The organism is Caulobacter sp. 17J80-11 (assembly GCF_014349105.1).
GTDB lineage: Bacteria > Pseudomonadota > Alphaproteobacteria > Caulobacterales > Caulobacteraceae > 17J80-11.
Genome location: NZ_JACSJI010000001.1, coordinates 215,255 through 271,552, shown reverse-complemented (window position 1 = coordinate 271,552; position 56,298 = coordinate 215,255). Strand labels below are relative to the sequence as shown.

General features: G+C 69.8%; 51 protein-coding genes and 2 tRNA genes (2 of these 53 only partly in view). 28 read left to right on the top strand and 25 right to left on the bottom strand.

The genetic code is table 11. From position 1 onward, the window contains the following. Nucleotides 1-1,055, top strand: partial view of a cobaltochelatase subunit CobT gene (gene cobT, locus H8B08_RS01410; RefSeq protein ID WP_187448432.1) — the 3' portion only. 895 nt of this gene lie to the left of the window's left edge; only the last 1,055 of its 1,950 coding nucleotides appear in the window; its start codon lies off the left edge, out of view; it ends in the stop codon at nucleotides 1,053-1,055. Continuing rightward, on the top strand, nucleotides 1,052-1,984 hold the full coding sequence (locus H8B08_RS01405; RefSeq protein ID WP_187448431.1) for an esterase-like activity of phytase family protein: 933 nt from the start codon (nucleotides 1,052-1,054) through the stop codon (nucleotides 1,982-1,984). Before cobT ends, H8B08_RS01405 begins: the two co-directional genes overlap by 4 nt. A 193-nt stretch (nucleotides 1,985-2,177) precedes the next feature. Here the strand turns inward: H8B08_RS01405 and H8B08_RS01400 are convergent, their stop codons facing one another. Genes H8B08_RS01400 through H8B08_RS01390 form a run of 3 tightly spaced genes read right to left on the bottom strand, consistent with a single transcriptional unit; the run spans nucleotide 2,178 to nucleotide 3,884 of the window. After that, on the bottom strand, nucleotides 2,178-2,741 hold the full coding sequence (locus tag H8B08_RS01400; protein ID WP_187448430.1) for a demethoxyubiquinone hydroxylase family protein: 564 nt from the start codon (nucleotides 2,739-2,741) through the stop codon (nucleotides 2,178-2,180). Next, nucleotides 2,731-3,255 carry a disulfide bond formation protein B gene (locus H8B08_RS01395; RefSeq protein WP_187448429.1) on the bottom strand — a complete coding sequence of 175 codons (525 nt, stop codon included), beginning with the start codon at nucleotides 3,253-3,255 and terminating at the stop codon, nucleotides 2,731-2,733. The genes H8B08_RS01400 and H8B08_RS01395 overlap by 11 nt, the downstream gene beginning before the upstream one ends. A 53-nt stretch (nucleotides 3,256-3,308) precedes the next feature. Next, on the bottom strand, nucleotides 3,309-3,884 hold the full coding sequence (locus tag H8B08_RS01390; protein ID WP_187448428.1) for a YqaA family protein: 576 nt from the start codon (nucleotides 3,882-3,884) through the stop codon (nucleotides 3,309-3,311). Nucleotides 3,885-4,035: 151 nt separating this feature from the next. Between H8B08_RS01390 and hppD the strand changes: the two genes are divergently transcribed. The 12 genes from hppD (at nucleotide 4,036) to H8B08_RS01330 (ending at nucleotide 14,115) form a co-directional block, all read left to right on the top strand. Then, nucleotides 4,036-5,082: a 4-hydroxyphenylpyruvate dioxygenase gene (gene hppD / locus H8B08_RS01385; protein WP_187448427.1), complete on the top strand. Its 1,047-nt coding sequence runs from the start codon at nucleotides 4,036-4,038 to the stop codon at nucleotides 5,080-5,082. 91 nt (nucleotides 5,083-5,173) lie between these two features. Then, complete coding sequence (locus H8B08_RS01380; protein WP_222934244.1) at nucleotides 5,174-6,262, top strand: isoaspartyl peptidase/L-asparaginase family protein; 1,089 nt, start codon at nucleotides 5,174-5,176, stop codon at nucleotides 6,260-6,262. Nucleotides 6,263-6,393: 131 nt separating this feature from the next. Beyond that, nucleotides 6,394-7,533: a homogentisate 1,2-dioxygenase gene (locus H8B08_RS01375; RefSeq protein ID WP_187448426.1), complete on the top strand. Its 1,140-nt coding sequence runs from the start codon at nucleotides 6,394-6,396 to the stop codon at nucleotides 7,531-7,533. Between the two features lie 3 nt (nucleotides 7,534-7,536). Next, nucleotides 7,537-7,812: a hypothetical protein gene (locus H8B08_RS01370; protein WP_187448425.1), complete on the top strand. Its 276-nt coding sequence runs from the start codon at nucleotides 7,537-7,539 to the stop codon at nucleotides 7,810-7,812. 2 nt (nucleotides 7,813-7,814) lie between these two features. After that, nucleotides 7,815-8,192: a cupin domain-containing protein gene (locus tag H8B08_RS01365; RefSeq protein WP_370545368.1), complete on the top strand. Its 378-nt coding sequence runs from the start codon at nucleotides 7,815-7,817 to the stop codon at nucleotides 8,190-8,192. 134 nt (nucleotides 8,193-8,326) lie between these two features. Continuing rightward, nucleotides 8,327-9,067, top strand: coding sequence for a hypothetical protein (locus tag H8B08_RS01360; protein ID WP_187448424.1), 741 nt, complete (start codon nucleotides 8,327-8,329; stop codon nucleotides 9,065-9,067). Nucleotides 9,068-9,076: 9 nt separating this feature from the next. Beyond that, a complete protein-coding gene (locus H8B08_RS01355; RefSeq protein WP_187448423.1) occupies nucleotides 9,077-10,081 on the top strand; it encodes a fumarylacetoacetate hydrolase family protein in 1,005 nt (334 codons plus the stop codon). A 33-nt stretch (nucleotides 10,082-10,114) separates the two neighbouring features. Beyond that, on the top strand, nucleotides 10,115-10,633 hold the full coding sequence (locus tag H8B08_RS01350) for a CcdC protein domain-containing protein (protein WP_187448422.1): 519 nt from the start codon (nucleotides 10,115-10,117) through the stop codon (nucleotides 10,631-10,633). Nucleotides 10,634-10,704: 71 nt separating this feature from the next. Further along, a tRNA-Leu gene (locus H8B08_RS01345) sits at nucleotides 10,705-10,788 on the top strand. Between the two features lie 195 nt (nucleotides 10,789-10,983). Next, a complete protein-coding gene (locus H8B08_RS01340; RefSeq protein WP_187448421.1) occupies nucleotides 10,984-11,814 on the top strand; it encodes a hypothetical protein in 831 nt (276 codons plus the stop codon). Nucleotides 11,815-11,983: 169 nt separating this feature from the next. Then, complete coding sequence (locus tag H8B08_RS01335; RefSeq protein WP_187448420.1) at nucleotides 11,984-13,783, top strand: long-chain-acyl-CoA synthetase; 1,800 nt, start codon at nucleotides 11,984-11,986, stop codon at nucleotides 13,781-13,783. Nucleotides 13,784-13,848: 65 nt separating this feature from the next. Continuing rightward, nucleotides 13,849-14,115 carry a hypothetical protein gene (locus H8B08_RS01330; RefSeq protein ID WP_187448419.1) on the top strand — a complete coding sequence of 89 codons (267 nt, stop codon included), beginning with the start codon at nucleotides 13,849-13,851 and terminating at the stop codon, nucleotides 14,113-14,115. A gap of 94 nt (nucleotides 14,116-14,209) precedes the next feature. Here the strand turns inward: H8B08_RS01330 and H8B08_RS01325 are convergent, their stop codons facing one another. Both H8B08_RS01325 and nhaA read right to left on the bottom strand, forming a co-directional pair. Beyond that, nucleotides 14,210-16,804, bottom strand: a complete 2,595-nt coding sequence (locus tag H8B08_RS01325; RefSeq protein ID WP_187448418.1) for a TonB-dependent receptor — start codon at nucleotides 16,802-16,804, stop codon at nucleotides 14,210-14,212. Nucleotides 16,805-16,999: 195 nt separating this feature from the next. Further along, nucleotides 17,000-18,211, bottom strand: a complete 1,212-nt coding sequence (gene nhaA, locus H8B08_RS01320) for a Na+/H+ antiporter NhaA (RefSeq protein WP_187448417.1) — start codon at nucleotides 18,209-18,211, stop codon at nucleotides 17,000-17,002. Between the two features lie 89 nt (nucleotides 18,212-18,300). Between nhaA and H8B08_RS01315 the strand changes: the two genes are divergently transcribed. Both H8B08_RS01315 and H8B08_RS01310 read left to right on the top strand, forming a co-directional pair. Further along, nucleotides 18,301-19,734: a protein adenylyltransferase SelO gene (locus tag H8B08_RS01315; RefSeq protein ID WP_187448416.1), complete on the top strand. Its 1,434-nt coding sequence runs from the start codon at nucleotides 18,301-18,303 to the stop codon at nucleotides 19,732-19,734. Nucleotides 19,735-19,803: 69 nt separating this feature from the next. Further along, complete coding sequence (locus H8B08_RS01310) at nucleotides 19,804-20,874, top strand: nitronate monooxygenase family protein (protein WP_187448415.1); 1,071 nt, start codon at nucleotides 19,804-19,806, stop codon at nucleotides 20,872-20,874. Here H8B08_RS01310 and H8B08_RS01305 read toward each other — a convergent pair. Then, nucleotides 20,867-21,370 carry a helix-turn-helix domain-containing protein gene (locus H8B08_RS01305; RefSeq protein WP_187448414.1) on the bottom strand — a complete coding sequence of 168 codons (504 nt, stop codon included), beginning with the start codon at nucleotides 21,368-21,370 and terminating at the stop codon, nucleotides 20,867-20,869. The genes H8B08_RS01310 and H8B08_RS01305 overlap by 8 nt on opposite strands. Nucleotides 21,371-21,442: 72 nt before the next feature. On the opposite strand from H8B08_RS01305, the gene H8B08_RS01300 reads away from it, so the two are divergent. From H8B08_RS01300 to H8B08_RS01290, 3 genes are all read left to right on the top strand, one after another. Beyond that, a complete protein-coding gene (locus H8B08_RS01300; RefSeq protein ID WP_187448413.1) occupies nucleotides 21,443-22,228 on the top strand; it encodes an SDR family oxidoreductase in 786 nt (261 codons plus the stop codon). After that, a complete protein-coding gene (locus H8B08_RS01295) occupies nucleotides 22,228-22,395 on the top strand; it encodes a hypothetical protein (protein ID WP_187448412.1) in 168 nt (55 codons plus the stop codon). The genes H8B08_RS01300 and H8B08_RS01295 overlap by 1 nt, the downstream gene beginning before the upstream one ends. A gap of 84 nt (nucleotides 22,396-22,479) precedes the next feature. Continuing rightward, nucleotides 22,480-23,769: an epoxide hydrolase family protein gene (locus H8B08_RS01290; protein WP_187448411.1), complete on the top strand. Its 1,290-nt coding sequence runs from the start codon at nucleotides 22,480-22,482 to the stop codon at nucleotides 23,767-23,769. A gap of 124 nt (nucleotides 23,770-23,893) precedes the next feature. Here H8B08_RS01290 and H8B08_RS01285 read toward each other — a convergent pair. Beyond that, a tRNA-Arg gene (locus tag H8B08_RS01285) sits at nucleotides 23,894-23,970 on the bottom strand. Between the two features lie 197 nt (nucleotides 23,971-24,167). After that, on the bottom strand, nucleotides 24,168-24,731 hold the full coding sequence (locus H8B08_RS01280) for an NADPH-dependent FMN reductase (protein ID WP_187448410.1): 564 nt from the start codon (nucleotides 24,729-24,731) through the stop codon (nucleotides 24,168-24,170). Nucleotides 24,732-24,888: 157 nt separating this feature from the next. Between H8B08_RS01280 and H8B08_RS01275 the strand changes: the two genes are divergently transcribed. The 5 genes from H8B08_RS01275 to H8B08_RS01255 all read left to right on the top strand — a co-directional run bounded on the left by H8B08_RS01275 (nucleotide 24,889) and on the right by H8B08_RS01255 (nucleotide 31,109). Continuing rightward, nucleotides 24,889-26,820, top strand: coding sequence for a PAS domain-containing sensor histidine kinase (locus H8B08_RS01275; protein WP_187448409.1), 1,932 nt, complete (start codon nucleotides 24,889-24,891; stop codon nucleotides 26,818-26,820). A gap of 187 nt (nucleotides 26,821-27,007) precedes the next feature. Continuing rightward, nucleotides 27,008-29,554, top strand: coding sequence for a helicase-related protein (locus H8B08_RS01270; RefSeq protein WP_187448408.1), 2,547 nt, complete (start codon nucleotides 27,008-27,010; stop codon nucleotides 29,552-29,554). After that, entirely contained in the window at nucleotides 29,551-29,901 is a 351-nt protein-coding gene (locus H8B08_RS01265; protein ID WP_187448407.1) for an RNA-binding S4 domain-containing protein, read from the top strand. The genes H8B08_RS01270 and H8B08_RS01265 overlap by 4 nt, the downstream gene beginning before the upstream one ends. 88 nt (nucleotides 29,902-29,989) lie before the next feature. Then, a complete protein-coding gene (gene fdxA / locus H8B08_RS01260) occupies nucleotides 29,990-30,331 on the top strand; it encodes a ferredoxin FdxA (protein ID WP_187448406.1) in 342 nt (113 codons plus the stop codon). Nucleotides 30,332-30,599: 268 nt separating this feature from the next. Continuing rightward, nucleotides 30,600-31,109, top strand: a complete 510-nt coding sequence (locus H8B08_RS01255; RefSeq protein ID WP_187448405.1) for a CarD family transcriptional regulator — start codon at nucleotides 30,600-30,602, stop codon at nucleotides 31,107-31,109. Between the two features lie 74 nt (nucleotides 31,110-31,183). On the opposite strand, the gene H8B08_RS01250 is transcribed toward H8B08_RS01255, so the two are convergent. Further along, a complete protein-coding gene (locus H8B08_RS01250) occupies nucleotides 31,184-31,642 on the bottom strand; it encodes a DUF3617 family protein (RefSeq protein WP_187448404.1) in 459 nt (152 codons plus the stop codon). A 225-nt stretch (nucleotides 31,643-31,867) separates the two neighbouring features. On the opposite strand from H8B08_RS01250, the gene rpmB reads away from it, so the two are divergent. Then, nucleotides 31,868-32,161: a 50S ribosomal protein L28 gene (rpmB, locus tag H8B08_RS01245; RefSeq protein WP_163259867.1), complete on the top strand. Its 294-nt coding sequence runs from the start codon at nucleotides 31,868-31,870 to the stop codon at nucleotides 32,159-32,161. A 64-nt stretch (nucleotides 32,162-32,225) separates the two neighbouring features. Here the strand turns inward: rpmB and H8B08_RS01240 are convergent, their stop codons facing one another. The 6 genes from H8B08_RS01240 to H8B08_RS01215 all read right to left on the bottom strand — a co-directional run bounded on the left by H8B08_RS01240 (nucleotide 32,226) and on the right by H8B08_RS01215 (nucleotide 40,914). Beyond that, nucleotides 32,226-32,504 carry a hypothetical protein gene (locus H8B08_RS01240; RefSeq protein ID WP_187448403.1) on the bottom strand — a complete coding sequence of 93 codons (279 nt, stop codon included), beginning with the start codon at nucleotides 32,502-32,504 and terminating at the stop codon, nucleotides 32,226-32,228. Between the two features lie 125 nt (nucleotides 32,505-32,629). Next, entirely contained in the window at nucleotides 32,630-34,606 is a 1,977-nt protein-coding gene (locus H8B08_RS01235; protein ID WP_187448402.1) for an alkyl/aryl-sulfatase, read from the bottom strand. A 124-nt stretch (nucleotides 34,607-34,730) separates the two neighbouring features. Further along, entirely contained in the window at nucleotides 34,731-36,317 is a 1,587-nt protein-coding gene (locus tag H8B08_RS01230) for a GMC family oxidoreductase (protein ID WP_187448401.1), read from the bottom strand. A gap of 93 nt (nucleotides 36,318-36,410) precedes the next feature. Then, nucleotides 36,411-36,890, bottom strand: coding sequence for a hypothetical protein (locus tag H8B08_RS01225; protein WP_187448400.1), 480 nt, complete (start codon nucleotides 36,888-36,890; stop codon nucleotides 36,411-36,413). Between the two features lie 36 nt (nucleotides 36,891-36,926). Further along, a complete protein-coding gene (locus H8B08_RS01220) occupies nucleotides 36,927-38,330 on the bottom strand; it encodes a coniferyl aldehyde dehydrogenase (RefSeq protein WP_187448399.1) in 1,404 nt (467 codons plus the stop codon). Between the two features lie 100 nt (nucleotides 38,331-38,430). Beyond that, nucleotides 38,431-40,914, bottom strand: coding sequence for a TonB-dependent receptor (locus H8B08_RS01215; RefSeq protein WP_187448398.1), 2,484 nt, complete (start codon nucleotides 40,912-40,914; stop codon nucleotides 38,431-38,433). Between the two features lie 164 nt (nucleotides 40,915-41,078). On the opposite strand from H8B08_RS01215, the gene H8B08_RS01210 reads away from it, so the two are divergent. Next, nucleotides 41,079-42,095 (top strand): AraC family transcriptional regulator, encoded by a 1,017-nt coding sequence (locus H8B08_RS01210; protein WP_187448397.1) that lies wholly within the window; start codon nucleotides 41,079-41,081, stop codon nucleotides 42,093-42,095. 4 nt (nucleotides 42,096-42,099) lie between these two features. Here the strand turns inward: H8B08_RS01210 and ppk2 are convergent, their stop codons facing one another. The 9 genes from ppk2 to H8B08_RS01165 are packed head-to-tail and all read right to left on the bottom strand — an operon-like array spanning nucleotide 42,100 to nucleotide 54,483. Further along, nucleotides 42,100-42,900, bottom strand: coding sequence for a polyphosphate kinase 2 (ppk2, locus tag H8B08_RS01205; protein WP_187448396.1), 801 nt, complete (start codon nucleotides 42,898-42,900; stop codon nucleotides 42,100-42,102). Between the two features lie 3 nt (nucleotides 42,901-42,903). Then, nucleotides 42,904-44,082: an acetate/propionate family kinase gene (locus H8B08_RS01200; RefSeq protein WP_187448395.1), complete on the bottom strand. Its 1,179-nt coding sequence runs from the start codon at nucleotides 44,080-44,082 to the stop codon at nucleotides 42,904-42,906. 35 nt (nucleotides 44,083-44,117) lie between these two features. Beyond that, nucleotides 44,118-44,897: an enoyl-ACP reductase FabI gene (gene fabI / locus H8B08_RS01195; RefSeq protein ID WP_187448394.1), complete on the bottom strand. Its 780-nt coding sequence runs from the start codon at nucleotides 44,895-44,897 to the stop codon at nucleotides 44,118-44,120. A 9-nt stretch (nucleotides 44,898-44,906) separates the two neighbouring features. After that, nucleotides 44,907-45,872 carry a phosphate acetyltransferase gene (locus tag H8B08_RS01190; protein WP_187448393.1) on the bottom strand — a complete coding sequence of 322 codons (966 nt, stop codon included), beginning with the start codon at nucleotides 45,870-45,872 and terminating at the stop codon, nucleotides 44,907-44,909. Next, nucleotides 45,865-48,018: a DUF3141 domain-containing protein gene (locus H8B08_RS01185; protein ID WP_187448392.1), complete on the bottom strand. Its 2,154-nt coding sequence runs from the start codon at nucleotides 48,016-48,018 to the stop codon at nucleotides 45,865-45,867. Before H8B08_RS01185 ends, H8B08_RS01190 begins: the two co-directional genes overlap by 8 nt. A gap of 1 nt (nucleotide 48,019) precedes the next feature. Then, on the bottom strand, nucleotides 48,020-49,543 hold the full coding sequence (locus tag H8B08_RS01180) for an efflux transporter outer membrane subunit (RefSeq protein WP_187448391.1): 1,524 nt from the start codon (nucleotides 49,541-49,543) through the stop codon (nucleotides 48,020-48,022). Between the two features lie 12 nt (nucleotides 49,544-49,555). Beyond that, nucleotides 49,556-50,683 carry an ABC transporter permease gene (locus tag H8B08_RS01175; protein WP_187448390.1) on the bottom strand — a complete coding sequence of 376 codons (1,128 nt, stop codon included), beginning with the start codon at nucleotides 50,681-50,683 and terminating at the stop codon, nucleotides 49,556-49,558. Nucleotides 50,684-50,686: 3 nt separating this feature from the next. Next, the gene (gene rbbA / locus H8B08_RS01170; RefSeq protein WP_187448389.1) at nucleotides 50,687-53,455 is read right to left on the bottom strand and encodes a ribosome-associated ATPase/putative transporter RbbA; all 2,769 of its coding nucleotides are present in this window, start codon (nucleotides 53,453-53,455) and stop codon (nucleotides 50,687-50,689) included. Continuing rightward, nucleotides 53,452-54,483 carry an HlyD family secretion protein gene (locus H8B08_RS01165; protein WP_187448388.1) on the bottom strand — a complete coding sequence of 344 codons (1,032 nt, stop codon included), beginning with the start codon at nucleotides 54,481-54,483 and terminating at the stop codon, nucleotides 53,452-53,454. Before H8B08_RS01165 ends, rbbA begins: the two co-directional genes overlap by 4 nt. A gap of 254 nt (nucleotides 54,484-54,737) precedes the next feature. Here H8B08_RS01165 and H8B08_RS01160 point away from each other — a divergent pair, with 254 nt between their 5' ends. Together H8B08_RS01160 and H8B08_RS01155 are read left to right on the top strand one after the other, a co-directional pair. Then, the gene (locus H8B08_RS01160) at nucleotides 54,738-54,902 is read left to right on the top strand and encodes a hypothetical protein (protein WP_187448387.1); all 165 of its coding nucleotides are present in this window, start codon (nucleotides 54,738-54,740) and stop codon (nucleotides 54,900-54,902) included. A 277-nt stretch (nucleotides 54,903-55,179) separates the two neighbouring features. After that, entirely contained in the window at nucleotides 55,180-55,629 is a 450-nt protein-coding gene (locus H8B08_RS01155) for a hypothetical protein (RefSeq protein WP_187448386.1), read from the top strand. A 241-nt stretch (nucleotides 55,630-55,870) separates the two neighbouring features. Here the strand turns inward: H8B08_RS01155 and H8B08_RS01150 are convergent, their stop codons facing one another. Further along, nucleotides 55,871-56,298: the 3' portion of an HNH endonuclease gene (locus tag H8B08_RS01150; RefSeq protein WP_187448385.1), read on the bottom strand. Its footprint extends 133 nt past the window's final position; the window shows 428 of its 561 coding nt (coding positions 134-561); the start codon falls outside the window, past its right edge; the stop codon is at nucleotides 55,871-55,873.

Sequence of the window (56,298 nt, the reverse complement as noted above, 5' to 3'; positions counted from 1 at the left end):
ACACCGGCGCGGTCGAGCCGGCCTACAAGGTGTTCACCCGCGCCTTCGACGAGGAGGTCGCGGCCGAGGACCTGTGCGATCCGGAGGAGCTGGACCGCCTGCGCGCCTTCCTGGACCAGCAGCTGTCGACCGTGTCGGGCGTGGTCTCGCGCCTGGCCAACCGGCTGCAGCGGCGCCTGCTGGCCCAGCAGAACCGCGCCTGGAGCTTCGACCTGGAGGAAGGCGTGCTGGACGCCGCGCGCCTGACCCGGGTGATCGTCGATCCGACCGCGCCGCTCAGCTTCAAGCAGGAGGAGGACACCCCGTTCCGCGACACGGTGGTGACCATCCTGCTCGACAATTCCGGCTCCATGCGCGGGCGGCCGATCATGGTGGCGGCGGTGTGCGCCGACATCCTGGCCCGCACGCTGGAGCGCTGCGGCGTGAAGACCGAGGTCCTGGGCTTCACCACCCGCGCCTGGAAGGGCGGCCAGTCGCGCGACGCCTGGATCAAGGCCGGCAAGCCGCAGAACCCGGGCCGCCTGAACGACCTGCGCCACATCGTCTACAAGCCCGCCGACAGCCCCTGGCGGCGGGCGCGCAAGAACCTCGGCCTGATGATGCGCGAGGGCCTCTTGAAGGAGAACATCGACGGCGAGGCGCTGATGTGGGCGCACCAGCGCCTGATCGGCCGGCCCGAGGCGCGGCGCATCCTGATGGTGATCTCCGACGGCGCGCCGGTCGACGACTCCACCCTGTCGGTGAACTCCGGCCACTATCTGGAACGCCACCTGCGCCAGGTGATCGGCGAGATCGAGACCGCCTCGCCGGTCGAGCTGATCGCCATCGGCATCGGCCACGACGTGACCCGCTACTACCAGCGCGCCGTGACCATCGTGGACGTCGAACAGCTGGGCGGCGCCATGGTCGAAAAGCTGGCCGAGCTGTTTGACGAGCGCCCCAAGGCCATGGGCCGTCCGGAGCCGGGGCGCACCCGCGCCTTCGAGGCGGGCGGCGCGCTGAAGCGCTTCGCCAAGGCCAGCCTGGCGCAAGCCGGGGCCGCCGCCGGCCGATGAGATCCGCCCTCGCCGTCCTGGCCGCTCTGGCGGCGCTCTCCGCCTGCGCCGCGCCCGAGCGTCACAGTGAGCCCGCGGCCGGCCAGCCGGAGCCGCGCTGGGCCGCCGTGCGGGTGACCGCCACGCCGGTCCCGCTCGGGATCGAGGCGCCGGCCGGCCTGCGCTACGCCGGCGGCATCGCCCTCGCCAGTCCCGACACCTCGCGCCTGCACGGCCTGTCGGACCTGCGCATCGGGACCGACGGGCGGCTGATGGCGGTCAGCGACGACGGCGACCTGTTCGAGGCCAAGCTGGCGTTCGACACGCAGGGACGCCTGGTCGGCTTGACCGACGCGCGCCTGAAGCCGCTGACCGGCGAGACCGGCGCGGCGCTGCAGGGCAAGGCCGAGGGCGACGCCGAGGGCCTGGCGGTGCTGGCCGACGGGCGCACCCTGGTCAGCTTCGAGCGCGACCACCGCGTGCTGGTCTATCCGGCCGGCGGCGGGCGCCCGGTCCGCGGACCGATCCCGGACGTGCGCATGGGCGAGAACGAGGGCCTGGAGGCGCTCGCCGCCTGGCCGGCGAAGGGCGCCGACGCCTACCTGGCCGGGGTCGAGGACGGCCGCACCTTCGTCTGCCGTCTGTCGGGCGCCTGCGCGCCGGTCGACCTGGGCTCGGCGCCCGGCGGCTTCGGCCTGGTCGCCGCCGACATGGAAGGCCCCGAGCCGCTCCTGCTGTACCGCGCCTGGGACCCGGTGCGCGGCAGCCGCATCCGCCTGAAGGCCGGCGGGCGGGAGCTGCTGGCGCTGGAACGGCCGGCGAGCGTCGACAACTTCGAGGCGATGAGCGCGGTGCGCAGCGAAGCCGGCACGCGCGTGTACCTGCTGTCCGACGACAACTTCTCCGACGGCCAGCGGACGCTGCTGCTGGCGTTCGATTGGGTGCAATAGCTCCTTCTCCCCCTGAGGGAGAAGGACGGAGCCCGCGCCCCGGAGCGCAAGCGGAGGGTTGCGCGGGAGGATGAGGGGTCGCGCGGCGGTTCGAGGCTGAGAGGTCGCGAGACCCCTCATCCTCCCGTCCAGACCTGCGCCCTTCGGGCTCCGGTGGACGGGTCCCTCCTTCTCCCTCAAGGGGAGAAGGAGCCTAAACCTTCTCGCTGATCTTGATGGCCGCGCGGCAGCCGGCGCGGATCACGGCGGACAGGACGGCGTAGCCGGGGGCCTCGCGGGCGCCCTCTTGGACGGCCTTGTCGCGGTGGGCCAGTTCGTCGTCGCGGAACTTCGACAGTTCGGCGGCCAGCTCCGGTTCGCGCGCCTCAAGCTCGGCGATCTGGCCGGCGTAATGCTGCTCGATGACGTTCTCGACCGCCTCGGTGCAGGCGTGGGCGGCCTTCTCGCCCATGAGCGCCGTGCCGACGCCCAGGGTGAAGCCGGCGGCGCGCCACAGCGGCGCCATCAGGGTCGGGCGCACCTTCTGCTCGTTCAGCAGGCGGTCGAAGCGATCCAGATGGGCCTTCTCGTGCGCCTCCATCTCCAGCAGGTCGCCGGAGATCTTGCCCTTGCCGGCGGCCGCGGCGAACACCGCGCGCTGGCCGCGATAGATGTGCACCGCGCCCAGCTCGCCGGCGTGGTCGACGCGCAGGATCTCGCCAAGACGCTGGCGCACGGCGTCGAGCCCCGGGCGGGCGAGCGGCGGCTTATCGGCCACGGAAGACGTTCTCCTTGCGGCGCATCGAGGCGATCAGGCTGGCCAGCGCCAACCCGGTAGCGATCACCGCGTTCCAGCCGGCCATCGACAGGCCGCCCCAACTCCAGACCGCCACGTCGCACATCGGCGGCTGGAACGAGCCGCCGGTCAGCAGCGATTGCAGGCCGGCGATGTCGACCGAGCCGCCGCCGCCGGTGCAGCTCTCCGGCCCGCGCCACCACTTCAGCTCCACGCCCGCGTGGAAGGTCGCCACGATCGCTTCGCTGGCGAACACCGCGAACAGCAGGAAGGCCGCGACGCGCGGCGTGCCCTTCGAGCGGGTGAACACGGCCCAGGCCGAGGCCGGCAGGGCGATGGCGATGGCCGCCCAGTAGAGCTTGCGCTGCTCCAGGCACAGGTGACACGGCGCGTAGCCGGCGAAGTGCTGGAAGCCGTGCGCGGTCGCCAGCATGGCGGCCGCGGCCAGCAGGGCGAACAGGGTCCACCAGCGGAAGATGAAACGCAGGACGCTCATGGCCGCACAGTTAACTCCAAGGCCGCGCCGCGTCGAGCGGCGGGCGCGTCAGGTCAGAGCAGGCGCACCAGCAGGACGCCGACGACCACCAGGGCGATGACGATCACGGCGACCAGGGCCAGGCGGCGCTCGACCACCTCCAGGATCTGCGGCCCGAAGCGCTTGAGGATGAAGGCGGCGAGGAAGAACCGCGCGCCGCGCGTGACCACCGAGGCGGCCACGAAGACGGGGAAGTTGAACGCCGCCAGGCCGGAGGCGATGGTCACCACCTTGTAGGGGAACGGGGTCAGGCCCTTCACCAGGATCACCAGCAGCCCCCACTGGGCGTACCAATGCCTGAACTGGTCGACGCCCTCGGCGTGGCCCAGCAGGCTGAGGAGCCAGATGCCGACCGGCTCCAGGAAGTAGCCGATGGCGTAGCCGAGGCAGCCGCCCAGCACCGAGGCGATCGTGCAGATCAGGGCGTAGCGGTAGGCCTTCTCCGGCCGCGCCAGGATCATCGGCGCCAGCATGACGTCCGGCGGAATCGGGAAGAACGAGCTTTCGGCGAAGGAGACGGCGGCCAGCGCCTTGGGGGCGTGGCGGCTTTTCGCCTGCGCCATCACCCAGTTGTAGAGGGGTCGGATCACGTCGGCCTTCGCGCGGCGAGAGAGCGGATATGGCCGTGCTAGCAGGCTTGCGGGACAAAGTCTCGCGCCCGCGCGCCGCACGCTTGGCTCAGCCGACCTCCGGCATTAGGTTCCGCGCAACTTTTCTGTTCGACCCCCAACGGAGACGATCATGGCCGACGCCAAGAATCCCATGGGCACCGACGGCTTCGAGTTCGTCGAGTTCACCAGCCCGACCCCCGACGCCATGGCCGCCACCTTCGAACGCCTCGGCTTCACCGCCGTCTCGAAGCACCCGACCAAGGACGTCGTCCGCTACAAGCAGAACGACATCAACTTCCTGCTGAACCGCGAGCCGACCGGCCAGGGCGCCGAGTTCCGCGCCGCGCACGGCGGCTCGGCCAACGCCATGGGCTTCCGCGTCGCCGACGCCGAAGCCGCCTACAAGCGCGCCCTGGACCTGGGCGCCAAGCCGGCCGACGCCGCCGGCAACTCGCTCGAGCACGTCCGCGCCCTGCAGGGCATCGGCGGCAGCCTGCTGTACCTGGTCGAGAAGGACGCCGCCTGGGCCGGCTGGACGCCGCTGCCGGGCGCGGAAAAGGAGGCTGAGAACGAGGTCGGCCTGATGTACCTCGACCACCTGACCCACAACGTCCACCGCGGCCAGATGCGCACCTGGTCGGGCTTCTACGGCGACGTGTTCAACTTCGAAGAGCAGAAGTACTTCGACATCAAGGGCAAGGCGACCGGCCTGTTCAGCCAGGCGATGATCGCGCCGGACCGCAAGATCCGCATCCCGCTGAACGAAAGCCAGGACGACAAGTCCCAGATCGAAGAGTTCCTGAAGGACTACGGCGGCGAGGGCATCCAGCACCTGGCGCTGGGCGTGCGCGACATCTTCGAGACCGTCGAGGAACTGAAGCGCCGCGGCGTCGAGTTCCAGGACACCATCGAGACCTACTACGAGCTGATCGACAAGCGCATCCCGGGCCACGGGCATGACGTCGAGCGAATGAAGAAGAACCGCATCCTGATCGACGGTTCGGAGGCTGAAGGCCTGCTGCTGCAGATCTTCACCGCCAACCTGTTCGGCCCGATCTTCTTCGAGGTCATCCAGCGCAAGGGCAACGAGGCTTTCGGCGAGGGCAACTTCCAGGCCCTGTTCGACTCCATCGAGCTGGACCAGATCCGCCGCGGCGTGATCAAGGTGGACGCCTAAGAGCGTCCGACGGGCGGGCGCCGCAAGCGCCCGCCCTTTTTGTTTCAAGACGGACCGCCCGACGACAGGGCGGCCGTGGGGGAGTCCGCCGATGAAAACGCCGCTGAAGGCCCTGCTCCTGTCCGCCGTCATGGCCGCGCTCGCCGCCGGCGCCGCGCACGCCGGCGACAAGAAGGACCGCAGGAAGGACGACGACAAGAAGCCCGAGTGGTCGATCGTCATCCACGGCGGCGCCGGTATCATCGAGCGGGCGCAGATGGACCCGCAGACCGAGGCCGCCTACCGCGCCGCATTGGCCAAGGCGCTGGACACCGGTTCGAAGGTGCTGCGCGACGGCGGCACCTCGCTGGACGCCATCGAGGCCACCATCCACCTGCTGGAAGACGATCCGCTGTTCAACGCCGGCCGCGGCGCGGTCTTCACCGCCGAGGGCCGCAACGAACTGGACTCCGCCATCATGGACGGCGCGACCCTGAAGGCCGGCGCGGTCGCCGGCGTCACCACCGTGCGCCACCCGATCTCCCTGGCCCGCGCGGTGATGGACAACTCCAAGCACGTCATGCTGATCGGCAAGGGCGCGGAAGCCTTCGCCGCCGACCAGAAGCTTGAGATCGTCGATCCGTCCTTCTTCTTCACTGAGCGCCGCTGGAAGCAGCTGGTGACCGAGCTGACCAAGCAGGGCCTGCCGGTCCCGCCGCGCCCGGCCGGCGCCCCGGCCCCGAACGCGGAGGCCGAGCGCGCGCCGCTGGACGAGCGCAAGTTCGGCACCGTCGGCGTGGTCGCCTACGACAAGAACGGCGACCTGGCGGCCGGCACCTCGACCGGCGGCACCACCGCCAAGCGCTGGGGCCGGGTCGGCGACACCCCGATCATCGGCGCGGGCACCTACGCCTCCAACGACAGCTGCGCCGTCTCGGCCACCGGCACGGGCGAGTACTTCATCCGCCTGACCGTCGCCCGGGAGATCTGCGCGCTGGACCAGTACGAAGGCATGAGCCTGCAGGCAGCCGCCGACGAGGTGATCCAGAAGCGCCTGACCGCGCTGGGCGGCGACGGCGGCATCATCGCCATCGGCCGCAAGGGCGAGATCGCCTGGAGCTTCAACACCTCCGGCATGTACCGCGCCAGCGCCGCCTCCAACCGCGAGCCGGTCGTGGCCATCTTCAAGGACGAGCGCTGAGCCGCGCTGGCGTCAACTCCGGCGAAATCCGGAGGATCGGCGTTCCATTTTTTCATTCCGTCGGCGCGGGCCTTGGCTAAAAAGCCGGGGCCCGTCGTCCGTCGGGTTCATCTCTCGATCGAGGTCGCGCCATGGCGAAAGGCAATTGGATTCCGGTGAAGGCCGCCGAGGGCGTGCACTCGCGCCAGGCCCACGCCGACCTGCCGGAGGGCACCTATGAGCGGGAGATCTCCAAGGAGGGCTTCTTCGGCCCGGCCGCCTTCCTCTACCACCGCCGCCCGCCGACCGGCTGGGTCAGCTTCGAGGGGCCGCTGCGTCCGCGCGCCTTCGACCTGAACGGCCTGAACGAGCCGCAGACCTCGCCCTGGTCCGCGCCGATCGTGCTGCACAACAAATCGGTCGAGGTGCGCTTCTGGAAGCTGGCGCAGCCGATGGCCAACCTGGCCCGCAACGGCGACGGCGACCAGATCCTGTTCGTCCACGACGGCGAGGGCGACCTGCTCACCGACTACGGCCGCATCGCCTACGTGAAGGGCGACTACCTCTACCTGCCGCGCGGCACCATGTGGCGGCTGAAGCCGTCCCAGCCGACCTCGATCCTGATGATCGAGGCGACCAACACCCACTACACCCTGCCCGACCGCGGCATCATGGGCCCGCACGCCGTGTTCGACCCGGCCGTGCTGGACACCCCGAAGATGGACGAGGTCTTCAAGGCCCATCAGGCCGAGGAAGGCCTGTTCCGGGTCGAGATCAAGAAGCGCGGCCAGGTGTCGGTGGCGGCCTATCCCTACAATCCGCTGGACGCGGTGGGCTGGCACGGCGACCTGTCGCCGGTGCGCCTGAACGTGCGCGACGTACGCCCGCTGATGAGCCACCGCTACCACGTGCCGCCCTCGGCCCACACGACGTTCCTGAGCGACCGGTTCGTGATCTGCACCTTCGCGCCGCGCCCCTTCGAGACCGACCCGGGCGCGATCAAGGTGCCGTTCTTCCACAACAACGACGACTTCGACGAGGTGCTGTTCTACCACGCCGGGGACTTCTTCAGCCGGGACAACATCGACGCCGGCATGATGACCTTCCACCCGTCGGGCTTCACCCACGGGCCGCACCCCAAGGCGCTGAAGAACATGTTCGTCTCGGCCAAGCCGGCCACCGACGAGTACGCGGTGATGATCGACACCCGCGACCCGCTGGAGGTGGGCGAAGGCGCGGCCAGCGTCGAGAACCACGCCTATGTCGACAGCTGGAAGACGGCGGGGGCCTGAGCCATGGCCTTCGCCGCCGACCCCGAACTGGAGGCCCTGGCCGAGGAGGAGATGGCCCGGGCCCTGACGCTCAGCTGGCGCGAGGCCTCGAAGGTGACACCCTGGGGCGACACCTACACCGGCTTCGCCCCCTCCGGCGGCGAGGTCCACTTCGAACGCAGCTACATCTGGGCCGATCGCGAAGGCGGCGACGTCCAGGTCGAGGTCGTGGTCTACGACGACCCTGAGCGCTACGACGAGGCGGCTCGACGCACCGGGGTGATCCGGCGGGGCGACTGAACGTGACGACCGACGATCTGCAAAGCGGCGCCCTGGAGCGCAAATTCGCCGCCTTCGACGACCATTGGCGGCCGCGGATCGTCGCTCAACTGAACGGCCAGGACGTCCGGGTCGTGAAGGTGCAGGGCGTGTTCCCCTGGCACAGCCACGCCGAGGCCGAGGAGATGTTCCTGGTCTGGAAGGGCCGCTTCCGGGTCGAATTCCGCGACCGCGCCGTCGAGATGGGCCCCGGCGAGTTCGTCGTGGTGCCGCGCGGGGTCGAGCACCGCACCGCCGCAGACGACGAGGCCGAAGTGCTGATCTTCGAGCCGTCCGAGGTGGTCAACACCGGGGACGCGCCGGCCTCCGAATTCACCGCTCCGGGCGGCGTGCACGTGTGACCCGGAGCGCGCGGGCGCGCCCAAGCGGAACCATATCGTTAACTCTACAGTTGCGACCTGCGCCGCGCGCGTCATAGTCGAGACCGCCGTTCGGCGAGCCTGGGACCACGGGCGCCGGCAGGGGGAGACGGGTCGTGTACGATTACTCTGATTTTCCGACCGACGCCGGGGGATACGAGCCGCAGCCCTGGATCGAACTGGTCCTGCTGGCCGCGGTCGTCGTCCTGCCGATCCTGGCCTTCTTCCTCGCCCGCGCCTTGCTCGTGGGCCGCTTCGAAGCCGATCGCCGCAAGGCGGTGGAGACGATCTACGACGCCATCGACGTGCGCGCCCGCGGGGCCGCCGCCGCGGTGGGCCCCGCCATCCTGTACGGCGCCGACCTGCTGGTGAAGGAGATCAAGGACCGGCTGGGCGCGGTGATCGCCCTGGGCGGTCCGCTGGCCAAGGAGCTGAAGGCGCTGGAGGACGCGATCAAGGGCCCGCCGCCCCCGCCGCCGCCTCCCCCGCCGCCGGGCGGCCACAAGTGCACCTGCGTGTGCACCTGCGCCGACGGCAAGGGCGGCGAAGGCCGCGCCAAGGCCGAGGACGGCCAGGCCCAGGGCCAGGGACAGGGACAGTCGCAGGTCAGCATCCTGACCTCCGGCAGCGTGATCCTGACCGCTCCGCCGACGACGGCGACCACCCCGACCACGCCCACGACCGGCGCCGACAACAGCCACAAGCTCGATCAGACCCAGCGCGTGCGCCTGGCGGTCGGCGCCTTCACCGACTACTGGTCCGGCCACAAGGCGCAGCGCCTGAAGGAGCTGTCCGAGGCCCAGAAGGCGCTGCTGACTCCGGCGCCGACGGTTTCCAAAACGCCCGCGAAGCACTAAGCCGGAGGCATGAAGCTCGCCTCCCTCAAGTCCGGCCGCGACGGCCGGCTCGTCGTCGTGTCGGAAGACCTGGCCTGGTACACCGACGCCTTCCTGATCGCGCGCACCCTGCAGGAGGCGCTGGACGACTGGGAACGCTGCGAACCGCTGCTGCGCGGCCTGGCCGAGAGCCTGGAGCACGGCTCCGTGCCGCGGGGCCGCTTCCATGAACGCGAAGCCGCCTCGCCCCTGCCCCGCGCCTACCAGTGGGCCGACGGCTCGGCTTACGTGAACCACGTCGCCCTGGTGCGGAAGGCGCGCAACGCCGAGATGCCCGACAGCTTCTGGACCGACCCGCTGATGTACCAGGGCGCCTCGGACGGCTTCCTGGCCCCGCGCGATCCGATCCCGCTGGCCGACGAAGCCTGGGGCTGCGATCTGGAGGCCGAGATCGCCGTGATCGTCGGCGACGTGAAGCAGGGCGCCTCGCGCGAGGAGGCCCTGGCGGCCGTGCGCCTGGTCGGCCTGGTCAACGACGTATCCCTGCGCAACCTGATCCCGGGCGAGCTGGCCAAGGGCTTCGGCTTCGTGCAGTCCAAGCCGGCCTCGGCCCTGTCGCCGGTGTTCGTCACGCCCGACGCGCTGGGCGCGCGCTGGAACGAGGGCAAGCTGCACGGCGCCCTGCTGGTCCAGTTGAACGGCGAGGAGTTCGGCCGCGCCGACGCCGGCGTCGACATGACCTTCGATTTCGGCACCCTGATCGCCCACGCCGCCAAGACCCGCGACCTGTGCGCGGGCACGGTGATCGGCTCCGGCACGGTGTCGAACCGCGACGCCGACGGCGGCCCGGGCAAGCCGGTGAAGGCCGGCGGCCTCGGCTATTCCTGCATCGCCGAGGTGCGCATGGTCGAGACCATACTGGGCGGCAAGCCCGAGACGCCGTTCCTGAAGCGCGGCGACCAGGTGCGCATCGAGATGCTCGACGAAAAGGGCCACAGCCTGTTCGGCGCGATCGAACAGACGGTCGCCGGCTGATCTGAGTCACAAGCGAGGCCGGGGGGCCCTCACATGTCCGTTTCCACGACGACGCCGCAGTATCTGCCCTATCTCATTCCGGTGGCGGTGATCGCCCTGATCATCCTGCGCAACCGGCGTGAGCGGCGCCTGCGGCTGGAGCTGATGTGGATCCTCCCGGCTTTCATGCTGCTGGGCGCGGGCGCGGCGCTCTATTATGCGCCGGGGCCGCACCCGGGCCCGGCCGCGATGGTCGGGCTGGCCCTCGCCCTGGCGCTCGGCGGCGTGCTGGGCTGGGTGCGCGGTCGCACCATCCGCATCCAGCACGACTCCGCCACCGGCGCGCTGACCGCCCAGGCATCGCCGCTGGGGATGCTCCTGATCCTCGCCATGTTCGCGATCCGCTATCCGCTGTCGCTCTACGCACAGGCCCACCCCGAAGCCCTGCACGTCAGCCCGACCATCCTGGCCGACGGCTTCCTGCTGTTCGCGGTCGGCCTGGTCCTGGCCCAGCGGATCGAGGTGGCCCTGCGCGCCCGCAAGCTGATGGCCGCCGCGCCGGCGACGGCCTGACGCGATCCGGATCCAGGCTTTGCGTTGACCGGCGCGCGCGCGGCGCTAGAGTGCGCGCCCTTCGGCCCCGTGCCCCGGTGGCGAAATGGTAGACGCGGGAGACTCAAAATCTCTTGCCGCAAGGCGTGCTGGTTCGAGTCCGGCCCGGGGCACCAAATTCCCGCACGCTGCGTGGAGCGAAACATTAATTTTCGCGTTCCACGGGAAGCGTGGCGGAACTTGGCCCCAACCTGCACTGTTATTCGAACCGGATGCATGGTTAACATGCGAGGGGAGACAGGGGGGACGCTATGCGACGCTCAAAGAGCATCGCGGCGGTTCTGGGGGGCGCGGGCCTGGGTTTGGTCTGTGTGACCGCCATCACGATCTGGGCGCATGGCGGCGCGACCGCCGACGAGCCCCTGCCCGATGACGAACTCATCACGGCCGGCGTCAGCGAGGCGCCCCCGTTCCTGACCTCCGCCACATCGGCCGCGCCGATCGCCGAAACCACCAGCGCCGTGTCCGCCGGCACGCCGTCCGCCCCTGTGGAATGGGTGCAGGAAGGCGTCCGCGAGCTCGACGCCGCCGCCGCCCCCGCCCTTCGCCAGGCCGAGCGCGTCGCCACCCGCTACGAGCCGCGCCTGAGCGTGCGGATGAACGAGAACGACGAGGGCGTGGCCAGCGGCACCGAACTGGCCCTGGCGCTGTCGCCGCAGACGAGCAAGACCACGACCTCCTCGCTGGAACAGAAGCTCGACAAGCTGGCCACGCGCATGGGCGTGGCCGAAGACTTCGGCCAGAAGCCGCGCTGGTTCGTGTTCGCCGCCAGCGACAACCAGGCGGTCGGCCTGAACATGCTGCGCGGCCGCAAGGGCGAACTGAAGCGCGCCGGCTTCAGCTCCGAGAAGGTCGCCGCCATCGGCGACGCCCAGGTCGGGGTCGGCTGGCGCAAGGGGCCGTTCCAGGCCGCCCTGTCCTTCATCGACCGCAAGATCGCCGCCTTCGGCGAAGACGCCAACGAGCGCTTCCTGGCCTTCACCGTGTCGATCAAGCCGACCCGGCAGAAGTCGGCCGCCCGGCAGCCGACCCGCAGCGCGCCGGAGCCGCAACCGACGCCCGAGCAGGCCGAGCTCCTGAAGGCGCGGGGCCAGGCCCAGGCCCAGTACCGCCCCACCGAACCGGCCCCTTCCGCGCGCTGATTTCCAGGCGTGGCGGCGGCGCCTCGCTACGGCTCCCGCGTGCGCGCAGGCGCGTGGATTTCCGCGTTCGGCAAGGTCCCGTAAACCCTGTTGACGCACCCTCCCGCTCAGCCTTGACCGCTAAGGGATTCCCTTGCGATCAAACCTTCCGGAAGCGAGAGGACGGACCATGGGCCTGTTGGCGCGCGCGCGCAGAGAGCTGAAGTTCACCGGCGGGCTGCAGCGCTTGCTCAAGCGCATCAAGACCATCGACCCGGCTTCCAATCACCTGCTGTGCGACGACTGGGAACAGGCGGTGGACCGCTGGCCCGAGAACGTGGCGGTGATCTTCGAGGACCGGCAGATCACCTACCGCGACCTCGACCAGATGGCCAACCGCTACGCCCACTGGGCGAAGGGGCGCAACATCCGTCGCGGCGACACCGTCGCCCTCTACATGCCCAACCGGATCGAGTACCTGGCCATCTGGCTGGGCCTGTCCAAGGTCGGCGTGGCCACCGCCCTGATCAACTCGAACCTGACCGGCGGGGCCCTGGCGCACAGCCTAAGCATTTCCGGCGCCGGCCACGTGCTGGCCGACTACGAGACCTACGCCGCGTTCGAGGACGTGCGCCACCAGCTGCCGCGCAGCGTCATGCTGTGGGTGCTGGGCCTGCGCGCCGAGGGCGAGACCAGCGACCGTCGCGGCCTCGACACCGCCGTGAAGGGCGCCAGCGCCGTGCGGCCCGACAAGGGCATGCGCATGGATCTGACGGCCAGCTCGACGGCGCTGTACATCTACACCTCGGGCACCACCGGCCTGCCGAAGGCGGCCAAGATCACCCACGCCCGCGCCCAGCTGTACATGCGCGCCTTCGCGGCCGCGACGGCGGCCACGCCGGCCGACCGGGTCTATGTCTGCCTGCCGCTCTACCACTCGACCGGCGGGCTGTGCGGGGTCGGCGCGGCCCTGCTGAACGGCGGCGCCGTGGTGCTGAAGAAGCGCTTCTCAGCCAGTCAGTTCTGGCCGGACGTGGTCGACAAGGGCTGCACCATGTTCGTCTACATCGGCGAACTGTGCCGTTATCTGGTGAACTCGCCGGAGCACGAGCTTGAGCGCAAGCACAAGCTGCGCCTGGCCTTCGGCAACGGCCTGCGTCCGGACATCTGGAAGACCTTCCAGAGCCGTTTCGCCATCCCCGAGATCCTGGAGTTCTACGGCTCGACCGAGGGCAACGTCTCGCTGTTCAACTTCGACGGCCGCCCCGGCGCGGTCGGCCGGATTCCCGGCTACCTGCGCAAGAAGTTCGACATCCGCCTGGTCAAGTTCGACATGGAGACCGAGGAGCCGATGCGCGGCGCCAACGGCCTGTGCGTCGAGGCCCGCCCCGGCGAGATCGGCGAGGCGATCGGCCTGATCGGCACGGACGCGCGCCACGCCTACTCGGGCTACGCCGACAAGGCCGCCTCCGAGAAGAAGATCCTGCGCGACGTCCTCACCCGAGGCGACGCCTGGTTCCGCACCGGCGACCTGATGCGCCAGGATTCCGACGGCTACTTCTATTTCGTCGACCGGGTGGGCGACACCTTCCGCTGGAAGGGCGAGAACGTCTCCACCACCGAGGTGGCCGAGCGGCTCAGCGAGGCCCCGGGCGTGCGCGAGGTGACGGTCTACGGCGTGCCGATCGAGGGCATGGAGGGCAAGGCCGGCATGGCCGCCCTGGTGGTCGACGACGGCTTCCAGATCGAGCGGCTCGGCGCCCACATGGACAGCGAGCTGCCCGGCTACGCCCGGCCGATCTTCGTGCGCATTCAGACCGACCTGGAGACCACCGGCACCTTCAAGTACCGCAAGGTCGACCTGGCGGCGGACGGCTTCGACCACACCCGCACCAAGGACGCCATCTGGTTCCGCGATCCGGAGAAGGGCTGGGTGAAGATGACCGCCCGGGTGCGCGAGAAGCTGCTCAAGGGCGAAGCCCGCGTCTGACCCGGCCAGGAAACCGGCCCCGTCGCCTCCGCGTTCAGACGCCGTTCTGAACCGGAGGACGACGCATGGCCTCGGCCCATCCCACCGTCGACCACGAAGAGATCAAGCGCTGGGCTGAAAAGCACGGCGGCCGCCCCGCCAAGGTCGAGACCGGCGCGCCGGGCGGCATACTGCGCCTGGATTTCGGCGAGAAGGATCCGAACCTGACGGAGATCTCCTGGGAGGAGTTCTTCGCCATCTTCGACGACAACGACCTGGCCCTGCTGTTGCCGCCGGACGCCAAGAGCCGGTTCAACAAGTTCGTCGCGCGCCCGAAGGACCTTCGCCACTAGCGCCCGACCGGCAGAGCGCCCTGTCGTCAAAAGAAAAGGCCGGCCGGGATCGCTCCCGGCCGGCCCGCGACGCCCCTGTGCGGGGACGAAGCTCTTAGTACTTGATGCGCAGGGTCGCGCCCCAGGTGCGGGGCTGGCCCAGGAAGGCGTTGTAGGTCTGGGTGTCCAGAGCCGGGTTGTAGTAGTTGCCGCTCGGCTGCAGCGTCGACTGGAAGGCGGTGCCCTGCAGCGGCGCGTTGAACACGACCTGGTAGTAGTCCACGTCGGTCAGGTTCTGACCCCACAGCTCGAAGGTCCAGCGGTCGTCTTCCGAACCGAAGGAGATGCGGCCGTTCACCAGGGTCATGGCGTCCTGCATGCCGGCCGGCAGCAGGTCCGACTTGGTGTTGTACTCGGAGGTGTACTTGGCCGACAGGTTGAAGCCCGCCTTCATCGCCCCGAACGAGCGCTCGTAGGTCACCGCGCCGGTGCTCGACCATTCCGGAGCGAACGACATCTGGGCGCCCGGCAGCAGGCTGAGCGCCGGGAAGTGGGTCGGATCGTTCAGGTCCGCGGCGGTGAACTTGCCGTACTCGGTCTTGGCGTAGGTCACGCCGCCCTGGAACGACAGGCCCTCGATCGGCGCGAACCAGATCAGGTCCATGTCGACGCCCTTGGACGTCAGCTCGGGGATCGTCTCCACGGCGAAGGCGGTGCCGAGGAAGGTGTTGAGCTGGAAGTCCGAGTACTCCTGCTGGAACAGGGTGGCGTTCAGCAGCAGCGAGTTGTCGAACCAGGTGGTCTTCAGACCCAGTTCGTAGCTGTCGACCATTTCCGGCGCGAAGTGGGTCGAGGCGTCCGGCATGAAGCCGCCCGGGGTGAGCGACTGCACGCGGTCAAGGTTGAAGCCGCCGCCCTTATAACCACGCGCGTAGGACACGTAGGTCATGATGTCGTCGTTGAAGCGGTACGACGCCTTCAGGGTGCCCGACCATTCGCGCTCTTCGCTCGACTGGTGGGTGATGCGGTTGTTGAACGCCGGGTTGGTCCAGGGCAGGCAGAGCACGCCCACGGCCGTCTGCTTCTGGGCGGCGGTCAGCGGGAGGTTCTGCCAGCGGTTCGTGGCGTAGTTGAACATCGCCGCCGGGCAGACCGAGTTGTTGGTCGGGTTGGTCTGGTGCGTGTCGAGATCCTTGTCCTCCATCGTGTAGCGGAGGCCCATGGTGATATCGAACGCGTCGGTGACGTGCAGGGTGTTGTTGGTGAACAACGCCAGCGTCTTGGAGGTCTGGTCGTAGGTGTCCAGAGCCGACTTGCCCGCCGTGAAGGTCGGGCCGGCGCCGGAGGGAACCCAGGCGGTGCCCGGCCCCGGATCCAGGTCGGTGTACGAGCCGGTCAGGATGCCGACCATGCCCGGGTTGGCGCCGCCGCTGAGGATCAGCGACAGGTAGGTGTTGTAGTCGGCGCCCAGGTTGTAAGCGTCGGTCCGGCTCAGGTCTTCGCTGGCGTAGAAGCCGCCGACCAGCCAGTCGAGGTGGTCGGTCGAACCGGCCAGGCGGATTTCCTGGCTGAGGGTGTCGAAGGAGAAGCCGTACTCGCCGTTGGCCTCACGGTAGAGGATGTCGGCGCCCGAATAGTCGATGTCGTGGCCGTTTGTGGAATCCCAGAACCGGACCGAGGAGATCGAGGTCAGGGTGGCGTTCCAGTTCGGCAGGTCGACGTTGGCCTCGATCGACAGGCCCTTGTCCTCGACCGTCTGGCCGGTGCCGCGGTTCGAGTAGGCCGTGCGCGAGAACGGCAGCATCGGGAAGGTCGGGCCGCCGGCCGGGGCGACGCCTTCGCCGCTGGCGGTGATCAGCGGGTTGTTCAGGATCGCGGCGGTCGGGCCGGAGCGGACCTGCACCGCGGCGCAGCAGTTTTCTTCGCGCTTGGTGTAGTCGGCGATGGCGCGGATCTCGACCGAGTCCGACGGCAGCAGCAGCAGCTGGCCGCGGGCGGTCCAGAAGTTCTGGTCCTGGTCCGAGGTCAGGGTGCGCGGGCCGTCGCCGGTCTTCACGTCGTAGAAGCCGTCACGCTCGCGCTTGGCCACGTACAGGCGGCCGGCCAGCTTGTCGCCGGCGATCGGGCCGGTGACCGAAGCGGACGCGCCCAGGGCGCCGTCGCTGCCGGCGGTCAGCTCGCCTTCGGCGCCGAATTCGAACGACGGCGCTTCGGTGATGATGTTGATGACGCCGGCCGAGGTGTTCTTGCCGAACAGCGTGCCCTGCGGGCCCTTCAGCACTTCGATGCGCTGCATCTCGCCGAGGTCGCCGAAGCCGACGCCGTTGCGCGGACGATACACGCCGTCGATCACGACGCCGACCGAGCTCTCCAGGCCCGGGTTGTCGCCGACGGTGCCGACGCCGCGGATACGGGCGGTGGTGATGGTTTCGCTGGTCGTCGAGGTGACGGTCAGGCCCGGAGTCAGGATCTGCAGATCCTTGATGTCCTTGACGCCCGCGTTTTCGAGAAGTTCTTCCGACAGCGACGTGACCACGATCGGCACGTCCTGCAGGTTCTGTTCGCGCTTCTGAGCGGTGACCACCAGCTCGTCGACCGAGTTGATCTCGTCGTCTTGCGCGTAGGCCGCACCGGCGTAGCTCGCACCGGCGGCGAAAGCCGCGAGGACGGCGACCGACGCCGTGCCGCGGAGAATCTTCGTGAAGCGCATTTCCTGCCCCGACTTTTGCGCGCCGCATTGGCTGCGGTCACGCCGCTCTTTGTTCTTGAAGCCGGCCAAGTCGATCCCTGGACGGATTCTGACTTAATTTGGGTAATCTACGGCGCAGGCGTGAACAAGCGGCCACGCTTCAACCCGTTGCAGGCTTGCGAATGTTGTGACGCAAATGCACCAGCTTCCGCTAGGTCAAGTAGTCTCGACGTAGGGAGTTGGTTCGGCGCCCACCGATCTACGCCGCGAAGCCGCCCAGCCCAGTGCAACGGCGCCACATAGACCCGAAAGCAGCGACCCGCAGATCACGCCCAGCTTCATCTGGGCGAGCAGGGCCGGGTCGCCGCCGAAGGCGAGGCCGCCCAGGAACAGGCTGAAGGTGAAGCCGACGCCGCACAGGACGGAGACGCCGTAGAGCTCCGCCCAGGTCGCCCCGCCCGGCCGCCGCGCCAGCCCCGTGACCGCCGCCAGGGCCGCACCGCCGAACACGCCGGCCGGCTTGCCCAGGAACAGGCCCAGCGCGACGCCCACCGACACCGGCGTGAGCACGTCGTGGGCGGGAATTTCTCCGAACGACACGCCCGCCGAGGTGAAGGCGAACAGCGGCAGGATCAGGAAGGCGACCCAGGGGTGCAGGGCCTCGACCGCGATCTTCAGCGGGACCGGCTCGCCGGGCCGGGGCGCTATGGCCGGCACGGTGAAGGCGGCGGCGACCCCGGCCAGGGACGGGCTGACCCCGGCCGCGCGCGCGAACCCCCAGGCCAGCAGGAAGCCCAGCATCGGATAGACGAACGACACGCGCCGCCCGCGCTGGACGAAGGCCATGGCCGCCAGCGCCAGGGCCGCGCCGATCAGCGGCGTGGGGTGCAGGTGGCGGCTGTAGGCCAGCGCGATGATGGCCACCGCGCCCAGATCGTCGACGATGGCCAGCGTCATCAGGAACACGCGCAGCGAGGCCGGCAGGCCGCGTCCGACCGCGGCGAACACCGCCAGCGCCAGGCCGACGTCGGTGGCGACCGGGGCCGACCAGCCGCGCAGGTCTCCACCCGGGCCCTGGTTCAGCAGCAGGTAGAGGGCGGCGGGAGCGACCATGCCGCCCAGCGCCGCCAGCACCGGCATGGCCACGCGGCGAGGATTGGACAGCTCCCCCTTCAGCACCTCGAACTTGATCTCGAGGCCGACGACGAAGAACACCACCGCCATCAGTCCGTCGCGGACCCAGCCGGCGACGGTGTCGCTGGCCCGCCACGCCCCGACCTGCAGCGGGACCTCGGCGCCCAGCAGGCGGAAGTAGGCCCCGGCCCAGGGCGAATTGGCCAGGGCGAGAGCGACCGCCGCCGCCGCCGCGAGCAGGACGCCCGACGCCGCTTCGGTACGCAGGAAGTCGAGCGTGAACCGACGGGCCATGGCGCTCCCTCGGGGCCGAGCGTTTCAACTTGGCGGGAGCGTCCGGGGTTATCAAGCGAACGGCTCGCGCCGCGTGTTATGGGACGCAGATGCCCGTCGCCGCCGATTTCCGCCTCGACAACCGCTTCCGCGCCTTAGGTCCCGAGTTCGCCGACCCGGTCGAGCCGGCCGGCTTTCCCGAGACGAACCTTCGATTTCGCAATGACCGGATCGCCCGGCGTGTCGGCCTGGACACGCTGACCGACGCCGAGTGGGTCGCAACCTTCGGCCGGTTCGAGCCCTTGCCCGGCGCGCCGGACGAGCGGCTGGCCATGCGTTACCACGGCCACCAGTTCCAGGTTTACAACCCCGAGCTCGGCGACGGCCGCGGCTTCCTCTTCGCCCAGCTGCGCGAGGCCGGGACGGGGCGGCTGCTCGACCTGGGCACCAAGGGCTCGGGCCAGACGCCCTGGTCGCGCTCCGGCGACGGACGCCTGACCCTGAAGGGCGGCGTGCGCGAGATCCTCGCCACCGAAATGCTGGAGGCGCTGGGCGTCCCGACGTCGAAATCGCTGTCGCTGATCGAGACCGGCGAAAAGCTCGCCCGCGGCGACGAGCCCTCGCCCACGCGCTCGGCGGTGCTGACCCGCCTGTCGTGGAGCCACGTCCGGTTCGGGACCTTCCAGCGCCTGGCCTACTTCGACCGCGCCGACCTGATCGGCCAGCTGATCGACCACGTGGTCGAGCTCTATTACCCGGAGCTGGCCGACACCGACGCGAAGGACCGGCCCGCCGCCTTGCTGCGCGCGGTCACCGCGCGGGCCGCGCAGTTGGTGGCGCGCTGGACCGGCGCCGGCTTCGTGCACGGCGTGCTCAACACCGACAACATGAACGTCACCGGCGAGAGCTTCGACTACGGGCCGTGGCGGTTCCTGCCGCACTACGATCCCTCGTTCACGGCCGCCTATTTCGACCACGCCGGCCTCTACGCCTTCGGACGGCAAGGCGAGGCCGTGTTCTGGAACCTGCGCCAACTGGCCGCCTGCTTCACCCTGGTCGCCGAAACCGATCCGCTGGTCGAGGTGCTGAACGGCTTCGGCGAACTCTACCAGGCCGAGATGCGGGCGGCCTTCGTCCGGCGCCTGGGCGTGAGCCCGCGCGACGAGGCGGCCGACACCGCGCTGGGGACGGCGACGCTGAAGCTGCTGTCCGAGGCCGGCGACGCGCTGCGCTGGGAGCCCCTGTTCTTCGATTGGTTCGGCGGCGTGGCCTCCGAGGCGCGGGCCATGGCCGGACCGCGGGCCGGGGTCTACGCCGGGGCGACCTTCGACGCCTTCCGCGCCGCGCTCGCGCCGTACGCGCCGGACCGGCCCGAGCGCCTGACGCACGCCTACTTCCAGCGCCCGGAGCCGGAGGAGATGCTGATCGACGAGGTCGAGGCGATCTGGGCCGAAATCGACGCCCGCGACGACTGGAGCGCCTTGCACGCCAAGCTCGCGCGCATCGGCGAGGCGCGCGAGGCCTGGGGGATCGCCCTGCCCTGACGCCGAGGCGGTTGCCGGCGAGACCGGGCCGCCTATCTCAACACCGCAGCCGTAGCCGGAGAGCGGCCGATGACGCGTTTGCTCGAGCGGATCGGGATCAGGCTTCCGATCATCCAGGCCCCCATGGCGGGCACCTCGACCCCGCAGATGGCCGCCGCCGTCACCAAGGCTGGCGCGTTGGGCTCGATCGGGGTGGGCGCGGTCAAGGCCGACGTCGCACGGACCATGATCGAAGCGATCCGCGCCGCCACCCACGGCCCATTCAACGTCAACGTCTTCTGCCACGCCCCGGCCCGCGCCGACCCCCAGCGGGAACGCGCCTGGCTGGCCGCCCTGAAGCCGCTGTTCGACGGCTTCGGTGCCGCGCCGCCGACGGGGCTCACCGAGATTTACAAGAGCTTCCTCGTCGACGACGACATGCTCGACGTCCTGCTTGAGACGCGGCCCGCCGTGGTCAGCTTCCACTTCGGCCTGCCCGCGCCCGAGAAAATCGCGCGGCTGAAGGCGGCCGGGATCGTCCTCCTCTCGACCGCCACCAACCTCCAGGAAGCCGAGGCGGCCGTCGTCGCCGGCGTCGACGCGATCGTCGCGCAAGGCTGGGAGGCCGGCGGCCACCGCGGCGCGTTCGATCCGTCGTCCGACAGCCGCCTGGGACTGGTCGCCCTCACCCGCCTGCTCGTCGCCAAGGTCCCGCTGCCGGTCATAGCCGCCGGCGGGATCATGGACGGGGCCGGGATCGCCGCCGCCCTCGACCTCGGAGCCGAGGCGGCCCAGCTCGGCACCGCCTTCATCGGCTGCCCGGAATCCAGCGCCGACCAGCACCACCGCGACGCCCTGTTCAGCCCCGCCGCCGAGCGGACCGAAATGACCGCCCTGATCTCCGGGCGCCCGGCCCGCTGCCTGGCCAACCGTTTCACCGCCCTGGCGGATGGGGCGCTGGCCGGCGTCGCCACGCCCGACTACCCGATCGCCTACGACGCAGGCAAAGCGCTGAACGCGGCGGCCAAAGCCAAAGGCGACGGCGGCTTCGGGGCGCAGTGGGCCGGCCAGGGCGCGCCCCTGGCCCGCGCCATGCCGGCCGCCGAGCTGATCCAGGCCCTGGCCGAAGAGCTCGCCGCGGCGCGCCGTCAGGTCAGCTGAGGCCCTTGAACCTGCGCAGCCGCTGCTCGCGCTCGCGCGCGTAGGCCGGCGTCCGCTCGGCGGTCAGATCGTCGTGCGACAGCGACCGGCCGCAGGTTTCGCACAAGGGCCCCAACCCCGCGGGGCCGCCGCAGGCGTCGTGGGTGAACTCCACCGCTCGCGCCTCGCCCGGCGCCTTGCACCAGGTCTCGCCCCAGGCGCGCAGCGCCAGCAGCACCGGGAAGAACGCCCGCCCCTTCTCGGTGAGGTGATACTCGTGTCGCAGCGGACGTTGGCTGTAGGGCCGACGCTCGATCAGGCCGTCGGCCTCCATCTGCTTCAGGCGCGCGGCCGCCATCTGCGGGGTCGCTTCGGTCCCAGCCTGGATCTCGTCGAACCGGCGGGCGCCTCCGAACAGTTCACGCAGAACCAGGACCGTCCAGCGGTCGCCGACCAGGTCTTCCGCGCGAGCGACGGGGCAGAGGGTCGGCGCGCGTTTTGTCACTTTCTTTTCCATAGCCGCTTGTCGGTATGATTTTCATATCCATATGGCGCGTCATCGGGCCGGGGGCAACGAAAGGAACCGACCATGAGCGACCAACCCGCGGTGCTGATCACCGGCGCCTCCACCGGAATCGGCGCGGTGTACGCCGACCGCTTCGCCCGGCGCGGCCACGACCTGGTGCTGGTCGCGCGCGACCAGGCCCGGCTGGAGGCGCTGGCCGAGCGTCTGCGGCGCGAGACCGGCGTCGCCGTCGACCTCCTGCGCGCCGACCTGGCCGACGCGGCCGACCTGGCGAAGATCGAGGATCGGCTGCGCGAGGACGCCCGCATCGGCGTCCTGGTCAACAACGCCGGCGCCAGCCTGCCCGGCGGCTTCCTGGACCAGAGCCCCGACGCGGTGGCCGGGCTGGTGGCGCTCAACGTCACCGCCCCGGCCCGCCTGACCGCCGCCGTCGCGCCCCGGTTCGCCGCCGAGGGCCGAGGCGCGATCGTGAACCTGGGCTCGGTCATCGGCCTGGCCCCTGAGATGGGCGCCACCGTCTACGGGGCGACCAAGGCCTTCGTGCTATTCCTTTCGCAGAGCCTGCAGACGGAACTCGGCCCCAAGGGGGTCTACGTCCAGGCGGTCCTGCCGGCCGCCACCCGCACCGAGATCTGGGAGCGCGCCGGCAAGGACGTGAACGCCCTGCCCGCGGTCATGGAGGTCGACGACCTGGTCGACGCGGCCCTGCTCGGCTTCGACCGGCGCGAGCCGGTCACCATCCCGCCCCTGCCGGACGCGGCCCAATGGGAGGCCGCCGAGGCCGCGCGCCAGGCGCTGATCCCCGGCTTCGCGAACGCCCGCCCCGCTGAACGCTATCGCGCCGCCTGATGCCGGCTCTCGAGACCATGCTGAAGCGCCTGCTGCGGATCGCCCGCGCAGGCGCCGCCGGCCTGACCGTGACCGGCCTGGCCGCGCTCGAGGTCGCCCGTCCGCAGGCGACGCCCTGCCCGATCGCCGCGCCCGCACCGGTCCGACGTCGGGCGGGCGGGGGCTAGCCAGCCGGCCAGGGAACATGCGTCGCGCGCCGCCAGTCGGTGGCGCGCACACGTGTTCCCGCGTTCGGGATCGGGAGAACGATCATGTCCGCACGGCGCCCCTCGATCGACCGACGCGGTTTCCTGTCGTCCGCGTCCGCCGGTGCGCTCGGGCTGCTGCTCCCGGTCGCCGCCCGCGCCGCCGCGCCGGCCAGCGACGACGCCTCGATCCGCCCGTTCCAGTACCACGCGACCGACGCCCAGCTCGCCGACCTGAAGCGGCGCGTCCAGGCGACCAAGTGGCCCGACCGAGAGCTGGTCGGCGACATCAGCCAGGGCGTGCCGCTGGCGACCATGCAGAAGCTCGCGAACTACTGGGCCAATCAGTACGACTGGCGAAAGTTCGAGACGAAGCTGAATTCCTATCCGCAGTTCGTCACCACCATCGACGGCGTGCCGATCCACTTCATCCACGTGAAGTCCAAGCACCCGAACGCCCTGCCGATCATCATCACCCACGGCTGGCCGGGGTCGGTGGTCGAGCAGATGAAGATCATCGAGCCGCTGACCGACCCGACCAAGCACGGCGGCACGGCGGGCGACGCCTTCGACGTGGTGATCCCGTCGCTGCCGGGCTACGGCTTCTCGGGCAAGCCCACCCAACTCGGCTGGGACCCGGTCAGGATCGCCGGAAGCTGGATCACCCTGATGGACCGGCTGGGCTACGACAAGTACGTCGCCCAGGGCGGCGACTGGGGCAACGCCGTCACCGAGCAGATGGCCCTGAAGAAGCCCGCCGGCCTGGTCGGCATCCACACCAACATGCCCGCCACCGTGCCGCCGGCGATCGATAAGGCGATCAAGGATGGCGCGCCGCAGCCGGCTGACCTGACCCCGGACGAGAAGCGCGCCTGGGAGCAGCTGGACTACTTCTACAAGCACGGCCTGGCCTACGCCCAGGAAATGGGAAACCGTCCGCAGACGCTCTACGCGCTGGATGACTCGCCGGTCGGCCTGGCCGCCTGGATGCTCGACCACGACGCCGAAAGCCTGAAGCTGATGATGCGCGTGATCGACGGCCAGCCGGAGGGTCTGACCCCGGACGACGTGCTGGACAACGCCACCCTCTACTGGCTGACCGACACCGGCGTGTCCTCGGCCCGGCTCTACTGGGAAAGCAAGCTGCCGTTCTTCGCGCCCAAGGGCGTGACCCTGCCCACCGCGGTCAGCGCGTTCCCGAACGAGCTCTACACCGCTCCGAAGACCTGGGCGGAGAAGGCCTATCCCAACCTGATCTACTACAAGCGCCAGCCCAAGGGCGGCCACTTCGCCGCCTGGGAGCAGCCGGCGGCGCTGACCGAAGACCTGCGCGCCGGCTTCAAGACGCTGCGGTGACGGCGGCTCACCGCTCCCGGAACGACCTCCACAGGGTCTGTTCGAGCGGCTCCGGCAGACACTGAAGCGCGGTCCGCACAGCGCCAGGGCAAGCAGCCGGTTTCATCGAGATTTTTGGAGATCGTGGCGGCCCCGGCAGGACTCGAACCTGCGACCTTCGCTTTAGGAAAGCGCTGCTCTATCCGGCTGAGCTACGGAGCCACGCGCCTCAGATAGCCGCCGACGCGGCGCAAGGAAAGGGTGCGCCGCGCGCTGGCCTGGGGGCGGAACCGGTTTGTGGCCAAGCTCGAATCGGCTACCATTAGTAGTAGGGAACAAAGGCTGAATCGGGCGATGTCGCTGATTCGGTCATGATTCGTTTCGCCGCTGTTCGGGCGCCGCATGCCCTTGCGTTAAGCTCAGGCGGCGAGCTGCTTCTCCACCCACGCCGCGAAGGCGTCCATGAACGCCTGCAGGAACTTGCGGGTGTCGTCGTTGGTCAACCGCCCCTCCTCGTCGAACAGCTTGTGGGCCCCGCCCACATAGGCCTCTGGCTGCTGCAGCGGCCGCACGTCCAGGAACACCAGCGACTGGCGCAGATGGTGGTTGGCGCCGAAGCCGCCGATCGCGCCGGGCGAGCCGCTGATCACCGCGCCCGGCTTGCCGGCCCAGGCGCTGTGGCCGTACGGGCGCGAGCCGACATCGATGGCGTTCTTCAACACGCCGGGGACCGAGCGGTTGTACTCGGGCGTGACGAACAGCAAGGCGTCGGCGGCCGCGATCCGCTCGCGGAAGGCCCGCCAGGCGGCGGGCGGCGGATCCTCATCGAGATCGGCGTTGTAGAGCGGCAGCTCGCCGATCGGGACGATCTCCAGCTTCAGGCTCGCCGGCGCGAGTTCCCGCAGCGCGTGGGCGAGCTTCAGGTTCAGCGACCCTTTACGCAGGCTGCCGACCAGGACGGCGACGTCGCGGGGCGAGCTCATCCGGCTGCTCTCGAAAGCGATTCCCGAGGCCGAGAACAGGGGTCGGCCGGCGTTGTTTCATTCCGAGAGCGGAAAACCATCCTTTCATGATTGCGGGTGCAGACTGATCCGAACGGCCGCCCCCGAGCGAGGAGCGGACCGGTGCGGGGATCGACGGTTGGACGAAGCGCCACTCCAGGTTCGCGGCGGCCTGTTTCTGGGCATAGCCGAGGCCAGCCAGAACGCCCTGGCCGTGCTTCGGCGCGACGGCCGCGTGACCTTCATGAACCGGCGCGGGCTGGACCTGCTGCAGGCCGGCGAGCTGGCCGGGATCCGTAGCCGCAGCTGGTATTCGCTTTGGCCGGCCGAGCACGCCGCCGCCGCCCAGCATGCGGTGGAGACCGCGGCCGCCGGCCAGACCAAGAGCTTCCGCGTGTTCCTGGCCGTCGAAACCGGCGCGCCGCGCTGGTGGGATACGGTGGTGTCGCCGGTGTTCGACCGGGCCGGCCGGGTGATCCGGGTCCTGACCCAATCGCGCGACGTCACCGCAGAGATCGAGACGCAGTCGTTCCTCGACACCATCATCGACCACGTCCCGGCCGTGCTCTACGCCAAGGACGCGCGCAGCGGCCGCTACGTGCTGATGAACCAGGCCGCCGAGCGCATGTTCGGGGTCGAGCGCGACGACGTGCTGGGCCGCACCGACGCCGACCTGATGCCGGGCCGCCTGGCCGCGCTGCGCCGGCGCCTGGACCAGAGCGTGGTCCGCTCCGGCCGCGTGCACCTGGAGGAGATGGAGATCCCGGTCGCGAACGGCGCCAAGCGCCGCTTCCGCGGCCGCTCGCTGGCCACCTACGGCGACGAGGGCGCGCGCCACATCATCGGCGTGGCCGAGGACGTCACTGACGAGCACGCCGCCGCCGAAGCGCTGAAGGCGGCGCTGGAGCACGCCGAGTCCGCCAACCGCGCCAAGAGCGAATTCCTGGCCAACATGAGCCACGAGATCCGCACGCCGCTGAACGGCGTGGTGGGCGTGGCCGACGTGCTGGCCCGCACCCAGCTCAGCCCCGCCCAGCGCGAAATGGTCGAGCTGATCCGCGCCTCCGGCGAGACGCTGGAGCGCCTGCTGTCGGAAGTGCTGGACCTCGCCCGCGTCGAATCCGGCCAGGTCGAGATCCAGGTCGAACCCTTCCACCTGGGCGACGCCCTGCGCTCGGTCGCCGGCCTGCTGGCCCTGCGCGCCGAGGAGAAGGGCGTGGCGTTCCGCGTGGACATCCCGGCCGAAGCCGACGCCTGGGTCCTGGGCGACGCGGTGCGCGTGAAGCAGATCCTGACGAACCTGCTGTCCAACGCGGTGAAGTTCACCGAGTGGGGCGAGGTGCGTCTGAAGGCGGCCTGCGACGCCGACGGGGCCTGGCGCTTCGAGGTCAGCGACACCGGCGTCGGGTTCGACGCCGCCGACAAGGAACGCGTGTTCGGCCGCTTCCAGCAGGCCGACGGCTCCATCACCCGCCGCTTCGGCGGCACGGGCCTGGGCCTGGCCATCTCGCGCCAGCTGGCCGAGCTGATGGGCGGCGACCTGGACTGCGACTCCACGCCCGGCGAAGGCTCGAACTTCACCCTGCACCTGTCGCTGGCCGAGGCCGAGACCCCGCGCTCGGCGACCAGCGCCCAGGAGGCCCTGGAGGAGCCGACGGGGGCCGACGACCGGCCGCTGCGCGTGCTGCTGGCCGACGACCACCCGACCAACCGCAAGGTGGTCGAACTGATCCTCGACCAGGTCGGCGTCGAGATGGTCTCGGTCGAGAACGGCCAGGAGGCGCTGGACGCCTTCCGCGAACTGCCGGCCTTCGACCTGGTGCTGATGGACATGCAGATGCCGTTCATGGACGGCCTGACCGCCACCCGCGAGATCCGCCGCTGGGAGGCGCAGCAGGGCCTGCCGCGCACGCCGATCCACATGCTCACCGCCAACGCCCTGGCCGAGCACCTGGAAGCCGGCCGCGCCGCCGGGGCCGACCGCCACCTGGCCAAGCCGATCGCCGCCGACCGGCTGATCGCCGCCCTGGCCGAGGCCGCAGAGATCGCCGAGGCCCGGCAGGCGGCGTGAACCCGGACGCGGTTTAGGGGTTTACCCTAGAGCCTTTCGGTTCCGAACCAGACGGTTCGGAACCGGTGAAAAGGCTCTAATTCTTGGATTAGGGCGCGATCATCGCCGAAACCGGCCTCCACTTTCGGCGATCGCGCCCTGAGAAGCTCCGCTTGCCGCCCGACGGTCGAATCTCCACCTTGGAAGCATGAGCGATCGTTCCACCGGCGCCGCCCCTTCGCGACTGGTGGCGGTGCTCGGCCCGACCAACACCGGCAAAACCCACCTCGCGGTGGAACGCATGCTCGCGCATTCGTCGGGCATGATCGGCCTGCCGCTGCGGCTGCTGGCGCGCGAGGTCTATGACCGCATCGTGCGCGCGCGGGGGCCCCGCTCGGTCGCCCTGATCACCGGCGAAGAGAAGATCGTCCCGCCGCGGCCGCAGTATTTCGTCTGCACCGTCGAGGCCATGCCGCTGACCCGCGACGTGGACTTCCTGGCCATCGACGAAATCCAGCTGTGCGCCGACCCGGCGCGGGGTCACGTCTTCACCCAGCGCCTGCTGCACGCCCGCGGTCGCCACGAGACCATGTTCCTGGGCGCCGGCACCATCGCGCCCCTGATCCGCCACCTGTTGCCGGACGTGGAGATCGTCACCCGCGAGCGGTTCTCCCACCTCACCTACGCCGGCCCCAAGAAGCTGACCCGCCTGCCCGCGCGCACCGCCGTGGTCGCCTTCTCGGCCGACCAGGTCTACGCCATCGCCGAACTGATCCGCCGCCAGCGCGGCGGCGCGGCCGTGGTGATGGGGTCCTTAAGCCCGCGCACCCGCAACGCCCAGGTCGAGCTCTACCAGTCCGGCGAGGTCGACTTCCTGGTCGCCACCGACGCCATCGGCATGGGCCTGAACATGGACGTCGACCACGTGGCCTTCGCCGGGCTGCGCAAGTTCGACGGCAAACGCACCCGCTGGCTGCACGCCCAGGAGATCGCCCAGATCGCCGGCCGCGCCGGCCGCTTCCGCACCGACGGCACCTTCGGCGTCACCGGCGACTGCCCGGAGATGGACGAGGACCTGGTCGAGGCGGTCGAGGAGCACCGCTTCCAGCCGGTGGGCGGGGCCGAGTGGCGCAATTCCCGGCTCGACTTCAGCTCTTTGAGCGACCTGCTGCGCTCGCTGGTCGCCCCGCCGCCGCTCTCCGGCCTGAAGCTGTCGGAAGAGGCGTTGGACGAGACCACCCTGCGCCAGCTGGTCAAGGACGAGGACATCGTCGCCGCCTGCCGCAACCGCGAGAGACTGCTGCGGCTGTGGGACGTCTGTCAGCTCCCCGACTTCCGCAAGGTCTCGGTCGACGAGCACGTGCGCCTGGTGCGCTCCGTGTTCGAGCACCTGACCGGCCCGCGCCAGCAGCTTTCCGACGGCTGGATCGCGCCGCAGTTCCAGGCGCTGGACCGCACCGACGGCGACATCGACGCGCTCGCGCGCCGGCTCGCCAACGTGCGCACCCTGGCCTACGTCGCCAACCGGCCGGATTGGCTGAAGTCGCCCGGCCACTGGCAGGAGAAGATGCGCGGGCTGGAGGACCGGCTGTCCGACACCCTGCACGAGCGCCTGATGCAGCGCTTCATCGACCGGCGCACCAGCGTGCTGATGCGCGCGCTGCGCGTCCGAGACGAGGTGCTGGCCGGCGTGGGCGAGGACGGCGCGGTGACGGTCGAGGGCCACTACGTGGGCGACCTGCACGGCCTGCATTTCGCCCCGGCCCAGGGCGGTTCGACGCTCGAGGACCGCGCCCTGCGCGCCGCCGCCCAGCGGGCTGTGGGACCGGAGGTGGCGCGTCGGCTGGGCCGGATCGCCGCCGAGCCGGACGAGGCGTTCGGCCTGCTGCCCGACGGCACGGTGACCTGGCGCGGCGAGGCGGCGGCGAAGATCGCCGGCGGCCGGATGTTCTCCCCGCGCGTGCGCCTGTTCGGCGAAATGGGCCCCGAGCCCGCCCGCGCCCGCGCCGCGCAACGGCTTGAGGCCTGGCTGGCGGCGGAAGCCGGCCGCAGGCTGGGCGCACTGAAGCGGCTGGAGGCGGCCGTGGCCGACGGCGGCCTGCGCGGCCTGCCCCGCGGAATCGCCTGGCGGCTGGTCGAGGCCGGCGGGGTGCTCGCCCGGCGCGAAGTCGAAGGCGACCTGAAGGCGCTCAGCCAGACCGAGCGGCGCGCCCTGAAGGGCCTGGGCGTCCGCATCGGGGCTTTCAGCGTCTGGCTGCCGTCGTTGCTGAAGCCGGCCGCGCGCACCCTGGCCGGGGCGTTCGCCGCGGTCGAGACGCCCGCCTGGCAGGCGCCGCCGGACCAGCTGACGCCCTTGCCCCAGCCCACGCCCTCGCCGCGCGCGCTGTCGGCCCGCGGCCTGCGCGCGGTCGGCGGGCTGGCCGTGCCGGTCGAGGCTCTGGAGCGGCTGGACGCCCTGCTGCGCGCCGCGCCGAAGCAGGCGGGCGGCGCCATGCTGTCGGATCAGGCGCGCGACGAGCTCGGCTGGTCGGAGGCCGAAGCCGCCGCCGTTCTGCGCGGCCTGGGCTACGCCCCCGCCCGCAAGGCGGTCGGCGACGAACCGGCGGTCTGGCGCGCGCGTCAGCCGAAGGCGCCGGCCAGGGCCGCGCCCCCGCCCAAGGACTCGCCCTTCGCCGCCCTCGCCGCGCTGAAGCGGGCCGAGCCGAAGCGCCGGCGCCGCCCGCGCCGTCCGGCCAAGCCCCGGGCCTCCGCATGACGCCCGAGACCGGCGAGACCTGCCGCGCCGACGTCTGGCTGTGGCGCGCGCGCTTTTTCAAGACCCGCGGCCTGGCGGCCGGCTTCATCGAGGAAGGGCGCGTGCGCCTGACCCGCGCCGAGGGCCGCGCCTGCGATCGGGAGGCGCGGCTGGACAAGCCCTCGCGCACGGTGCGCCCCGGCGACGCCCTCGTGTTCGCGGTCGGCGGGCGGCTGGTGGCGGTGCGAATCGAATCCTGCGGCGAGCGTCGCGGCCCCGCCAGCGAGGCCCGCACCCTCTACAGCGACCTCGACGCGCCTTCCCCGGATGCAAAGGCCCCGGACTCCGTCGCCGAATCGGGCGGTTGACATCGGGCCTTCGGGGATCAAATTGCGCGCCGCGCGAAGCCGCGCTTTCTCTCCCGTCCGCCGCCAGCGACGTATCTAGAGTGTTTCGATGACCTACATCGTCACCGACCCGTGCGTGAAATGTAAGTTCATGGACTGCGTGGAAGTGTGTCCTGTCGACTGCTTCTACGAAGGCGAGAACTTCCTGGTCATCAACCCGGACGAATGCATCGACTGCGGGGTCTGCGAGCCCGAATGCCCGGTCGACGCCATCAAGCCGGACACCGAAGACGAGCCCGACGGCAAGTGGCTGCAAGTGAACGCCACCTACGCCAAGGTTTGGCCGAACATCACCCATAAGGGCCAGCCGCCGGCCGACGCGGCCGAGTTCGAACGCGAGACCGAGAAGTTCGAGAAATACTTCAGCTCGAACCCCGGCAAGGGCTCCTAAACCTCGGCCGAACGCGGCCAGCCTTTATTTCGGCGTCTTTTCGTGATACCGTCAAAAACAGTCGGGCGGCTCACGCGCAAAGCGGGCCGCCCGCGTTCATGAATGAGAGCTGTCGCTCATAAAGGCGCGCCATCGGCAAAGGTCGGGATTCTCGAACCAGCGTTCAGAACCGCGCCGGGACGGCCCCTGACCGGGCCGCGCCGGCGTCGGATCGACGCCGCAGACGGGACTTCCGCACGTCGCGCGCCTTCGAAAGGACATTGCAGGTATGTCGAACAAGCCGACCGGTCTGGACTTCAAGGTGGGTGACCACGTCGTTTACCCGGCCCACGGCGTGGGCCACGTGGCCGGCGTCGAGACCCAGGAAGTCGCCGGCATGTCGCTGGAGGTGTACGTCATCACCTTCGACCACGAAAAGATGACCCTGCGCGTTCCGACCAAGAAGGCCAAGACCGCCGGCCTGCGGCCGCTCGCCGCCGAGGACGTCGTCTCCAAGGCCCTGACCACCCTGAAGGGCCGCGCCCGGGTGAAGCGCACCATGTGGTCGCGCCGCGCCCAGGAATACGAAGCCAAGATCAACTCCGGCGATCTGATCTCGATCGCCGAAGTGGTCCGCGACCTGCACCGGGCCGAAAACCAGCCGGAACAGTCCTATTCGGAGCGCCAGCTGTACGAATCGGCGCTGGACCGCATGGCCCGCGAAGTCGCCGCCATCGAGCGCATCGACCGCGACGCGGCTGTGGCCATGCTGACCAAGTCGCTGACCAAGGCCGCCTGAGGCCGCTCAGCCCTGAAAAGCGAAACGCCCGGCCGAAAGGCCGGGCGTTTTTGTTTGCGCGTGCCGGCGCAGGCTTACTTCTTTTCGGTCCCGGGCGGCGGGCAGGTGTCGCTGATCCGCTTGGCGGTGATCGAGCCGGCCACGCCCAGGCCGTGAATGGTCTTCACGTTGGCCTTCAGCTTCACCAGGGTCGGGGTGTAGGTGCCGTCCGCTTTCACCTTGGCCTCGCGGCCCTTCTTGTCGGTCCAGGTCCCGTCCAGCTTCACCTTGCCGTCGCCGACCTCCTTCACCGGATAGGTGCACTTGTAGTGGCGGGTGCAGGGGTTGAAGAGGAATTTCTCGATCTCGTCGGCCTTCAGGCACTTGTATTCCTTGGAGACCGGGATGATCGCGACCCTGGCCTGGTACTCCCAGTAGCCGGGCAGCACGCCGGTCGGCTTGGTCTGGGCCTGCGAGGCGACGGGGCCCGCGATCAGCGGGAGGGCGAGCGCCGTCGCGGCCAAGGGCAAGGCGCGGAAACGAACGCGATTCATGGGCGGTTCCTCACACTCGGCTGCTGCCGTCAGGGGCTGGGTTAACGACTATATAGTCACGCCGCAGGCTCGCCCAGAGACCCCGGGTCTGCGGCATTCGCGCCGGGCGGGAAACGGCCCGTGCGAGGCTTGACGCCGACGAAGGCCCCGGCCTATAAGCCGCCCTCTCGCGTGGGGGACCCGTCTCCCGCGTGCACCGTATTTTCCGCGGAAGGTTTCTTCGCCATGTCGCGCCGCTGCGAACTCACGGGCGTCGGCCCCATGGTCGGCCACAACGTGAGCCACTCGAATATCAAGACCAAGCGCCGGTTCCTGCCGTCGCTGCGCGAAACCGCGCTGCAATCCGAAGCGCTGGGCCAGTCCTATCGCCTGCGGATCACCAACGCGGCTCTGCGCACCCTGGACTTCAAGGGCGGGCTCGACGCCTTCCTGGTCAAGGCCAAGGACGAAGATCTGTCGCAGCGCGCCCTGCGCCTGAAGCGCCAGATCAAAGCCAAGCTCGCGCAGGCGACCGCCTGAGCCGAGGGGCTAAGGGGCTGAGAAAAGGCCGGCGGTGACGCCGGCCTTTTTGTTTGCGCGCTCCTCAGCCGAACATCGCCACGGCCGCCGCCGCGCCGAGCGCGAGCGCGGCCGCCGCGATCACGAGCGCGGGGCTCACGCCTCGCTTCTTCGCCGTATCGATCGCCGCCTGCGACGGATCGGCCAGGTCGATCGAGATTCGCGCTCGACGGCGCTCCTCCCCGAGCAATTCCGCAGACGCGGGCGTCCCGCCGGCTTCCTCGTCCGTGCCCAGCGGCGAGGCCGCGGGATCGAACACCGCGACCTTCTCGCCGGTCAGGCCGCAGTCGATGTCGGCCTGCAATTCGCAGGAGGTCGCCACCGGGCGCAGCGGCCCGGCGCGAGGCGGAGGCTTTGATTCGTCTGTACGCATCACGGGGATCCCTTTGACCCTCAACGGGTCGGGTCCCGCGGCGTTCCGCGACGCGCTCAGGGCGCCGCGGGCGGCTCGACGATCGGGAAGGTCGGCGAGAAGTCGTCCAGCAGGCCCAGGAACTCCACCAGCCGCCGCGGGTCGCCCTGCACGCGCACACGGCCTGCGGCCAGCGCCTCCGGCAGGGTGAGCTGCTTCAGCGTCACGGCGTCCAGCGTCGCGCGGTCCAGCACCAGGCTGACGTCGGCCTTCGGCTCGGGATCGGCCTTCAGCCAGGTCAGAGCCGCGTGCTCGAGGTTCAGCACGTAGGTCTCGTTCCGGTCGGGGAAGGTCCAGTTCATCAGCAGGCGCTTGCCGGCCGCACGCTCGCCGTTCAAGCGCACGCCCAGGAAGTCGAAGAAGGTCGGCAGGTCGACGCCCTTCAGCACGTCGGCCGACAGGGTGGTCAGGCCGGCCTGGGTCGGCGCCCCCTCACGCAGCTCCTTCGCGCCGGTCAGGTAAGCGTTGCGCCAGATGGCGGACTCGGCCTGGTAACCCAGCTGCTCCAGGGCCGCCGCGCTGAGCTCACGGGCCTCCCGGTCGGCCGGATCGGCGAACACCAGCTGGCTCGTCACCTGCGCCACCCAGCGGTACTCGCCCTGGGCGTAGTCGGCGCGGGCGCGCTTCAGCACCGCCTTGGAGCCGCCCATGTAGGCGATGGTCTTCTTCGCCTGCTCGACGGTGGGCAGCGGGTCGAGGTTGGCCGGGTTTGCGTCGTACCAGCCGAGATACTTCTGGTAGACCGCCTTGGCGTTGTGGCTCAGCGTCCCGTAGTAGCCGCGCGTGGCCCAGTCTTGCTCCAGGCCCGGCGGCGGCTTCAGCATCGCCGAGATGTCGGCCGGCTTCAGGCCCTGGTTGGCGAGCCGCAGCGACTGATCGTTGACGTACTTGTAGAGGTCACGCTGGTTCGCCAGCAGCTCGCGCGCGCGGACCGGGTCGAAGGTCGGCCAATGGTGCTGGGCGATCAGCACGTCGGTTCGGTCGCCGTAGCGCTGCAGCGCCTCGCCCAGGTAGCGCGACCAGGCCGAGCCGTCGCGCACCTCGGCCCCCCGCAGGGTGTAGAGGTTGTGCATGGTGCGGGTCGCGTTCTCCGCCATGTCCAGCACCCGGAACTGCGGGAAGTAGAGGTGCATCTCGGCCGGCGACTCGGAGCCGGGCGCGAGCTGAAACTCGATGTCGACTCCGTCGACGCGGCGGGTGTCGAACGGCTTGGCGATGACGTCGGTCGGCGCGATCAGGCCGGGCGCGCCGCGCGACACGGTCTTGCCCAGGCCGGTGTCGACCAGGCCGCGTTCGCCCGGCGGCAGGAGCGGTCCGAACTGGTACTGGGCGCGGCGGCTCATGGCGTTGCCGGCCAGCACGTTCTCGGCGGTGGCGTGCGCCATGAAGCCGTCGGGGGCGATCACCACCGCCTTCCCGGCCGCGACGTCGGCGTCAGAGATCAGGCCGCGCACGCCGCCGAAGTGATCGGCGTGCGCGTGGGTGTAGATCACCGCGACCACCGGCTTCCTCGGACGGTGCGCGTAGTAGAGCTCCAGCCCCGCCTTCGCGGCCTCGGGAATCGTCAGGGCGTCGACGACGATCAGGCCGGAGTCGCCCTCCACGATGGTCATGTTGGCCACGTCCAGGCCGCGCACCTGGTAGACCCTGTCGGTGACCCTGAAGAGGCCGTGGAAGGTGTTCAGCCGCGCCTGGCGCCACAGGCTGGGGTTCACCGTCGCGGGGGCGGTCTCGCCCTTCAGGAAATCGAACTGCTGCTGGCTCCACAGCACGCGGCCGTCGGCGGCCCGGATCTCGCCGCCCGGCACGCTGCCGAGGAAGCCGCGGGCGGCGTCCTCGAAGTCGCGTTTGTCGGCGAAGGGCAGCTTGTCCAGGAGGCCGGCGTTGGCCGTGCGGGTGGCCGAGGTGGCGTCGGCGGGCGCGGGCTCCGCGGCCTGGGCGGTGGTGGCCGCCACGGCGGCGAGAAGGGCGAGAGCGGCGGATTTCAGGTGCAAGGCGGGGTCCCCCAAGCTGGGCGAAAAGCATGCGGCCGCGCCGCCGGACCGAAGTTCGGCCGGCTGAGGCGGTCGTGGTGGAAGCGGGCGCGGTCCCGGGCCGGAGGTCGGGACCGCAGGGCCATCAGGCGGCCCAGTCCTCGGCGATCATCTGCGCGCCCTTTTCGGCGATCATGATGGTGGGCGCGTTGGTGTTGCCGCCGACCAGGGTCGGCATGATCGAGGCGTCGACCACGCGCAGGCCCTGGACGCCGTGGACGCGCAGGCGCTGGTCGACCACGGCGAACTCGTCGGCGCCCATCCGACAGGTGCCGACCGGGTGATAGATGGTGTCGGTGCGCCGGCGCAGCAGGCTGATCAGCTGCTCGACGTCGTCGCCGGCCTGGTAGATCTCGCGCCCGGCGTAGCGGGTCAGCGGCCCCGAGTTCATGATCTCGCGGGTCAGCTTGTAGCCCTTCAGCAGGGTGGCGACGTCGTCGTCGTGCGAGAGGAAGTTCGGGTCGATTCGCGGCGCGGCCATGGGGTCGGCCGAGCGCAGGCCGACCGAACCGCGGCTCTTGGGTCGCAGCACGCAGACGTGGGCGCTCATGCCGTGGCCCAGGTGCAGCTTGCGGTTATGGTCGTCGACGACGCCGATCACCCAGTGCAGCTGCACGTCCGGGCGCGACAGAGACGGCGCGGTCTTCAGGAAGGCGCCGGCCTCGCCGAAGTTGGTCGCCAGCGGCCCGGTCTGGGTCTTCCGGTACTCGAAGAAGCCCTTGGCCATGGTGGCCACGCCCGGGACCGAATAGCCCATCAGGCTCTGGTCGGGGGACTTGTAGGCCAGGATGTAGTCGGGGTGGTCGACGAGGTTGCGGCCGACGCCCGGCAGGGCGTGGCGGGTGGCGATCCCGTGCGGCTTCAGCTCCGACTCCGGACCGATGCCGGACAGCAGCAGCAGCTGCGGCGAACCGAAGGCGCCGGCCGCCAGCACGGTCTCGCGGCGGGCCGTCAGGGTGGTCTTCTTGCCGCCGACGCGGACGTTCACGCCGGTGACCCGCTTCCCCTGCATGGCCAGGCCGGTGGCGCGCGCACCGGTCAACACGGTCAGGTTGGTCCGCACCCGGACCGGGTGCAGGAAGCCCACGGCGGCGCTGCAACGCCGGCCCTTGCGGATCGTCACGTGGTAGTGGCCCACGCCCTCCTGCTCGGCGCCGTTGAAGTCGTCGTTGACCTGGTGGCCGGCGGTCCGGCCCGCCTCGACGAAGTCGCGGGTGGCCTGGTGGGCGTCGAGCGCGCTGACCGTCAGCTCGCCGCCCGCGCCGTGGAAGTCGTTCGCCCCGCCGAAATAGTCCTCGGACTTTCGGAACAGCGGCAGGACGTCGTCATAGCCCCAGCCTTCGTTCCCCAGCGCCGCCCAGTCGTCGTAGTCGCTGCGGTGGCCGCGGATGTAGATCATCGCGTTGATCGCGCTGGACCCGCCCAGGGTCTTGCCGCGCGGCTGGTAGCCGACGCGCCCGCCTAGCCCCGGCTGCGGCGTGGTCTTGAACGCCCAGTTCACGTGCCTGGTCGGAAGGATGCCGAGAATGCCGGCCGGGGTGTGGATCAGCGGCGAGGTGTCGGCCGGGCCGGCCTCGACCAGGCAGACGCTGACGCCCGGATCGGCGCTCAGGCGGTTGGCCAGCACGCAGCCGGCCGAGCCGCCGCCGACGATCACGTAATCGAACTCCATACGCCCGCCTCCCGAACAGGTCTTTGGAGCAGGCTAGGAGAGCGAACGCCGGGTGGGCGGGCGGCGCTACCCGTTTTGGGGAGTCCCGGCGCGTCAGCTTTCGACGAGGACGCCGCGCTCCATCAGAGCGTTGGCCAAGCGCGCGATTTCGCCCGCGTGGCGTTGAACCAGCGCCAGGAACTCCGGGCTCTGCAGGATCTGCTCGTTGACCCGGATGCCGACGTGGGCGTCGCGGCGCAGCACCCCGTCGTCGATCATCTGCTTGGTCTTGCGGCGCGCCGTCTCGCGCGGCAGGCCCGTGGCCGCAGCGATCGACAGGGCCGTGCAGCGGGTCATGTCCTCGCTGGGGATGGGAACGCCGAAACGCACGTAGTGCTCCGGCGAGTCCGTGGCCTTCACCGGCCGCTCGGCGGTGATCGCGCCGACCGCCAGCAGGATCATCAATCGGTCGACGTCCGAGCCGAACATCTCCCGGAAGGCCTCGATCAGGCGCAGCAGGGCGACCGCGGTCTGCAGGGCGACCATGCGGCTCTCAGCCCGGACGGCTTCGGCGTCGACCGTGTAGCGCGCCATGGCGCCCATCTTACGCCTCGCGTGCGCGCACGGACATCAACCGGCGCGCCCCGTCATGACGAACAACGCCAGCCGCTGCAGCAGGCCGCCGTACGGCGGGTGGAACAACTCGATCGGGAACAGCCGGTGCTGGTCGTACACCGCCTTGGCGTGGGAGAGCTCCCGGAAGCCCTCGTCGCCGTGGTAGTTGCCCATGCCCGAGGTCCCGACGCCGCCGAACGGCAGGTCGTGGTTGACCACGTGCCAGCCCCAGTCGTTGAAGGTGACGCCGCCCGAATGGGTGCGCTTGAGCACGGTCTCGCGCTCGGCCGGGTCGTGACCGAAGTAGTAGAGCGCCAGCGGCCGGGTCCCGATGTTGATCCGCTCCACCGCCTCCTCGAACCGGTCGTAGGTGAACACCGGCAGGATCGGGCCGAAAATCTCTTCGCGCGCCAGGCGCATGTCGTCGGTGACGCCCAGCACGACGTGCAGGGGCATGCGACGCCCCGCCCCGCCTGGCGCGACCAAGACCGTCGCCCCCTTGTCGCGGGCGTCCTCGATCAGGGCCTGCTGGCGCGCGTAGGCGCCGTCGTGGATCAGGCTGCAATTGTCGTCGTCCCCGCAGAGCCGGTCGGCGGCGGCGACGGTCATCTGCGCGAAGACTTCGGCCGAGGCGCGGGGCACCAGGGCGTAGTCTGGCGCGACGCAGACCTGGCCGGCGTTGGTGGTCTTGCCGTGGGCGACGCGTCGGGCCGCGACGCGCAGGTCGGCGGTGGCCGACACCAGGGCCGGCGACTTGCCGCCCAGTTCCAGCGTGACCGGGGTCAGGTTGTCGGCGGCGGCGCGCATGACGTGGCGGCCGATCTCCGGCGAGCCCGTGAAAACGATGTGATCGAACGGCAGGCGCGAGAAGGCGGCGGCCACCGCCGGCCCGCCTTCGACCACCGCAACCTCGTCCCGGTCGAAGCAGGTCGCCAGCATCTGTTTCAGCGCCTGAGAGGTCTGGGGCGCATGCTCGGAGGTCTTGATCATGCAGCGGTTGCCGGCCGCCAGCGCCGTCGCCAGCGGGCCGAGCACCAGGTAGATCGGGAAGTTCCAGGGGGCCATGATCCCGACCACGCCCTTGGGCTGGTAGGCCACCCAGGCCCGGTTGGTCAGGAACAGCCATTCCACCCCGCGACGCGACGGCTTCATCAGCCGGCCGAGGCGCCGCAGCAGGTGGTCGACGTGCAGCACCGAGGGCGCGACGTCCAGCATCAGGGTCTCGGCGGTCGCGCGCGAGCCGAAGTCGGCCTGGGCGGCCTGGGCCAGGGCCGAGGCGTGCTTGCGGATGGCCGCGCGCAGCCGCTTCAGCGCCGCCCGGCGCTGGGCCAGCGACGGATAAGGTTGCGTGTGGAACGCCGCCCGCTGGCGGGCCAGCGAGAGCTGCAGGTCGGCGACGGATGGCTGGGCGTGGAGCATCGGGCGTCCTCGCGAAAAGCGGGTCCGGCGCAGCACTCGCGCCGAAAAAAAGCCGGCCCGGCGCTAGGCCGGGCCGGTGAGTGGGCAGCTCAGGAAGTACTCAGAACTTCACCCGCGCTTGCAGGGTGACGGTGCGGCCCTGGCCGACCAGGTTGTAGTGGCTGTTGGCCTTGAAGGTGTTGTAGGCGAGCGGCGTCGGGCCGCCGAACTGCAGCACCTGCTCGTCGGTCAGGTTCTTGCCGAGCACGGCCAGTTCCCAGCGACCGGCGCTGTCGCCGAGCGCGAGGCGCAGGTTGGCCATGGCGAAGGCCTCCTGCACCTGCGCCGGGTCGAGCTGGGCGGAGGCGTTGTAGCCGGCGTTGGCCGCCACATCGATCGAGCCGCGGAATTCCAGGTCGCCCGTGATCGGCCGCTCGTAGTCCAGCGCCAGCGCGCCCTGCCAGTCGGCCACCAGTTGGTTGGTCTTGCCGGTGTAGTCGCATTGCTGGGTGACCGGGTTGATCACGTCGGTGGTCTGGCCCGGATAGCACTGGCCCATCTTGTGGTCGGTGAACTCGAAATCGGTCAGCGAGAACGAGGCACGCGCGGTCAGGTTGTCGGTGACGGCGAAGCGGCCGTCGGCCTCCAGACCGTAGGTGCGGGCGTCGGCGTTGCCGACCACGAAGCCGAGCACGCCGTCGAACACCGAGACCTGCAGGTCCTGCATGTCGGTGTAGTAGACGGCCCCGTTCAGCTCGGCCCGGCCGCCGAGCAGGCGCATTTTCGAGCCGACCTCGTAGGTGGTGGCCTTCTCGTCCGAGAACTCGAAGGCGTCGGCCATGGAGCTGTAGAAGCCCCGGTTGTTGCCGCGGAAGTCGAAGCCGCCCGACTTCGAGCCCTTCGCCCAGGTGGCGTAGAGCATGATGTCGTCGTTGACGTCGTACTGGACGTTCACCGACGGCGTGAAGGTGGTGTCGTCGATGACGCCCGACACGGGATGCGTGCCGAGGAGGGCCGCCAGGCCCGCGGCCTGGGCCGAATAGGTCGGAACCCCCATGCTGGCGATCGTGGTCAGGTTGGCCGACGAGACCTTGAAGGCGTTGGCGTAGACGATCGGCGCGACGATCGCCTGCGTCCCGGCCAGGGCCGTGCCGTCGAGCTTCTGGATCGTCAGGGTCCGGTCGCCGTCCTTCTGTTCCTTGGTGATCCGGCCGCCGACGGTGAAGCGCAGATCGTCGGTTACGTGCCATGTGCCCTGGGCGAAGGCCGACTGCACCTTGGCGTCGACCGAAGCCTGGCGCGAAGCGCGGGTGCCGGCGAGCAGGGTGCCGGCGCCCGGGTTCGACATGTTGATCACCGGGACCAGCACGGAATCCAGCGGCACGTTGATCTGGTCGGCGTACGCGTGCTCGCTCGACTGGTAGAAGCCGCCGACGATGTAGTCGAACTTCCCGCCGGTCGGCGACACCAGCCGCAACTCGTGGCTGACCTGCCGATAGTCCTCCTGCAGGGCGGCGTTGAACACCACCGCGCCGGTGAAGTCGCAGTCGCAGACTTCGTTGTAGGCGAACTTCGACAGGCCGCTGATCGCGGTGAGGGTGCCGAGCTTGGTTTCCCAGTTGGCGGTCAGGACGTAGTTCTGGGTGTCATTGCGGCTAAGGTCGCCGTTCGACGAGCGGATCCCGTCCCTCGTAATGTTCGACACCGACGGATCGACCACCACCGCGTCGGTCGGGCTCAGGTTTCCGATGAAGGTCAGGATCTGGTCGTAGGTCTTGCCGGCGAAGGCCGGGTTGGCCGAGGTCGACGGCGTCTCGCCGAAGATCTCCATGTTGCGGCCGTTGACGTTGAACCGGCCCTTCTCGGCCTTGATCGTCACTTCCAGGTTGTCGGTGACGTCGATCGCGACCGTGCCCCGGACGTTCCAGTCCAGCCGCTCCGGCTCGTCGCGGTCCAGGGTGGCGTTGTGGATGTAGCCGTCGCCCTCGTGGTAGCGGCCGGCCAGGCGCACGCGCATCTTCTCGTTCAGCGGCCCGGACAGCATGCCGACCGTCTCGGTGTCGTTATGCTCCGGGTCGTAGGCGACGGAGAGCGAGCCGGTCGGATTGAAGCTCGGCTCGGCGGAGACGATGTTCATCGCGCCGGCGATGGCGTTCTTGCCGAAAAGGATCGACTGCGGGCCGCGCAGCACCTCGACGCGCTGCACGTCCAGGAAGGGCGAGCGGGTCTGCTGGGCGCGGCCGTAGTGGATGCCGTCCACATACATGCCGACCGACTGCTCGAAGCCCTGGTTGACGCCCGAGAAGATGCCGCGGACGGCGATGTTGGTGCCGATGCCGGTCTCGGTCATCGAGAAGTTCGGCACCTTGGTCTGCAGGTCCTGCAGCTTCTGGACGCCCTGCTCCTGCAGGACCTCGGCCGAAACTACCGCGACCGAGATCGGCACGTCCTGAAGCGTCTGCTCGCGCTTCTGGGCGGTGACGACGATCTCGTCGAGCGTGGCGCCTCCGTCGTTCGGCGCCTGCCCACCGTCCTGCGCGAAAGCCGCCCCGGCGGCGAGCGCGCACACGCTGGCCGTCGCGGCCAGCAGCTTCATTCTGGTCATGTCTTCCCCCGACGACCCCGCTCTTCTTCGGATTCCGACGGGGCTCAGGGAGAAGGCTAGTTACGGCGGCGCAGGCGCGTCTTGCCGGGGCGCGACAGAAAGTTATCTTCATGCGACAGCGAGCGTGCGACTATTGTCGCATCTCGCCCGCAGGGGGAAACGCGATGAGCTTGATGGTGCGCGCCGACTGCGCCCGGGGCTTCCCGGCGCTGGTTCGACAGCTCGGCGGCGACCCCGTCCGTCTGCTCGCCGAGGCGCACATCGATCCCGCCGCGATCGAGGACCCTCGCGCCTTCATTTCACACCGCGGACTGGTCCACGCGCTGGAACGGGCCGCGGTCACCCTCAACTGCCCGGACTTCGGCCTGCGCCTGGCGGCCGAGCAGGACATCGACGTGCTCGGGCCGATGGCGGTGGCGGTCGGCAACGCGCCGACCGTCGGCGAGGCGCTGAGCTTCGCGGGCAAATACCTCTACACCCACTCTCCCGCGGTGCAGCTGACGCTGGAGCCGGTCGCCGGGACGTCGCGCGTCGCCGTCAAGCTGGAGCTGTTGTTGCCGCGGCTGGGGCCGCACCGCCAGGCGATCGAGGCCCACGTGGGCCTGCTCGGCCGCATCCTGGCGGTTCTCTCGGACGGGCGGCTGCGCCCGCTGGGCGTCACCTTCCGCCATCGGCCGCTCACGACCGCGCACGCACAGTTCTTCGGCGCGCCGGTGCGTTTCGAAGCGTCCGAGGACGCGGTCCTGATCACGGCCGAAGACCTAGCCCTGCCGATCCGCGGGCGCGACGCGCAGCTGCACGAGATCGCCGCCGGCTATCTCCAGGCGACCTTCCCCGCCCCGGCCGGGCGGCTGGCGGCCCAGGTGCGCGCCCTGGCCGAGCGGCTGCTCAGCGTCGAGCGTTGCACCCACGTGGAGGTCGCCGCCGCGCTCCGCCTGCAGCCGCGCACCTTGCAACGGCGCCTCAAGGACGAAGGAGCCAGCTTCGAGGACCTGCGCGACGACGCGCGGCGGGGGCTGGCCCTGCGCTATCTGGCCCAGCCGGAGCTGCCGCTGTCCCAGGTGAGCGCCCTGCTCGGCTACGCGGAGCCCTCGGCCTTCACCCGCAGCTGCCGCCGCTGGTTCGGCCTGTCGCCGCGCCAGTTGCGCGCCGATCCGGGCGCGCGCGCCGCCTGCGCCTGAGATCTCAGTACCGCTCGGCGACGAACCGGCGGCCGCGCAGTTCGTCGTCGTACTCGCCCTTCTTCGAGCGCTTGGGCAGCTCGACCTCAGCACGCTTGGGCTTCTCGTAGGGGATCAGCGACAGGATGTGGCGGATGCCGTTCAGCCGGGCGCGCTTCTTGTCGTCGGAATGCAGGATCCACCAGGGCGACTCGTCGCGGTCGGTGGCCTCCAGCATGCGGTCGCGCGCCTTCGAATAGGCGTACCACTTCTCGTAGGCGCCCAGGTCCATGGGACTGAGCTTCCACTGGCGCAGCGGGTCGGTGATGCGCGCCTGGAAGCGGCGCTCCTGCTCGTCCATGCCGACCTCCAGCCACAGCTTGATCAGCTGGATGCCGGACTCGATGACCCACTGCTCGACCTGAGGCGTCAGCTCCAGGAAGCGGTCGCGCTGCTTCTCGGTGCAGAAGCCCATGACGTATTCGACGCCGGCGCGGTTGTACCAGCTGCGGTCGAACAGCACGATTTCGCCGGCGGCGGGGAAATACTGCAGGTAGCGCTGGATGTAGAGCTGCGACTTCTCGCGGTCCGACGGCGCCGGGAGGGCTGCGACCCGGAACACCCGCGGGCTGACCCGTTCGGTGATGGCCTTGATCAGGCCGCCCTTGCCGGCGGCGTCGCGGCCTTCGAACACGATGACGACGCGCGCGCCGGTCGACTGCACCCAGGCCTGCAGGTGGGCGAGCTCGACCTGCAGCTTCTGCAATTCCTTCTCGTACTCCTTGCGCCCGAGCTTTTTCGTTTTGCCGTCGGACTTCTTGCCCATGGCTCAGGTCTCCAGGCCCAGCACCGCCGACGTGTGACGCGCGACCATGCGCTCTTCGTCGGTAGGTACGACCCAGGCGGAAACCTTCGAGCCGGCGCCGCTGATCCGTCCCGCTCCGGCCGCGTTCGCGGCTTGGTCCAGCTCCAGGCCCAGCCAGGCGCAGCCGGCGGCGATCTCGGCCCTCGCCTGCGCGTCGTTCTCGCCGATGCCGGCGGTGAAGATCAGGCCGTCGACCCCGCCCAGCGCCGCGGCCGTCGACCCGATCTCGCGGACGATCCGGTAGACGAACAAAGCCACCGCCTCGGCCGCCGCCGGATCGTCGGAGGCCCGGAGCGCGCGCATGTCTGAGGACACGCCGGAGACGCCCAGCAGGCCCGAGCGCTTGTAGAGCAGCTCCTCGATGGCGCGGGCGTCCATGCCGTACTGGTCCATCAGGTAGATCAGCACGCCCGGATCGAGCGAGCCGCTGCGGGTGCCCATCATCAGGCCCTCGACCGCGGTGAAGCCCATGGTGTTGGCGACGCTGCGGCCCTCTTTCACGGCGCACAGGCTGGCCCCGTTGCCGAGGTGGGCGATCACCACCCGTCCCTTAGCCAGCTCGGGCGCGACGTCGGGCAGGCGCTGCGTGACATACTCGTACGACAGGCCGTGGAAGCCGTAGCGGCGCACGCCCGCGTCGGTGATCTCGCGCGGCAGGGCGTAGAGCTGAGCCAGATGCGGCTGGCGGCGATGGAAGGCGGTGTCGAAGCAGGCCACCTGCGGGATCTGCGGGGCGGCGTCCATGATCGCCTGGATGGCGGCCAGGTTGTGCGGCTGGTGCAGCGGGGCCAGCGGGCTGAGCGCGGCCAGGTCGACCATCACCTTCGCATCCACCCGCACCGGCTCGACATAGGCCGTGCCGCCGTGCACCACCCGGTGGCCGATACCGGCCACCGGCACGCGCCGGTTCAGCTCCACGGCGGTCTCAAGAAGCGCGTGGGTCGCCGCCTCGTGGTCGAAGCCCGCGGCCGGCCAGCTGCGCTCGGCGACGCTCTCGCCGTGGCCGTCGGAGATCTTCAGGCGCGGGTTCACGCCGATGCCCTCGACCTTCCCGCGGAACAGCTGGTCGCCCCCGCCAGCCTCGTAGAGGGCGAACTTGATGCTCGAGGAGCCCGCGTTGAGGACCGCGATGCGCCCTTCCATGGTGGTCGCTCCTGCAGGCGACAGGGCCCGTCGCCTCAGGCGACGATGTTGGCGCCCCCGTCGACGTAGATGGTCCCGCCGGTGATCCGGCGGGCGTAGTCGGTGGCCAGGAAGGCGCAGGCCGAGCCCACGTCGTCGACGTCGACCAGCTCGCCCAGCGGCGCCTTCTGGGCGGCCTCGTTCAGCATCAGCTCGAAGTCCTTCAGGCCCGAGGCCGCGCGGGTCTTCAACGGCCCGGGCGAGATCGCGTGCACCCGGATGCCGGCGTCGCCCAGCTCGTAGGCGAGGTAGCGGCAGGCCGCCTCCAACGCCGCCTTGACCGGGCCCATCACGTTGTAGTTCGGCACGACCCGGGTCGCGCCGTAGTAGCTCATGGCGAACATCGTCCCGCCCTCGGTCATCAGCGGCGCGGCCAGCTTCGCCATCCGCACGAACGAGTGGCAGGAGACGTCCATCGCCTTGGCGAAGCCCTCGGCCGAGCAGTCCAGGAGGCCGCCCTGCAGGTCCTCCTTCGGCGCGGAGGCGATGGAGTGGACCAGGCTGTCCAGCCGGCCCCAGCGCGTGCGGATCAGGTCGAACACCGCCTCCAGCTGGCCGGGGACGGAGACGTCCAGCGGCGCGGTGATCGAAGCGCCGACCTGCTGCGCCAGAGGCTCGACATAGCCGCGCGCCTTGTCGTTCAGCCAGGTCACGGCCAGCTCCGCCCCCGCCGCGCGGAAGGCCTTGGCGCAGCCCCAGGCGATGGAGTGCTCGTTGGCGACGCCGACGATCAGCGCCTTATGCCCGGTCAGGACGGAACTTGCGGGTTCGGCCACCACCCGCCCTCAGCCGACCGCTTTGCCGGGATTGGCGCGCTTGTAGGCGGCCACCAGCACCGCCACTGCACACGACGCCAGCCTCGTCAGCAGGGCGTCGGCCCGGCTGGTCAGGATCACCGGCACGCGCGCGCCCAGCACGATACCGGCGGCGTCGGCTCCGGCCAGGAAGGACAGGCTCTTGGCCAGCATGTTGCCGGCCTCCAGGTCCGGCACCACCAGGACGTTGGCGCGACCGGCCACCGGCGAGGCGATCTTCTTGATCGCCGCGGCCTCCGGATCGATGGCGTTGTCCAGCGCCAGCGGGCCGTCCAGCACGGCGCCGGTGATCTGGCCGCGCTCGGCCATCTTGCACAGCGCCGCGGCCTCGACCGTGGAGAGAACCTTCGGATTGACCGTCTCCATAGCCGACAGGATCGCCACCAGAGGCTGGGCCACGCCCATGGCGTGGGCCAGGTCGATCGCGTTCTGAACGATGTCGACCTTCTCCTCGAGGGTCGGGGCGACGTTCACCGCCGCGTCGGTGATGATCAGCGCGTCGGCGTGGCCGGGCACGTCCATGATGAAGCAGTGGCTGATGCGACGCTCGGTGCGCAGGCCCGTCTCGCGCTTGACCACCGCGCCCATCAGCTCGTCGGTGTGCAGGCTGCCCTTCATCAGGGCCTCGGCCCGGCCGGCGCGGACCAGCTCCACCGCCTTGGCGGCCGCGTCATGGCTGTGGGCGGCGTCGACGAGCTCGAAGGCGGAGATGTCCAGCGAGCCCTTGGCGGCCACGTCGCGAATGCGCGGCTGCGGCCCGACCAGGATCGGCGCGATCAGCTTCATCCGCGCGGCCTCGATCGCGCTCTCCAGCGAGACCTGGTCGCAGGGATGGGCGACGGCGGTGGCGACCGGCGGATGGCGGTGGGCCACCTCGACGAGGCGTTCGAACTTGTCGTGCCGCCGTCCGTTCGGCGGCTCCGTCGAGTCAGGCATGGCCGGCCGCTCCCATCTCGAACAGGGCGTCCACGCGCTGCAGCCGGCGCCGTCCCTCCTCCGCCAGGTTTCCGCGGGCTTCGACCAGGCCGTGCACCTCGTCCAGCACGCGCTTCCGACGTCCGGCGTCCGGCGGCAGCAGCTTCGGGATCGCCTGGATGGCCCGCTCCTCGTCGAGGCGCAGCAGCAGGTCCTGCTCTTTCACAAGTTCCTTGAGCTCCGCGGCGGGCAGCCGCTCGTCGGCCGGCTGCGCCGCCCGCAGCACCTTGAACATGGCCGAGCCGCGCTCGTCGAAACTGCCGTCGGGCCGGTTGACGTAGATCAGGGCGCGGGCCGCCGCCTCGGACGCGCCGCCGATCTCGAACTTCTGCTCGAGGTCGGAGCGCAGCCGCGCCTCGTCCGCCTCGCGCACCAGGTCGCGCTCGATATGCCGGCGCGGCGCCTGGCGGTCGAGGCCGGCCGCGGCCTGGGTCAGGCGCGCGCCGTAGGCGGCGACGAAGGCGGCCTCGGTCATGGCGTCGCGCGCCAGGCCGTAAGCCTGCAAAGAAGCGCTGATCCAGGCCGCGGTCGCCTTCTCGATCGCTACCAGCGGATTGTCCGGCTCGGCCGGCTCGCGGCCCTGGCGCACCGCCTTGGCCAGGCCTTCGACCGGCTTCATCAGCGGGTTCACGTCGGAAAAGGCCGCAAAGCGCAGCCGGTTCGGGTGCGTCCAGCGCAGCACCTCGGCCGACAGCGGCGTGCTCATCGCCTGCACCGTCGGGGCCAGGAAGTCGCGATAGAGGGCGAGATTGGTCTCCGACACCCGCGCCACCGCCGCGAAGCGCAGATCGTCGTCGGGCCGTTCGCCGACGATCTCGGCCACGTCGGCCACGGTCCGCGGCTGAAGGGAGAACAGCCAGCGACCGTCGATCAGGGCCGCGTTTGCAGTGTCCGGTTCGACCTCGGTGATCACCGCCTCGTAGAGCCCGGGCGGCGCCAGGTCGATCATGTCCATGCACGAGGTGAACTCGCGGTGCTCCTTGGTCGCCACCTTTCCGGACACGAAGATGCCGAGGTGGCCGATGGTCTGGTGCAGGCAGTAGACGATGGTCTGGCCGTTGGCGGCGATCTCGCGCTCGTGGTCGTAGATGTCGGTGATCCAGCCCAGCGCCTGCTGCGGCGGGGTGATGTTGTCGCCCCAGGAGCAGAACACCACGATCGGCGAGCGGATGTTGCGCAGGTCGATGCGGACGCCCTCGGAGGTGCGCAGCGCGCCGGTGGACAGCTTATTGCCGACGAACAGGTTGTCGGCGATCCACTGCATCTCTTCGGCGTTCAGCAGCACCGGGCTGCCCCACCAGGTCTCGAAGTCGAGGAACCTCGGCCCCTCGGTGTCGACCTTGGAATAGACGTTGTAGGGCTTCTCCCAATACGTGTTGGGCAGGTCGAGGCTCTCGAAATTGGCCACCAGGGCGGCGCCGTCGAAGATGCCGTCGCCCAGGTCGCCCGCCAGCGCCGTCATCCAGGTCCCGCCCAGCACGCCGCCCAGATAGCGCAGCGGGTTCTTGCCGCGCTCGCCGGCCCAGTAGGACAGCGGCGAGCCGGCCAAGAGGATCGGTCCGGTCAGATCGGGATGGAGTGCTGCGGCCATCATCACCTGCCAGCCGGCCTGGCAGTTGGCGACGATCACCGGCTTGCCCTCGGCCTGCGGGTGACGGCGTGCGACCTCGGCGATGAACGCCGCCTCCGCCTCGCACACGTCCTCGATGGTCTGGCCGGGCAGGGGCTGGGGCAGGAAGCCGACGAAGTAGCAGGGGTGCCCGGCGGCCAGGGCAACGCCGATCTCGCTGTCCTGCTTCATCCCGCCGATGCCGGGGCCGTGGCCGGCGCGCGGGTCGACCACGATGTAGGGCGGCTTGGCCGGATCGGTCTTCACGCCCTCGGGAGGCTTGATGCGCACCAGGCCGTAGTTGACGGGTCGGGGCAGGTTGCGCCCGTCGAGCACCAGTTCGTCGGCCGCGAAAGTCAGCACGTTGGGCGCGGTCGCCGCGTTGTGCTCCCAGTACTGGTTGCCCCGCTCCCTCAGGATGTCGAGAAACAGGATCGAGCGCTGCCAGGCGTCGACCCAGTAGTCCGGCACGGGGCCGAACGCGCGCCAGGCGGACATGTCACTCACCCCCGTTGGACGGATTTCTCGCCGGTGGATTGGACGGATTTCTCCCTGGTGGAACGGCCGGAGACGCCGTGTTGATCCCGGCCGCCGGGGCAGCGGTGTGCCAGCCGCCGCCCAGCGCCTTGTAGAGGTTGACCACCGCCAGCAGCTGGTCGCGCTTGGTGCGGGCCAGGGCGTCCTCGGCCGGGAACAGCTGCTGCTCGGCCTCCAGCACCTCGAAATAGCTGGCCCGACCCCCATCGTAGCGGAGAAGCGCGAGGTCCATGGACTCGCGCAGCGACGCGACCTGGCGTTCCAGCGCCGTGCGCTGACGCCCCAGGGTGTCCTGCGCGGCCAGCGCGTCGGAGGTCTCCTGGAAGGCGGTCAGGACGGTCTTGCGGTACTCCGCCACCGACTGGTCCCAGAACGCCCGACGCAGATTGTACGCCTCCTCCAGCCGGCCGCTGGTGAAGATCGGCCCGGCGGCGTTCAGGGCCAGGTTCCAGAGCCCGAAGCTGTTGGTGTCGCCCTCGAAGTGGACGATGTCGCCGCCGAGCAGGGCCGAGAGGCCGACGCGCGGGAAGTAGTTGGCCACGGCGACGCCGATCTCGGCGTTGGCCCGGATCATTTCCTGCTCGGCGCGCAGGATGTCCGGCCGACGTTGCAGCACCTCGCTGGTCGCGCCCACCGGCGTCGGCGGGGCGATCTGCTGATCCAGCGGGCGGCCGCGGGCGATGGCGCGCGGCGGGACGCCGAGCAGGACGCTGAGCGCGTTCTCCTGCTGGGCGATGGCGCGCTTCAGGTCCTCGACGTCGGCCTGGCTCGCCTGGTAGCCCGACGAGGCGCGTTCGACCGGCAGCTTGCTGTCCTTGCCGGCGTCGAAGCGCAGGGTGAACAGGTCCAGCGTCCGGCCGTAAACCTTCTGGCTCTCCTGGGCGATCTCCAGCTCGCGGTCGAGCGTCAGCAGGCGGAAGTAGCCGGACGCGACCTCGCTCACCAGGGACAGGACAACGCCGCGGGCGACGTACTGCTGGGCGTAGAGGTTGGCTTCGGCCGCCTCGGTCTGACGGCGGATGCGCCCCCAAAGGTCGATCTCCCAGGAGGCGTTCAGCGCCCCGCCGATCGCAGCGAACCGGGCGGTGCCGATGTCGTTGGGCTCCGGCGTCAGGGTCTGCTGGGTGCCGAGGAAGGTCTGGTAGTCGAGCTGGGGGCCGCCCTGCGACTCGACGATCCCGACCAGGGCCTGCGCCTGCTGCACCCGCGCCGCGGCGATCTCGAGATCGTGGTTGTTGGCCAGCGCGTCGGTGATCAGCGCCTGCAGGGCCGGGTCGGTGAACACGCTTTGCCAGGGTTGCTCGGCGATCGAACCGGCGGCGGTCGTACCGGTCTGCCCGCGGAACTCGGCAGGATAGGTCGCCTCGGGCCGCTTGTAGTCGGGGCCCACCGTGCGGCAGCCGGTCGACGACACCGTCACGAGCAGGGCCGCCGCGGACGCGGCCAGCCGGGTCGTCGTGCGCACGCCAGGGGATCGCGCCTTCATAGCCCTACCCTTTCACTGAACCGCCGCGAGCATCTTCCGGAACCGGGAGAGGGTGACGACGGTGTAGACGGACCCGATCGCGAACATCTTCAGCATGTCCGGCCACACCATGGTGATGTCCGCATTCCGGAAGAGCACCGCCTGCGAAAAGCTGACGAAGTGGGTCGAGGGCACGAACTGCATGGCCTTCTGCAGCACCAGCGGCATGCTCTCGAGCGGGGTCTGCCCCCCCGAGAGCAGGTTCATGACGATGAACACGGGAAAGGCCAGCAGGCCGAATTGGGGCATGGAGCCGACCAGGGTGGCCAGCATGATCCCCAGCGCGGTGACCGAGAACAGGTAGATGCAGAGCCCGAGCAGGAAGAGCGGGATCGAGCCCGCGATCGGCACTCGGAGCACGCCCTGCACCACCAGGAACAGCGACGCCATCGCCGCGGCGACCACGACCAGGCCGTTGGCCCAGACCTTGGCGAACATCAGCTCGAAGGGGCGCAGTGGCATCACCAGCAAGTGCTCGATGTTGCCGTGCTCGCGTTCGCGCAGCACCGCCGCCCCGGTCAGGAAGATCGCCAGGACGGTGATGTTGTTGATCACCTGGTTGATGGCGACGAACCAGCCCTGCTCCAGGTTCGGGTTGAAGCGCGGTCGGGTCTCGAGCCCCACCAGGGGTTTAGCCTCCGGCTCTCCTTGGCCTCTCCAGAACGGCTCCACCGTGTTCTTGACGATCTCGGCGATGTAGCCCCCGCCGCGGCCGGCCTGGCTCATGGCCGTGGCGTCGGTGACGATCTGAACGGTCGGCTCGGCGTCCCTCGCCAGGTCGGCCTGGAAGTCCGGGGGGATGTCGACGACGAAGGTGTACTTGCCTCGATCGAGGACGCGGTTGATGTCGCTGAACGGGATCTCCTTCGCGGGGCGGAACTCCGGCGGCCGCAGGGCCTCGATCACCGCGCGCGACGCTTCCGACTGGTCCTCGTCGACCACCGCCACCGAGGCGTTGCGCACGTCCATCACCGAGCTCTTCGACGGCGTGATGACGGCGAAGGTGAAAGCGTACACGATCAGAAACAGCATCACCGGGTCGCGCGCGAGGCTGACCATCTCCTTCAGGCCCAAGTAGAAGATGTGCCTGAGGTTCTTCACCGCTCACGCCTCCTGCTTTTTCAGCAGCAGCACCGAGAGGGTGAAGTAGACCAGGATGATCACCGCCAGGGACACGAGTTGCGGCCACAGCGCGTCAATGCCGAGCGCCTTGGTGAAGGTCCCCACGCTGATCGCCTGGAAGTAGGTGCTGGGGAAAATCCGCCCACCGATCGCCGCGGCGCCGCTCAGGGAGGAGACCGGCACGAACATGCCGGAGAACTGAACGGCCGGGAGAATGGTGATGATCGCCGCGGCGAAGATGGCCGCCGACTGGGTCGCGGAGAACACCGAGATCAGCTGGCCGAAGCCGGTGCTGGCCATCACGAACAGCACGCCCCCGAGCAGGAGGGTGAGGAAGCTGCCCTTGATCGGCACCTGGAACAGGAAGACTGCGAGCAATAACAAGGAGGCGAACTGGATCAGCGCCACGGCGAGATAGGGCAACTGCTTGCCGATCAGGAACTCCGCCTTGCTGGCCGGCGCCGCGTAGAAGTTGGCGATCGAGCCGAGCTCCTTCTCGCGCACCACGGCCAGGGCGGTCAGCATGCTCGGGATCAGGATCAGCAGCAGCATGATGTCGCCCGGGACCAGGGCGTAGAGGCTGAGGAACGCCTGATTGTAGAGCGCCCGGTTGTCGATGATCACCGGCTGCGCGGCCGGCGGCAGGCCCTTCTCGTCGCGCAGCACCGTCAGGTACCGCTGATGGGTCGCGTTGACGTAGTCGCGGGCCGTTTCCGCACGGAACGGGTTGGCGCCGTCGATATACGCCCCGATCGTCGGCTGGCGGCCGCGCACCAGGTCGTCCTCGAACCGGGGCGGGATTTCGATGGCGAACCGCAGCTCGCCGTTGCGCAGACGTCGGTCGAGCTCCGCGTAGCTCGTGATCGGCGGCCGCTCGTCGTAGTATTTAGAGCCGCGGAAGCCGTCGGCGTAGTCCCGGCTGGCCGTGGTCTGGTCGTAGTCCAGGACCGCATAGGTCAGGTTGTCGACGTCCAGCGTGATGCCGTAGCCGAACACGATCATCAGCAGGAGCGGCCCGAGCAGGGCGAACAACAGCCGCACCCGGTCGTGCCGCAGTTCGATCGTCTCGCGCCGGGCGAAGGCCCAGATGCGGCCGAGGCTGAAGCGGCTGGGCGCCGCGTGCGCGGCGGACTCCGCCGCGACCGCCTCGGGCGGCGGCGGCGGAACGACCGGCTCGTCGGAGGTGGTGCCCGCCCGCGGCGCCTGGGCGGCGGCGGCCTCCTCCAGATAGCCGATGAAGGCCTCCTCCAGGGTCTTGGCCCCGCGCTCCTTGACCAGCTCGGCCGGCGGGCCCTGCGCCAGCACCTTGCCCGCGTGCATCATCGACATGCGGTCGCAGCGCTCGGCCTCGTTCATGAAGTGGGTGGACAGGAAGATGGTCACGCCTTTCTCGCGCGACAGGCGGATCAGCAGCTCCCAGAAGCCGTCGCGAGCCACCGGATCGACGCCGGACGTCGGCTCGTCGAGGATCAGCACTTCCGGCTCGTGCAGCACCGCCACCGCCAGCGACAGGCGCTGGCGGATGCCCAGCGGCAAGGCCTCGGCCAGGGTGTCGGCCTCCGCCTCCAGGCCGAAGTCCTTGATCAGTTCCTCGACCCGGGCCTTGCCCTTGTCCTCGGGCAGGTCGAACAGCCGGGCGTGCAGCATCAGGTTCTGGCGCACGGTCAGCTCGGTGTAGAGCGAGAAGGCCTGGGACATGAAGCCGACCCGCCGGCGCGCCTCGACGTCGCCGCCCTTCACCGGCTCGCCGAACAGCAGGGCCTCGCCCTCGGTCGGCGGCAGCAGGCCGGTCAGCATCTTCATGGTCGTGGTCTTGCCGCAGCCGTTCGAGCCGAGGAATCCGAAGATCTCGCCGCGCTCTATGCGGAAGTTCACGTGGTCGACGGCGGTGAAGGCGCCGAACTTCTGGGTCAGGCCGTGCGACTCGATGGCCGGCGGCCCTTCGGAGGGCACGTAGGGGGTGATCACCGGCTCGCGATGGCCCGCGCGCGCCTCCTCCGGCAGCATGCGGATGAAGGCCTTCTCCAGGGTGTCCACGCCGTTCTTCTCGCGCAGTTCCTGCGGCGTGCCGGTGTCGAGCACCTTGCCGGCGTTCATCGCCACCAGCCAGTCGAAGCGCTCGGCCTCGTCCATGTAGGCGGTGGCGACCAGCACGCTCATTTCCGGGCGGCGCTCGCGGATGCGGTCGATCAGGTCCCAGAACTGCCGCCGCGCCAGCGGATCGACCCCGGTGGTCGGCTCGTCGAGGATCAGCAGGTCCGGGTCGTGGATCAGCGAGCAGCACAGCCCCAGCTTCTGCTTCATGCCGCCCGACAGCTTGCCGGCCGGGCGATTGCGGAACTGGGTCAGGTCGGTCGAGCGGAACAGGTCGTCGATCCGCCAGGCCCGCTCCTCGGCCGACTGGCCGAACAGCCGGCCGAAGAAGTCGGCGTTCTCGGTGATCGACAGGGTCGGATAGAGGTTCTTGCCCAGCCCCTGCGGCAGGTAGGCGATGCGCGAGGCGACGCTATTGCGGAACTTGGCGTCGTCGATGTTTCCGCCGAGGACCTCGACCTCGCCCTCCTGCATGCGGCGCACGCCGGCCAGGATGCCGAGCAGGGTCGACTTGCCGACCCCGTCCGGGCCGATCATGCCGATCATCTTGCGCGCCGGGACGTCGAGGGTGACCCCGTCCAGCGCGATCGCCTTGCCGTATCGGTGGGAGACGCCGCGGATGCGTGCGACCCACGGGTCGTCGCCAGCGTCCGTCACTTCTCACCCTTCCCCTGACCGCTCGTTCCTTGGACGCCGACGAGGTTCTTCGGCGGATTGGGGTTGGGCTGCAGGTTCGCGGGCCACTGGACCTGGGGGTCGTAGCGCACGTAGCCCATGCCTGGGATGCCGGCCTTGATCAGCGGCTCGTAGTTCTTCAGCCGCTCGCGCGGGATCTGCAGCTTCACCCGGAAGGTGAGGGCGTGCCGCTCCTCCTGCGTCTCCACCGTCTTGGGGGTGAACTGGGCCGAGGGCGAGACGAAGGAGACGTAGGCCGGGATCGGGTACTGCGGCGCGGCGTCGAGCACGATGCGCGACTCCGCCCCCACCGCGACCTTGCCGGTGACCCGCTCAGGCAGGAAGACGTACATGTAGACGTCGGTGAGATCGACCAGGGACAGCACGCGCCCGCCCTGCCCCAGCACTTCGCCGGGCTCGGCCAGGCGGCTGTCGATCCGTCCGTGGATCGGCGCGATCAGCACGGCGTCCTTGATCTCGGCCCGCAGCCGGTCGGCGGTCGCCCTGGCCGCCTCGATCGAGGCCCCCGCTTGCGTCGCCTGAGTCTTCGCCCCGGTCAGCTCGGCCTTGCTGGCCAGCATGTGGGCGTTGTCGATCTCGGCTTCCTGTTCGCTGACCGCGCCGCGCGGGACCAGGTCGCGCGAGCGGGCGTACTGCTTGGCGGCGTAGTTGTAGTCGGCCGACTTCACGTCGATGTTGGCCAGCGCGACGTTGCGGCCCTCCTGCGCCTCGACGATCTGGGCCTCGGCTTCGCGCAGTTGCGCCTCCAGCGCCTCGGTGTCCATGCGCGCGACCACCTGGCCGGGCTCGACCGTGTCGCCCTCGTTGACCAGCACCTCCTTGATCCGTCCGGGGTACTTGGTGGCGATGAAGACCTGCTTCGCCTCCAGCCGGCCGTTGCCGCCGGACAAACCCTCCGGCAGGCCGGGCTTGCGCAGGACCAGCCAGGCGACGACCGCGCCCACCACGGCGACGGCGGCCACAAGGATGAGGATCGTCTTCTTGGACATGTCGACGCCTTCCGAACGCCGGCCGTCGAGACCTCCCGCGACGCCTCATCAAAATCCTGGTGAAGCTAGTGGCCGCGCAAGCTCCCGACGCATTCCTCAAACCGAAGAACCGGGCTCGAAAGAACTTGCGTTTCTACCTGCGCGTTCCTGAATTCGACCTCAGCGAAAACACCTAAGAGCGCTGCTTTTTCTGAACCAAAGCCACGCCCGAGCGTTTCCATAAGGTTCGTAAGCGTTTGTCGCGGAGTAGGACGGTGCGGGTCGACGTCGTCAGGGCCCCGACGGGCTGGCGGATCAACGTGAACGGTCGCCCGGTCACTCTCTGCGACGACAAGGCCAAGGCGGTCGAAAAGGCCGCCCGGATCGCCACCGTGCTGCGCGCCTGCGACATGAGCGTGGACTATTCGGTCCGGGACTGAAGCGCTTCCGGGGCGGACACCCCGACCCTTAAGTCGGGTGAAATCCGCAAAAGCGCCCTGTGTGCATTTCATCCAAAAGGTGCGCGCCCGTCTCGGGACGGACGCGCGCCGAACCTACGGCTGCAGCTTGCTGTCCCCGTACAGGTAGTCGCCGCCGTCGCGACGACCGGCGCTCTAGCCGTTTCCGCTGGCCAGCACGCTCTCTCAATTAGGGAGCATGCGTGGCATGATCCTGATCTCGTAAGTGGCGGAGGCTGTCTACCAACGGTGGTAAGTCATGGATGTGGCGTACGTTTCCGCGCTGGCCGCGCTGGGCGGATCGATCATCGGCGGCCTGACGTCGGGCTTCACGAGCTGGATGAATCTGCGATCGCAGGCCCGGGCTGCACGCCTCGCCCATGACCTCGCGGGCCTCGAGGACCTCTTCAGAGACTTCATAGTCGCCGCTTCAGGGGCTTATGGCGACGCCACCCAAAGCGACCAGCCGAAAATCCAGGACATGGTCGGCCTCTACGGAATGATCAGCAGAATGCGCATCCGGTGCACGCCGCGAACGATCGATTCCGCAGAGAAGGTCATGGAAACGATCATCGGCGCCTACTTCTCGCCGAACAAGTCGATCCCCGATTTGCAGGCCCTGATGAAAAGCGAAAGGGGCGTCGACCCGCTGAAGGAGTTCGCCGAGGCTGCGCGCGAAGAGCTCGGAGCGTTTTCGCAGTCTGGCTGATTTCCGCGGGTGTTGCGGCGGGTGCCTATGGCGCGCCTGCACCGGCGGTCGTCAATGAGATCACGGCCGAGCGGCTGCTGGACGCCACCGACTCCGTGATGTTGGCGAAGGCGCGGGGCGTCTACAAAGGTCGCCGGAAGGCCGTCGACCCGATCGCCATCGCCGACCTGCACGCCCAAGGCATCGGCCCACCCAGATCGCGGCCCGTCTGAACGTGTCCAGGATGGCCGTCTGTCGAGAACTACGCCTCCAGCTCGATGTCCCAATAGAGGTAGTCCAGCCAGCTTTCGTGCAGGTAGTGCGGCGGGAAGCGCCGGCCGAGGTCCTGCAGTTCGTACATGCTGGGCCGGTGGGGCCGCGAGGCGGGGTGCATGTCGGCTTCGCGCGGCGTGCGCCCGCCCTTGCGCAGATTGCAGGGGGCGCAGGCGGCGACGATGTTTTCCCAGGTCGTGCGCCCGCCGCGCGAGCGCGGCATGACGTGGTCGAAGGTCAGTTCCGCGCCCGAGCCGCAGTACTGGCAGGCGAAGGAGTCGCGCAGGAACAGGTTGAAGCGGGTGAAGGCCGGCGACCGGTCCTGGTCGACGTAGGCTTTCAGCGAGACCACGCTGGGCAACAGGAATTCGGTCGAGGGCGAGCGGACCACCTTGTCGTAGGTGGAGACGACGTCGA

Coding starts and splice junctions, on each gene's coding strand:
- H8B08_RS01405 (WP_187448431.1), top strand. CDS start 1,052: ATGAGATCCGCCCTCGCCGTCCTGGCCGCTCTGGCGGCGCTCTCCGCC.
- H8B08_RS01395 (WP_187448429.1), bottom strand. CDS start 3,255: ATGAGCGTCCTGCGTTTCATCTTCCGCTGGTGGACCCTGTTCGCCCTG.
- hppD (WP_187448427.1), top strand. CDS start 4,036: ATGGCCGACGCCAAGAATCCCATGGGCACCGACGGCTTCGAGTTCGTC.
- H8B08_RS01380 (WP_222934244.1), top strand. CDS start 5,174: ATGAAAACGCCGCTGAAGGCCCTGCTCCTGTCCGCCGTCATGGCCGCG.
- H8B08_RS01375 (WP_187448426.1), top strand. CDS start 6,394: ATGGCGAAAGGCAATTGGATTCCGGTGAAGGCCGCCGAGGGCGTGCAC.
- H8B08_RS01370 (WP_187448425.1), top strand. CDS start 7,537: ATGGCCTTCGCCGCCGACCCCGAACTGGAGGCCCTGGCCGAGGAGGAG.
- H8B08_RS01355 (WP_187448423.1), top strand. CDS start 9,077: ATGAAGCTCGCCTCCCTCAAGTCCGGCCGCGACGGCCGGCTCGTCGTC.
- H8B08_RS01350 (WP_187448422.1), top strand. CDS start 10,115: ATGTCCGTTTCCACGACGACGCCGCAGTATCTGCCCTATCTCATTCCG.
- H8B08_RS01335 (WP_187448420.1), top strand. CDS start 11,984: ATGGGCCTGTTGGCGCGCGCGCGCAGAGAGCTGAAGTTCACCGGCGGG.
- H8B08_RS01330 (WP_187448419.1), top strand. CDS start 13,849: ATGGCCTCGGCCCATCCCACCGTCGACCACGAAGAGATCAAGCGCTGG.
- H8B08_RS01325 (WP_187448418.1), bottom strand. CDS start 16,804: ATGCGCTTCACGAAGATTCTCCGCGGCACGGCGTCGGTCGCCGTCCTC.
- nhaA (WP_187448417.1), bottom strand. CDS start 18,211: ATGGCCCGTCGGTTCACGCTCGACTTCCTGCGTACCGAAGCGGCGTCG.
- H8B08_RS01315 (WP_187448416.1), top strand. CDS start 18,301: ATGCCCGTCGCCGCCGATTTCCGCCTCGACAACCGCTTCCGCGCCTTA.
- H8B08_RS01310 (WP_187448415.1), top strand. CDS start 19,804: ATGACGCGTTTGCTCGAGCGGATCGGGATCAGGCTTCCGATCATCCAG.
- H8B08_RS01305 (WP_187448414.1), bottom strand. CDS start 21,370: ATGGAAAAGAAAGTGACAAAACGCGCGCCGACCCTCTGCCCCGTCGCT.
- H8B08_RS01300 (WP_187448413.1), top strand. CDS start 21,443: ATGAGCGACCAACCCGCGGTGCTGATCACCGGCGCCTCCACCGGAATC.
- H8B08_RS01295 (WP_187448412.1), top strand. CDS start 22,228: ATGCCGGCTCTCGAGACCATGCTGAAGCGCCTGCTGCGGATCGCCCGC.
- H8B08_RS01290 (WP_187448411.1), top strand. CDS start 22,480: ATGTCCGCACGGCGCCCCTCGATCGACCGACGCGGTTTCCTGTCGTCC.
- H8B08_RS01280 (WP_187448410.1), bottom strand. CDS start 24,731: ATGAGCTCGCCCCGCGACGTCGCCGTCCTGGTCGGCAGCCTGCGTAAA.
- H8B08_RS01270 (WP_187448408.1), top strand. CDS start 27,008: ATGAGCGATCGTTCCACCGGCGCCGCCCCTTCGCGACTGGTGGCGGTG.
- H8B08_RS01265 (WP_187448407.1), top strand. CDS start 29,551: ATGACGCCCGAGACCGGCGAGACCTGCCGCGCCGACGTCTGGCTGTGG.
- fdxA (WP_187448406.1), top strand. CDS start 29,990: ATGACCTACATCGTCACCGACCCGTGCGTGAAATGTAAGTTCATGGAC.
- H8B08_RS01255 (WP_187448405.1), top strand. CDS start 30,600: ATGTCGAACAAGCCGACCGGTCTGGACTTCAAGGTGGGTGACCACGTC.
- H8B08_RS01250 (WP_187448404.1), bottom strand. CDS start 31,642: ATGAATCGCGTTCGTTTCCGCGCCTTGCCCTTGGCCGCGACGGCGCTC.
- rpmB (WP_163259867.1), top strand. CDS start 31,868: ATGTCGCGCCGCTGCGAACTCACGGGCGTCGGCCCCATGGTCGGCCAC.
- H8B08_RS01230 (WP_187448401.1), bottom strand. CDS start 36,317: ATGGAGTTCGATTACGTGATCGTCGGCGGCGGCTCGGCCGGCTGCGTG.
- H8B08_RS01225 (WP_187448400.1), bottom strand. CDS start 36,890: ATGGCGCGCTACACGGTCGACGCCGAAGCCGTCCGGGCTGAGAGCCGC.
- H8B08_RS01220 (WP_187448399.1), bottom strand. CDS start 38,330: ATGCTCCACGCCCAGCCATCCGTCGCCGACCTGCAGCTCTCGCTGGCC.
- H8B08_RS01215 (WP_187448398.1), bottom strand. CDS start 40,914: ATGACCAGAATGAAGCTGCTGGCCGCGACGGCCAGCGTGTGCGCGCTC.
- H8B08_RS01210 (WP_187448397.1), top strand. CDS start 41,079: ATGAGCTTGATGGTGCGCGCCGACTGCGCCCGGGGCTTCCCGGCGCTG.
- ppk2 (WP_187448396.1), bottom strand. CDS start 42,900: ATGGGCAAGAAGTCCGACGGCAAAACGAAAAAGCTCGGGCGCAAGGAG.
- H8B08_RS01200 (WP_187448395.1), bottom strand. CDS start 44,082: ATGGAAGGGCGCATCGCGGTCCTCAACGCGGGCTCCTCGAGCATCAAG.
- H8B08_RS01190 (WP_187448393.1), bottom strand. CDS start 45,872: ATGCCTGACTCGACGGAGCCGCCGAACGGACGGCGGCACGACAAGTTC.
- H8B08_RS01185 (WP_187448392.1), bottom strand. CDS start 48,018: ATGTCCGCCTGGCGCGCGTTCGGCCCCGTGCCGGACTACTGGGTCGAC.
- H8B08_RS01180 (WP_187448391.1), bottom strand. CDS start 49,543: ATGAAGGCGCGATCCCCTGGCGTGCGCACGACGACCCGGCTGGCCGCG.
- H8B08_RS01165 (WP_187448388.1), bottom strand. CDS start 54,483: ATGTCCAAGAAGACGATCCTCATCCTTGTGGCCGCCGTCGCCGTGGTG.
- H8B08_RS01155 (WP_187448386.1), top strand. CDS start 55,180: ATGGATGTGGCGTACGTTTCCGCGCTGGCCGCGCTGGGCGGATCGATC.